Raw genomic sequence first — 57,671 nt, 5'->3', positions numbered from 1 at the left:
GCCTCCTCGGCCGTCGCAAGCGTCGACGCCTCAACCCGAAGATTCGCCTGATAGCCAGCCTTGGTGCGCATCTCGAACAGGCAGGCGGCACCGGGCCGAGCCACCGGCGGCTGCGGATCTTCGCGCGTCACCTCGGACGCCAGGTCCGCCACGACCTTCACATCCGTCCTCGCGCACAGGTCCAGCCCGTCCGCGGTGTATGCCGGATCGTCAGGTGCCGTCGGCCTGGCTGTCACGCCGGCAGCCGAGGCAGATGGCGGGGTAGGCGCCGCGATCGGAGCGTCATCGGCGTTGTCACAGCCGGCCATCGCTACGGCGAGCAGGAAGGCAGCAGTGGCGGCCGGGAGACGGACCGAGGTAGACACGACCCGAACATACCCGCTGTCACCGGACACGACTGTCCGCGCAAGCGACGACTAGGGTTCACGTATGGCCGCCCGTGAGACACCGGAGCAGATAGCCCGCACGCGAACGGTCACCGCCGACGCGGTCCTCGGCGGCAGTGTCGACCTCCGCGTCTACCCGTACCGGCTTCTCACCGTCCTGTCGCATCGTGGCGTGGGCGGTGACCAGGTCACGCAGGCCATCATCGCCGCGGAGGTGCTGGAACAGTTCGGCTGGGAACTGATCACTGTCTCCGAATTCGCGAGCAGCAGGATGGTCTACGCGATCATGCGCCGACGGTGACGCCAGACTTTCCATGACTACCGCGGGGCGCCGTCGCGGAGGCGGCTGCCCGCGCCGAGGGTCTGGTCCGCCTGGTAGGGGTTCGTCCGCGTCAGTTCCTCGACGTCCGAGCAGCCACGGAGCAGCCACGATCACCGCCGCCCAAGCTGCAATTGGTGTTCGGGCACCGGCGTCAGCACCGGCGGCACGGTCACGGTTGGTGAAAGCCCCCTACCACGGGTCGGCAGGCCAGTGCAGAGCTGCGTCTGGAAACGCCGCTGGGCGGCGTCTTGCCGCCCTCCCCGGGGCCAAGCTTGGATCGAGTCCGGCGCATCCGGGTACTTGCCCCCGTTGCTGACGTACGCGGCTCCGGCGTCCGCGAACAAGCACGCTCACCTGGGCGGATGAGAGCTGCGTGGTGGGGGCTCGTAAGCCTCGATCAGTGTGGCGGGCATTTTGCAGTTGTAGGTGAGCTCGTCGATAGCGACCCGGCAGGCCAGTGCGGCTGCGGCCACCACCGCGCCTGGCGGCGTTGAGGACACCGGCTCGTCGCAGCCGTATTCCGGTGTGGCGTCGGTCTTGGAACCGGGCGCCAAAGGTTCGTGGTGGCGTTCCGCGCCGCGGAGGGGAAAGCGGTCAACCCGAGCGACGGCCCCCTGCCGCTGAATGCAGACGGACACAACCGGTGTGGGAATCTGACTACTTGCCCAGGTGAGCAGTGCCGTCGCGCGTGCGTCTGCCGTTGCGTCTACGACCAGATGATGTTCGCGGAGCAGCTTTACCGCCTGCTGAGGAGTCGTCAGCCTGTCGAAGGTGCCCTCGACCCCGCTCGTGTCGAAGCCCAGGGCGGAAAGGCGAGCCTTCACTGCGACGACTTTCGGGAAGCCGACAAGGCCTTCTCCTGCCAGGTGGCGTACCAGGTTCCCTGGTCGTAGTAGTTGTGGATCGAGAAGCGTCAGGTGCCGGATACCATGCCGAAACAGCAGGTCAGCGACGAACGAGCCGACGGCACCGGCACCGACGACCGCGACGTGCCGGTCAGCCAAGTCGGATGCCGCCCAGCCAGCTCGCAGCATACGGGTCGCCACACTCGTGTCAGCCGCCTCACACGCACGTACCTCGATGGGTGGCCTCTCGGACAGTGCTGGACTGACAGCAAGCGCCAGGACGCCGTTGGCGGTATGCCTTCTGTAGCGCAGAACAACGAACTGAAGGACGCCGATGGACACGAGCCATGTGAAATGCTGAGCGTCTGCGCCGAGGACCTCACACAGTGAGGACGCATCCTGCACCGGCCGATCCAGATGGCCGACGTCGGCGATCCAGGCGAGAGCACGGTGCTTCCGGCCTATCTTGATGTTTCCGGTGCTTCGGCCGTGCGTTCTGCGTCGATCGGGGCGACCGGGGTGCTTTGGTGGTTGCTGCGGCTCGTCGGTGATCTCCACGCGGTGGCCGCTGTCGCTGGCATGGGTTCGTACGCAGCCCTTGACGTTGGCGAGCCTGTCGCGGTCGTACAGCACGAGACGGGGGTCGCTGGGGAGGTACCTCTCCAGGTCACAATCCTCGTCGCCAGGCCAGCCAGCGTCGGTCTGCCGCAGCCACGCAGCGACTTTGCGCAGTAGCTGACCTGGGTCACGCCAGGGCGCGTTGTCGAAGGGCACGCTTGTCGGCCACAGGCAGAGGGAACCGTCGGCGTCGCGGTGAAAGGTCATCTGCAGCGGCACCCCGGCGTCGAGGATGCGAATCTGCGGAGGGCTAAAGGGAAAAGCCGCGGTCAGCGTGACCTCCACGGTGGCTGTCGCTTCCTGCCCGCCGCAGGGCTGCCACCGCAGCGGACCGCGCTGTGTCTCGGTGTCACCATTAATGCCGGCGGCAGCGAGGTCGCGGCGGAAGTTGTCACGCTCGTCGGTGAGGTCCTTCGCCCATTGGCCGATCATGCGAAGCGTTCGTTTCCCGCCGGGACAGGCGCCGCGACGACGAGCCGGCGGGTCACACCTGGGTCGGCATTAAGAGCGTCATGCGCCGCAGCGGCAGGTCTCGAGCCGAGAGCGTGCGCGGTTCGGGCGAGCATGTCGTCGGTGTGATGAGCCTCGGCGATCGCCGTAAAGTCGCGCAGGGCCGCCTCGAGCCATTCGAAGAAGCGTCGAGGGCGGGCCGGGTGGCCAATCCACCGGTCGGCGAAGTTCTCGCCGGACTCAACTGGGTTGGCGATGACGTATCTGCCGAGCTTGTAATCGACGTGTGTCGGCATCTGCTCAACGACGTGGTGGAGCACGTCGAACAGGCCGCCTCGGGGCTCATACGACTGGGCGGCGAGGGTGGTGATGATGATCGAGGAAGGTCGGTTACCAAGGTCATCGGTGAAGAAGATGTCGCGGTGCCGCTTGAGTGCTTGGACGGTGCGCTGAAGCGTCGTCTTGAAGAAGCGCCTCGGCAGGGCTTCGACGTCCATCTGTCTGTTCTCCGCGACCCTGACGGCGCCGGCTCTCCACTCGTCGTACTGGACGTCGAGGAACCAGTCCGCATAGTCGATCGGGGCTGAATGGTGCCACCTGGAAGCCTGCGTGTCCGTCACCAGGATGCCGTTCGGCCCGGCTTCGAGGTTCGGGATGGCTGGCAGGATGTCCATGTGGAACGGCAGGGTGTCGTGTTGGAAGGTCCAGCACCGGCGGCCCTCGTCGTCCAGCGTGAGTCCCAGCTCTGGGTGCTCCTTGGCGAAGTGCTTCAGCGCTTCCCCGACGTCTGCTTTCAGGTCGTCGCGCGAGGTCTCGGTCTTGTCGAGGTCGTGCCTGCACACCATGTCGAGGTCGTACTCGTCGCGTCGGTGGATGAGCGCGGTAACGGTGCCCAGCCTCATCGACCCCTGCGGGTAGAGGGCACCGCCGGCTTCGTTGTCGGCCCAGTAGTCGCGGAGGAAGGTGCACGCCACCTTGTATGTGGCTTCAGCAATCAGGTATTGCTCTTCGGGGATGTCAAACGATTCGATGCCGGCGCCGAGCACTCGGGCAAGCCGATCATCGCGGCTCATGTTCATGGTGGTCCTCCAGTGCGTGATAGTGGATCTCGGTCTGGTGGCCGCCAAGGGACAGTGATCCGTTTCGGCGGCGCCGGTGAGACCGTAACTGACGGCTACGACAGGAATCGGGTGAGCGAGTTGCCACGGCAGCCGAAGCAGTCACGAACCAAGATCGTGCGACCGAAGATCACGGAGCTGAATAGGGTTCTTGTTTGGGCCAGGTCGGCGGGACGGTGCACGTTCTGCAACACATCTGTCGTCGAGTCGGCCGAGCTGGGCGAGCCGGTGCCGATAGGAGAGCTTGCGCACAATGTCGGTTGGTCCGAAAGTTCTCCCCGGGGTGATGATCCGCTACTTCTCGACCAGAGGGGTAACGCGAGCAACCTCATTTTGGCGTGCCGGAACTGCCATAAGCCGATCGATGACGGCGGCGTTGTCGGCCGCTACACGGTAGAGGAGCTACGACGTCGCAAGCAGGATCATGAAAGCCGGATCGAGAGTTTGACGGCCATCGGAGCCGACCGCTCCGCCTACGTGCTCCGCGTCGTAGGCGACATCCGCGGAGTCCCTGCCGAGTTGACGCGGCCAACCGTGCTAGCCGCGACAACAGCAGTCGGACTCTATCCAAGAATCCTTCCGGGCAGCCACTGGGACTCTGACGCTGACCTCGATCTCCGCAATCGGGGCAGCCTCACCACAATGTCTGACTTCGAACGCCTAGCCCACGAGATAAGGGACTTCACCAGCCGTGTGCATGATGGCGTGCGCCGCGATGCTGTTGCCCGCCTCGCTGTGTTCGCCTTCGCCCGCATCCCGCTTTTGATCGCCCTAGGGGCGCACCTGGATGACAAAGTCCCTACACTAGTCTTCCAACGGCGGCGCACAGACGTCCTCAATGCGTGGACCTGGCCAAACGACCAGAGACAACTCGTCATGTTCGGGGTATCAAGGGTCCGTGCGGGCCTGCCAGGCCAGCCCGTTACGTTGATCGTGAATCTGTCCGGCACTATCCATAACCACGACCTGCCGGCTGAGGCAACGACCCATCACCACATTTATGTGATCACTCCGGTGCCGCCTGCCCGGCCGGGCCCAAACCTGATCTCCTCTCCTGTCGACCTTGCCTCCTTCGAGGAAACGATGCGTGGCTTCCTTGCGGCTCTTGAGGCGAACCACGGAAATCTGGATTCGATCAATGTCTTCGCCGCGATTAGCGTGTCGGCTGCCGTAACTGTCGGCCGCGTTCTCATGCCCCAGGTGTCGCCCATGCTTAAGATTTATGACCGCGACAACAATGGAGCGTTCTTCCTCGCGCTGCGAGTTCGCCGTTAGACCAGGGCACGCAGACGCAGGCTGACGGGTGAACCGAGGTTCCCGCTGATCCACTTCTCACTGACCCCGGCCAGCCCCCGTACCGGAACTTCAAGCACAAGCGGGGCGGTGAATGCGAGGATCCCCTGCTCGCACCAGCAAGGACTGAGGGCGCACGCGCTGGTCGATGCGCGCGCGTACCCCCTGCCCGGTGGCAGCATGACTGCATCTCAGCGGTCCGGAGGGCTGGCTTTCACCCTCTCGACCAGGCGCAGCTCATCAGGTCGTGGACGAAGCTGCCGGTCGCAGTCTCCGGCGGCTTCGCCCCCACGGACGTCGAAGCCAGCAGACGACACGACGCTCCTGGGACATCCTCGTCGTCGGTCGCGGAGTCACCGACTCCCTGGACCCCGCCGTCGCCGCGGGACCTCGCCGCATCGATCGTACTCACCGAAGGGCACCACCAATGCCCATCACCCCACTCACCGTCGATCGCATCCCTGACCTCGAAAAACTGCTGGCGTTGGGAGAGCCGTACATCAGGCTGCGGGACTCATCGGACTACTGGCTGTACGCCACGCTGTTCGCCGACACTTGCCCACTAGCCATCATCGACGGACAGGTCGCCGGGAGCGTGATCGCCTTCCGAAGCCAGGTCGACCCCTCGGAAATCTATCTGCAAGACGTGATGACCCACCCCGGCCACCGCCGCGAGGGAATCCACCCGGGCGCTCGTAGAGGCAATCCACCGGCAGGGCTCCGCCTGGGGATGCCGCCGCCTCTTTCTCACCTCCGAACCCGACAACTACGCCGCCCACAGAACGTGGCTCGCTCTGGGCTTCAGCAACGTTGACGGTGACACCACCGAGGCTGGTGTAGCCGTGACCTACAACTACAAGGGGCCGGGGAAGCACCGCGCCGTGTACGAGCGACCGATCAGCGGCTAGCAAGGCACCGGCGGGCCCGCCCAGGTGCCGAGCCCCGGGAACCTCCAGACGTACGAAATCGCGGATTGGCTAGAAATTGATCACTGTCTCCGAGTTTGCGAGCAGCAGGACGGTCTACGCGGTCATGCGCCGGCGGTGACGCCAGACCGCCATGACTACCGCAGGACGCCGTTGCGGGAGCGGCGGCTGGACGATGCGTCCACAGAATGACAACTATGTTGCGGTTCCGCCATCCGCTGCTGTGTGTCGCGCCCAGTGGCTCAGCACATCGTCCAGTCCTCGACGGTCAGAACTAATTCCTCGGCGCGGGTGGTCGGGATGTTGTGCCGTTTGGCGATCTCCGTCATTGCCGCTTCCTCGCTGATTTCGACGTCGTCCTCGGTTGCCTGGTTGAACTCAGTGTTGAGCACGTATGCCTGCTCCGTCGGGACCTTGCAGGCGTTGGGCTGCGTCAGCTTGTCCCGGACGATGGTTTGATTGAGCCGGTAGCCTCGCCAGGACGCGGCGTCTCCCTTGGCGGCGTGGGACCAGCGCCCGTCTGGCGCCCATTCGTAGACCGCGTAACTCGGCACGACCTCACGCCGGTCATAGGTGACCACGATTGACAGCGCCTGCCATCCCTGACCTCGATGGCTCTCGACAATCTGCGACGCCACGTCAGTGACCTGCTGGCCGGTAACGGGGTAGACGCGTAGTTCCACCCGGAGGGCGAGACGACGAGCTCCGGAGCCGGCGCTGACGTCTCGTCGTTCAAAGATCTCGTAGGCAGCTGCGGGATGTTCAGGTCTCGCTTCGCGAGTTGCTGCTGCCGGGGGTGTGGTAGCCGTAGCGGTTGGTGAGGTACGCACAGTGGTGGCGGAGGCGGGCTCCGGCGTGCGGGCGCTCGGTGAGGGTACCGGTTCGGTAGCAGGGCTGGCCGGAGCAGGGCGAGGGGGCGTGGGGTCGCCGATGATCAGACCAAGAGTGGCCAGACCCGTTCCACCTACGCAGCACATGAACAGCCCACCCACGACCACCACCAACAGGACGAGCCCTACCCTTGCATTTCGAGATGGGGTCCCTGCGGCCACGGCTGGTACCAGTGAGGGCTCTACGGCCGACAACCCATCGGGCCCAGGCGGCTGTTGAGCCGAGGGCTCAGGCGGACCGGGCATCTGCGGCACGGCATCTCCAGTGAGAGGGCGTACCGCGATTGTCGCCGCCGCTGCAGCCCCGCGCGCTCCGCCGAACAGCGGAACCATCAGCCCCACAACGGCACGCGCGTCCGTCGAACGCTACTGCGGCGCGGGTGGGACGACTTTGGCCAAGTCGCTGACGAGGCCGTACAGGCTGGAAACTTCTTGTGCGAGGTCGCCGAGAGTGATCGTGGGCGGCAGCTGAACCCGGGCTCCGAACATGCACGCGCCATCAATTTTGGCCTGCGCTTCGCCGAATCCGATACCCACATATCGGGGCATGCCAGCGGCCACGATCTGCTGATGGCCCGCCCTGTCATGCGCGGCTCTGGGGCGGGCGGGGTTGGTGACCCAGTCGCTTCGCGCGGTGTCCATGAGTGGCCACATCGCTGCCAGGTAGCGCCAGTTGTAGCAGGCAGAGGTCGTGATGTTCCGCTGCTGCAGGCACACCTTGATCGACGGCCCACGCGGCTGTCGGGGTCCTTCGCCTGCATACTTGGGAAAATCTCGGACCGGCAGGTTCTCCTCAACCTCGACCAGAATCCGGTAGTCCTTTTCTGCTGCCTCGGTGTACAGCCGAGCAACCCAACTGACGCCGGCGGAGGAGGAGACAAGGTCATGGCGAATCGGGGCTGGAGGTGCGAGCTGCCCGTGGAGCCATGACATGCGCGCGCGGAGTGCGATCACGAAGTCTTCCCCAGGCATCAGGTCGTTCCAGGCCGTTGCGGCATCGACTGCCGGTAACGCGCCAGCAAGGTGCGCGATCCACGCGGTGGCGCACGTGGCAACCCAGGAATTCGTGCTCGCCTTATACGCCTCGAGCAACGTCTCCCACGTCAGCGTCCGCCATCCTGAACCCGACCCCACATCAATGACGAGGCGGCCGGGAAACACGAGCACGTAGACGGCAGCGTCCGGGACCGCGGCGGCATACCGCTCCAACTGGAACGTGCCGAGCCCGGCGAGGACCTTCACCTCCATGACCGCCACCCGTTGCCCCTGCCGCTCAATCACGATGTCCGGCTGGCTCGCCGGATCAACCGCCACCTCCCTGCGGACCACCACGTCCCCCAGCGGACCAGACAGCCCGAGCAACCGACCGAGAGGAGCAGGATCGGTGGCGACCATCACGGCCAGCATGTCCGACCAACGCACCTCCGACGACATCGGCAAAGCAAACCTGATCGCGGGCAGGATCACAACGCTCACCATCGTTGCTGGAGCGCTGATCGTCAATCAGAAGTCCGTCCAACCAGGTCCGCCCCAGGGCCCGGCTCACCCTGCACCGATAGAACCTGCGGGTGCGCTAGCAATTGCCCGCCGAAGCCCGCGGCAGCAGGCGAATCGATGCCGAGACATGTATAACGACAGCGAGCCCAGGCATGCAAAGATGGCCTGGCGGGTCGGGGGTCTGCGGCTGCAGCGGCAGGAGTACGTGCCGCGGGGGGGCATCGAGCACTTCATCCCCGGCTCCCGCACCCCACGGATGTCGTAGGGCGTCCGGACCTCCTGATCCGCCATACGGTGTCCTGGGATCATGGACCCGGAGGACACCGACACGCCAGCCAGCGCCCAACTCGTTCATCGTGGTCACCGCAGCCAAGACCACACCCGCTGCAGCACCTCGAGGCTGGCGCCGGTCATCCACCAGTGCCCTGGCTGGGCAATGTTGGAGCCGGCACTACCGGGTCCCCCCGCCGCGCGCGCCGCCACAGAGATCCATCTATTTCCGTCTGCGGCTCATCGTCATCGGGCTTCCACGGGTATAGCCGGACGCTGACGAACCGGCCCAGTGTAGGAACCGGGAGTTCCAGCTCGGCGGCCATCCGCGGATGCGGCGCGTAATGACCGAAGATCACAATGCCCTCCGGCTGAAGCTTCCTACGAGCGTCCCGCACTCGCTTGGCGCTGTCGACCTGCTGGGCGGCGGTGAGTACTGTTGCCCTGTTGATCAGTTCTCCGGTCAACTCCCTGAATAGGTTCGTGACCGCCGTCTGCCCGCGAGTGGCGTAGGCGATGAGTTCGAGCTTCCGCGGATCAGTGATGTGCAGCAGCGTGTTCTTCACTAGATCCGTGCCCGGGGAGATCCAGAGGATGCGGTCCCGACCCCGATCGTTGAGCCGGCGCTTACCGTCGCGCTGCTTGCCCGGCGGACGGAGGACGTCCTCGCTGATGCGGATGAGACCAGACGCCCAGCGGGCGGTGTATTCATTCGCCCATATCACGAGGGCGATCTTGTCGCCGCGGCTGTACATCTCCTGGGGGATCTCCCAGTCGTACAGATTCAGTGACCACTTGCAGTCGACATCGACGCCAGCGATTCGAAAGTCGAGGTCCTGACCGTCGTCGAACCCGAACTCCCGCTGCAGCCAGATCTCGACGAGTGTGCCAACGTGCGTCTTCTCCGTCTTCAGCAGCTGGGTATAGTCCCATCGCCCGGTGCGCTGGCCGTCGTAGATTTGGTCGAGCGCCTCCCGGATGGCGTATCCGGTGCGGACACCGTCGGGGTCGAGCGATCGGATCGCGGCATGGACCGCCCAGATCTCGGGGTCCTCGTCCGGCGACGGTGGACGGGCGTCGGTACGGAACGGCGCTGGCCCGGTCACCATCCGGGGCCTGCCGGCGATCGAGGGCCGGACCGGCAGGACCCGGTTTCGGTGGACGCGCAGTGTGCGCGGAAGCGCGGCCGAGACCGGATCGTCTTCGAACAGCTCTCCTTGCACGGTCGACACAGGAGCAGGGTGTCAGAGCTGCGAACCATCGGTCAATCAGCGAGAGTCCGGAATTCGCTGTCCGGCTGGCGGATCAGTGCAGGTATTTCTTCAAGTGTCTAGCGATGGCTGCGGCAAGACCCGAGGGAACGGCGTTGCCGATCTGCTTGGCGATCTCCGTCTTGGAACCGCACCACTTGTAGTCCTTCGGGAAGTCCTGCAGCAGTGACGCCTCGTAGTGGGTGATGACCCGGTTGACTCGCCGATCCGGCCGGTTCGGTTCCCATTGCGGGTGCAGGTATTGGCCCTTCTCGGGCTTGAAAAACTCGGTACGGATCGTCAACGACGGAGCGTCCCAGCGCATACGGCCCATGACGTCGGTGGTACCGGTCTTCTTCTCCCGCCAGCATCGCGACAGCAGGTGATCGGGAAGGTTGAACCGTCCGCCGCCGGGAGGGATGTGGTCATAGCGCTCAAGCGACATCGTGGTCGGCTGACGCCCGAAGTGGATGTCGTAGCCCGAGAATTCGCCTCGGATGCCTTGTTCGAAGAACACCGTCTCCCTGCTTGGGAGCTCGGTGGTCGTCGGGTGTTCGTCGACCCATCCGATCGCGTCGCGTACCGTCCTCCACGGCCTCAGCTCCCCGGTCGGGACCTTTGCGTGCGTGGGTTCGGGGAGCGGGATCTCACCGATCCGCGACCCGATGACGATGGTACGCGGCCGGCGTTGCGAGACCCCGTAGTCGGCCGCCAGCAGGACACCGGCGGTGAGTTTGTAACCTTGGAGGATGCCGTGGTCGGCCTCCTCCATCAATAGCTGGAACTCGTTGGTGCGCGAGAACCGCTCTACGTTCTCGATCACGAAGACCTGCGGATGCGCCTTGACGACGAAGCGTAGGTACTGCTTCCACAACTTGTTGCGCGGGTCCTCGACTGACTTGGTGCCGAGGTTGGAGAAGCCCTGACACGGCGGCCCACCGATGATGACGTCCGCATCGGGGATCTCATCATCCTTGATCTTCTCGATATCCTCCCACCGCGTGTGTTCCTTACCGAAGTTCGCGGCGTAGGTGGAGGCCGCGGCACGATCCCACTCGACCGAGAGAATCGGACGGAAACCTTCATTATGGAAGCCGACGGTCATACCGCCACATCCTGCGAAGAGGTCGATCATGCTCAGGCGGTCGCTCACCTGCGACATGATAGTTCGCCTCCCGCCTGCCACAAGCCAGCCGCGCCAGTGAGGTAGAACGCATGTCCGACAGATCGTGGGCGTCCTCGATCGGCGTACGCAAGTCGATGCAGGCCAACACCGGCCGCGACACCAAGCCGGAGCTGGCACTGCGGCGCGCCGTCCACGCACTGGGCCTGCGCTACTACGTCAACCGCCGACCGATCAAAGCGGTACGACGCACCGCCGACCTGCTGTTCCCCCGACTCAAGCTGGCCGTCTTCCTCGACGGCTGCTTCTGGCACGGCTGCCCCGAGCACCACACGATCGCCAAAACCAACGCGGCGTTCTGGTCGCAGAAGGTCGCCACCAACCGGCGCCGCGACGTCGACACCAACGAGCGATTGACCGCAGCCGGCTGGACTGTCATCCGGATCTGGGAACACGAGGCGACCACCGACGCCGCCGCCCGCATCGCAGCGGCAGTGACCGCGATGCGCCGCACGCCCTCGGATTATTGATCTCAATCAAACCCCTCCTCCGGGCGGCGCGACTTCCTCAATCAACCTCGGCACCCCACCATGCAGCCATCCAGGCTGCGCCCCGAAATTCACGCTCGCGGCACCCGGAGGGTCAAGTCGTGCTGGTGATATGCGGCATTCGAATACCCGAAGGTCGTTCGTCAACCCCGAGGATATGAACAGCTTTACGCGAACGGACAGACTCGTCGACCCGCTGGGAGCTTCGGGGCTCGGCGGTCTTCCGGCTCGGCCGTTGATGTCACCCGTCGCATACGGGCGCGGGGTTTCGGCGTCAGGCTCAGGGCTCGAAAAGCTTACGGTCCGCCTCGTCCCTTAGGCCGCGGCGCATCTGTTCGAGAACCTGCCCGGTCAGCTCCCCGTGTCCCAGGACTTTGGACATGGCGACCGCCACCCACGCCTCTCCGGTCAAATCGAAGGCCAGAACATCGGCGAGCTGCCGGTGCGAGGTCCATGTCCCGCAGAGCAGCGCGAGGCCCTCCCTCGCCATGTCGACACGGGTAGCCCGCACCCGACGCATCGGGTCTGCACGATTGGCGCAGACCGTGAGGATTACGCCCCGGGGGATGACCGTCTCCGCTGCCGCGCGAAAGAGCGCCTTGAGCCGTGTCTCCTGCCCAGCCGAGCCGAACACGACCGCCCGGTCCGGCTCCGACAAGCCCTTCAGTGGATTCGGCCTCAAAGGCGTCCACTCGTATAGAGGCACGCTGTACGTGTTGAAGGCGGGCACGGAGATTCCCCGCTTACGGTCGCCGTTGCCGTCACCATTGTGGAGAAACGCCCGATGAGTCCGCATGAGCCACGCGCGGTGCCGGTCACGTACCAGATCCACGTGGACCAGCAGACAGAGCTCACACTGTCCCTCGCGAGGGATCATCCAGCTCTGCGATCCGTCTGTCGTTGCGGTGCCTTTTACGTCGACGGGCACCCCAGCGATCTCGGTGTCGGGGTGTCTCTTCTTCTCAAGGCCAAGGTTGTCTAGGGCCTGTCCTGTCGATCATGGAAGCCAGATGATGGCGGCGATGAGGATCAGGCTGGCTCGGTAGAGGGATGCGCGTTTGGCGTAGCGGGTGGCCAGGTCACGCCATTGCTTGAGTCGGTTGAAGCAGCGTTCCACGACGTTGCGTTTGCGGTAGGTCGCCTTGTCGAAGGCGGGTGGTCGCCCGCCGGTGCTGCCCTTGGCGGCGCGGCGGGCGATCTGGTCGCTGCGTTCGGGGATGACGTGCCGGATCCCGCGTTGGCGCAGGGCTCGACGGGTGGAGTCATGGGCGTAGCCCTTGTCCGCGATCAGCACGTCCGGACGTTTGCGGGGCCGGCCCGGTCCGGGCTGGTTGACGCGGATCGCGTCGAGCAGGGCGAGGAGCTGGGGGTTGTCGCCGGCCTGGCCCGGGGTGAGCAGGATCGACAACGGCCGGCCGCGTCCGTCGACTGCGAGGTGGATTTTCGTGCTCAGTCCTCCGCGTGATCGGCCGATGGCCTCGCCATCTTGCGCACCAGGCGTCGCCGGACTTGTCGGGGAGCCCCCTTTTTGCGGGCGCCAGCGGCATGCTGATGCGCCCGCACGATCGACGAGTCGATGCTGATCGTCCACTGCACCGGTGTGCCGTCGTCGTGCACCTGCGCCGCCGCGAGGATCCGATCCCATGTCCCGTCGGCGCTCCACCGACGCAGCCGCTCATGGCAGGTCTTCCACGGCCCGAAACGTTCGGGCAGGTCACGCCACGGCGCACCCGTGCGCAGCTTCCACAAAATCCCGTTGATGACCTGCCGGTGATCTCGCCACCGCCCACGAGCACCGCCCGGCTCCGGTAGCAGCGGCGCGATCACCGCCCACGCCTCATCGGTCAACTCACCACGACGCACCACCGACACATCGTCAACGACCAACCCCTACAAGATCGGCAGGACACGCCCTAGTAGGTGGTATTGGAGCTTGGTGCCGACGGTTCGGCGTTCATCGGCTTCGACACGCTCGTCGAGCAGGTCGAATCGGTGAGTCCGGTAGCCGTCGAGGACATAGAAGATGGAGTCCTCGACCGCATCGCCGATGAGCTGGCTCAGGTCGGGTCGTCCGACCAGATCGCGACGAACCGTCTGAAGACCCACGTCTTCCTCCGGTTGCTCGATGACGTGCGAGTCACCCGTGAAGTCACTGATGCATCGCGAGCCCACCGGAGCTACTGGGTTACCTCGAGCGGTCCGCTGTGTAGCAGCCGTAGTCTGCCCCTCGGCGCTGGCATCTTCGAACGCAACCACCACTTCAGCTTAGTGCGCAGGATGCATGAAGATCAGAGCCTACCGGCCGTGCTGCAGGAACTACCTCCTTCCGGCGTGTTTGGCTGCGTCCTCGAAGACAAGCACATGTGGTGGCCGACCGGGGGCGTCGGAACGTCTCGGACGGGTAGGCCAGGGCGCAGCACCCGGGGCGAGGGCAGCGAAGGCCCTGTTAGCGAAGTGTTTGAGAAGTCGGTTCAGGTGTGGGTTGCCTGGGCCGGTTTCGTGTGTCGGGCCAGGCGGGTGAGCATGACGTGGATCATGGCCCAGGTAACGAAGGCGGCGTGGCTTGTGGGTAGGTGTTCGTAGTCGCGGACGCAGCGGCGTTTCTTGCTGATCCAGGCGAAGGTGCGTTCGACGACCCAGCGGCGGGGCAGCACGACGAAGGTGTGTTGTCCGGGGAGTTTGTGGACCAGGTGCACGGTGAGGTCGAGGGCGTGGCGGGCCCAGGTGCTTAGGGTGCCGATGTAGCCGCCGTCTGCCCAGAGCGGGCGTAGGCGGGGGTGGAACAGCCGGGTGCGCCAGAGCAGGTCACGGGCGATGGTGCGGTCGTTGACGTGCGCGCCGGTGATCATGACGGCCAGGAGTAGGCCCATGGTGTCCACGACGATGTGGCGTTTACGGCCGTTGACCTTTTTCACGACGTCGAAACCGCGGCTGTGTCGGGGCACGGTGTCCGCGGCGCGCACCGATTGGGAGTCGCGCCGGCGGTGGGATGCCGGTGCCGTCCGGCGGTGGTGCGGCACTGCTCCCGCAACCGGTCGTGCAGACGCATCAACGTGTGATCAATCATCGGTCGCGTCCGCGCTGGTGGTGTAGGAGACGGCCATCGCGTGATCCGGTCTGATGTTATGCGGCGATCGAGGTCGGGTCGGTCTGGTCGGTGGCGTGTTGGTCTGTGTCGATGGTGATCAGGCGGGCTTTAGCGAGTAGTTCGAGGCCCATGTAGCGGCGTCCTTCGGTCCACTCGTCGGTCTGCTCGGCCAGGACGGCGCCGACGAGGCGGATGATCGCCGCCCGGTTCGGGAAGATCCCGACGACGTCGGTGCGACGGCGGATTTCCTTGTTGAGCCGCTCCTGTGGGTTGTTCGACCAGATCTGGCGCCAGATCTCGCGGGGGAAGCCGGTGAACGCCAGGAGGTCGTCGCGGGCGGCGTCGAGGTGCTCGGCCGCGGCCGGGAACTTCGCTTCGATCGTGGTCACGACCCGGTCGAACTGGGCGCGGACAGCGTCGGCGTCGGGCTGGTCGAAGATCGTGCGGACCAGGGTGGCGATCCACGGCTGCGCCGACTTGGGCACCTTCGTCAGCAGGTTGCGCAGATAGTGGGTCCTGCACCGCTGCCACGAAGCTCCCGGCAAAGCCGCCCCGATCGCGGCCACGAGGCCGGCGTGGGCGTCGGAGATGACCAGGCGGACACCGGACAGGCCTCGGGCGGTCAGGCTGCGCAGGAACGCCAACCAGCCGGCGCCGTCCTCGTCGGAGGCCACGTCCAGGCCCAGCACTTCACGGCCGCCGTCGGCGTTGACCCCAACCGCGATCAGGGCGTGGACGTTGACGGTCCGGCCGTGCTCGCGGACCTTCATCGTCAGGGCGTCCATCCACACAAACGTGTAGTGGGCGGCGTCCAAGGGTCGGTTGCGGAACGCCTCCACCTGCGCGTCCAGATGCGCGGCCATCTCCGAGACCTGCGACTTGGACAGCTGCCGGATCCCGAGCTGCTCGACCAGCTTCTCCACCCGCCGAGTCGACACCCCCAGCAGATAGCTCGTGGCCACGACCGAGACCAGGGCCTGCTCGGCCCGACGCCGGTGGGTCAGCAACCACTCCGGGAAGTAGCTGCCGTGTCGCAGCTTCGGGATCGCCAGGTCGATCGTGCCGGCGCGGGTGTCCCATTCCCGAGGCCGGTAACCGTTGCGCGAGTTGACCCGCTCATCGCTGCGCTGCCCGTACCCGGCGCCGCAGATCGCGTCGGCCTCGGCGGACATCACCGCCTGCACGAACGTCTTGATCATCGCTTGCAACACGTCCGACGACGCGCCCTCGATCTGCTCGCGCAGCAGGTCAACAGGGTTCACACTCTCTGAAGCGGCCATCGCGTCCTCTTCTCCTTCTCTGACTTGGTCGTCTTGAAGGATCGACGCGATGGCCGTCTCTCATCTACGCAACACGCCCATCACGGGCAAGTCGTACACCACTCCCGTGGACGCAACCTGATCATCACGCCGCCGGGCGAACCACCAATACATCGTTCCTGGTGGCGGGAAGTCTCGCGGTAAGGCGCGGTAGTCCTCGAAGCGCTCAGTAGCATGCAGCCGCAGCGCACCCCCGGGTGACTCATCGATCCGACAGAAGGCTTCTGTCGTGCCTGGGGCCGCTGGCTCCCGATCTGCGCGGCGAGTTCCTTCGGCACGACAATCAGCCACGAGGAGCCGCGCAGCAGGCGACGGCACTCATTCACTGCGCTCACGTTTCCGCTGCTCCGGTGGACAGTTTTACAGGAGTACGCAGTCCTCGACGATATTGTCGTCGCCGGTTCGCGGCTTTCGCGTCCTGCCGAGCAGACGCCACCGGACCGGCAACCCAGGCTACCTAGAGGTGCCATTCGATCGGGCACTATTCCTGGAGACACTGCATCAAACGCAGAATTCTTTAATCGCAGATGACTCTCAACCGAAGCAGAACCTCAATGAGCCATCGACAAGACTGTCGGGTCAAATCATCACCGAGCAATGACACGTAGGAGAATTGTCCGCATCGCCGCTATTGTGGCGATAAGTATAACCATGGTCCAGAAAGATCAGCCGAACGGCTGAAGTGCTGCTCACTATCGCAACGATTAACCTCTTGCGGTCGGATACCATGCTTTGGCTGTAAGAACGGGGTGAAGCCATCGTGCGCACTGTCCTCAATCCGCGCGTTCACCGGTCGGTTGGCTTCGTCACCACGTTGGGTGCGGGCGTGAAAGCGGATACCACCGGTCTGAGTGGGTGCGGGTGGCACCACAGCCTGGGGAGTGCTAGTCAATCGTGATCGAGCAGCTTTGGGCGCCTGAACCAGCGCTGGCGCAGGAAGTGAAGACCCTGTTTGACAGCACTATCGAGTCCTACCGGGTCAAGCCAGACTTACTGACGGAGCACGCCAATCACGAGGAGTCTATCCGAGTCGGCGGATACGCCAATCGGACTCTCCTCGAACTCGTCCAGAACGCCGCAGATGCCATGGCGGGGAACACCGACTCGGACGAGAATACGGGCCGGGTCGAGATCGTCCTGGATTCGGTAGGGGGTGCCCTCTATTGCGCTAACGGCGGACGCCCGTTCTCCAAGAGAGGGCTCACCGCCATCACGCATGCCCACTTGAGCGGCAAACGTGGGGACGAGATCGGGCGATTCGGCCTTGGGTTCAAGTCCGTCTTGGCGGTTTCGAACACGCCGCAGGTCTTCAGCCGTTCCGTGTCGTTCGAGTTCAACTCGCCTGAAGCGCGCTCCGCCATCGCTGAAGTCGGCTCCGGTGCGAAGCGTTACCCTGCGCTGCGTACAGCCACCACGATCGACGCGATGGCAGCGTTCGGCCACGATCCTGTGCTCCGCGGCTTGGCCGAGTGGGCCGCCACCATCGTCAAGCTTCCCAACGTGTCGAGCATTCCTCGCCTTCGCAAGGAGATCATAGAGTTCTCGTCGCACTTCCTTCTGTTTGTCGGGGCCGTCAGGGAGGTGCGCCTCCGGATCCTCGGTGCCGATCATTTCGAGGCGACTCACACCTCCCGTAACCTCGGTGACGGCCTCTTCAAGATCGAGCGCTCCGGCGGCGAGTACGAGGAGTGGTACGTCGAGGACCGGATGCATGCGCCGTCCGCGGAAGCTCGACGCCAGGTCGGCGAGGCGGTCTCGCGATCGGAGGTCAAAGTTACCGTCGCGATCCCTAAGAGGCGCGGCAGACGGTATCAGATTGGCCAATTCTGGTCCTACTTCCCGCTGAAGGACAAGACGTCGGCCTCCGCCCTGTTCAACGCGCCGTGGAGCGTGAACGACGACCGGACGACGTTGCTCCGAAACGATTACAACCGCGAGATGCTCGTAACGCTTGCGGAAATGTTCGTGCAGATGGTGACACGCGTGCGCACGGTGGAGGATCCGGCCGCGCATCTTGATTATCTGCCCGCACGGGGTCAGGAAGAGCTCTCGTTCGGTGACGAGGTCCTCTGCAGGCAGGTCCCTCACAAGTCGATTGGACGGGAACTCGTTCCTGACGCGTCGGGACGCTTGACTCGGGCCGAGACCCTGAAGCCCTTGGACTTCACGATCGGCGTCTCCGAGACTGTTCACGAGGCATGGATCATCTCTCCGAACACTGGATCCGACGTTCCGCACTGGAAGTGCTACAGCTTGCAGCAGCGGATCACACGTCTGCGCCAGCTGTTCGCGGCCGCGCACGGCAATCAGCTGGACGCCACCGAGAACGACATGAAGCGGACGTTGGCGGCCATGCCGAAGCGTGGGATCCTATCTTGGCTGCGGGAGTGGGCGGAGGGGGCCGATCCAGTGTCGGCTGCCAACGCCTTCAGGTTCGTATGCAAGCAGCGCAACATCGAAGGCGTCGAGAACGCCAAAGTGATCCCGACCACCGGCGGCCTGCGAGCGCTGAACGACAGCACGGCGGTCTTCCTGCGCCGGGAGGAGGGCCTCGAATTCGAGAGGTCCGTCTTCGTCCTCCCTGGCTTCCTCTCCCAACCCGGCGTTGAGGCACTGCTGCGGCAGGCGGGGTTCCGAGACCTCGACCCTCTGGCCATTCTCACCGCGCGTATCGCGCAGCTCCCTGCGACCGCCGGCGATCGGGAGTACACGGAGCTCTGGGATTCCGTGACCGCACTGCCCGTCAACGTCGCGGTGAAGACTCTCGAAGGTCACTCGGACACGGTCAAGGTGCCGACGCGTGACGGAGCTTGGGCATGGGCGAGCCAGGTGATCGACGTCGATGTCGACGTGTCCGACGTGCCGGGCGTCAGGGCGTTGGACCGCAAGCGCTGTCTGCCACAGGCGGCCCATGCTCTCGGCGTCGTCCGTGATCCGGTAAAGAGCTACCCCGTCGAGGACGAATCGCGCCTGGAGGACTACCTCGGATGGTTGTTGGAGCAGGTCAACGCGTTACAGGGTCCGGGTGAGCGTCCTGTCGAACGTGTCGAACTGCTCCACGGCGCCGGGCCGGGACCGTTCTCCATGCTGTTCGTCCTGCGAGACGCCAGCGCCTCGGCCCAACTGCGTGCGCACTGGACCACCGCGCTGCTGCAGGCCGGGGATCTCACCTGGACGTGCGAGGACGTCGACTCGGGCGTCACCTACACCGTGCACTCGCCCGTGCGATGGGCGGCAGACAACGCTGGACTCGTCCACACGACCCGTGGCTACCTGCCGCCCTGCGAGGTCGCCGCGCCGTCACTGGTCCGTTACGAGAGACTGCTTCCGCTGTTCCGGGGACCGTCACAGGTCGCCGACACGCTGGAACTGCCGAATGAACTCGCGACGGTGCCCGGTCCTGTACTGAAGAAGGCGCTCGCCGAGCCGCTGTTCCCGCCGGGCATCTCCGACGACGTGCTCGTCGACTTCACCCTCGCCGTGTCACGGATCGCCTATCCCGGTGCGCATGCCCCGACGATCCCCGCCAAGATCGGACGCCGAACCGAGTCAAGGCCCCCCGGTGCGGTGTACCTCGCGACGTCGGACGAGCAGGAGGCGTTCCTCTCCTCGCGTCAGCGTCCCTACCTTCGCGCTCGGCCCGAGCAGACCTCGGAATTGGTAGAGGTGGTCGGATGTCGCCGGTTCGAAGACAGCTTCGCCTTCTCGATCATGGTCGAGGGCGAGCAGGACGCGGTGCCGATCGTCGACGTCTTCACTGGATTGCGCACGACGACCGTAGCGAGGAAGGTCGAAAACGCGACTCTGACCCGAGCAGTCCAGATCATCAAGAGGGTGACCACGGAAGACGGCGTCGAGGACCAGGCTCTGGACTGGCATCTCGACGGGTTGAATCTCACTGCTCGCAGTGATGCCGATCAGCCGCGGCTGCTCTCGTTCGTCAACGACGCGTTCGACCTGCGCTTGACCAGCGCCGAACGTGAGCAGGTCCTCAAGACCGGTCTAAATCACAAACTCGAAGAGCTGCGTCAGCGTGCCAAGGCCGCCCGGGACGACGCCGAACGGCTCGACATCTACTTCGGTCCGGACGACCTGCAGGAGGCGTTGCCGACCGGCTTGTGGCAGGCACTCGAGGCTCAGGAATTGATCCACGACGAAACCTCCGTCGCCGAGCTGTTCCTGACGGTCTACGGCTCGGACTCCATCAAACAGCTCGCGGAGAACTTCCGACGGGAGGGCTTCACCGACGTACCGACCGAGTGGGCGGGCCGTTCTACCACGATCTCCTGGTTGCGCAAGATGGGGTTCGGTCCCGAGTACGCGGGACGCCGGAATCAACGTCAACCCCAGGAGTTCGTCGTCCCCGGTGCGGTGAAGCTCAACGAACTGCACCCCTTCCAAAAAAAGATCAGCGCCCAACTCCGCGACGTCCTCACGCTGCGGGAGGCGAGCGGTCGTCACCTCAAGGCGATGGTGGAACTCCCGACCGGGGCAGGAAAAACGCGCGTCGCGACGGAGACCGTGCTGCGCCTGTTCATGGAGGGCCGCCTCCAGGGTCCCGTCCTGTGGATCGCGCAGTCGCAGGAGCTCTGCGAGCAGGCGGTGCAGACGACCAGCCTGGTCTGGCGGGGCCTGGGGGACGAGCGTCCACTGACAATCGGACGCCTATGGGAGGGCAACGACGTTCACGAGCCGGACACGGAGTTCAGCTTCATCGTCGCCACCGACGCCGAACTCGACGTCGGCGTTATCCGTGACCCCGACTACGACTGGCTGAGGCAGGCCTCCGCCGTGATCATTGACGAGGGGCACCGGGCCGGTGGATCCGAGCGGTACACCCGGATTCTGAACTGGCTGGGCGTGGCCGGCCGTGGCTGGGAACGCCCGTTGGTCGGACTCTCCGCGACACCGTTTAAGGGCGCCTCCGAGTCCGCCACCAAGGCGCTCGTGAGTCGTTTCGGTGGCCGCAAACTCGAGGCGTTCGAGCAGGACAACGCCTACCGCAGGCTCGCCGAACTCGGTGTGCTGGCGCGGGTCCGACACCGCGTACTGCCGGGCATCCACGTCGATCTGCAGCCGGACGAGCGCAAGGACGCCACGAGCCTGCGCAGGCTCAAGCAGTCCGTCATGGATCGCATCGGCCGGGACCAGGCCCGCATGTCGGTACTCGTCGATCACATTCTGAGCCTGGACCCGGATTGGCCGGTACTGGTATTCACCCCGAACGTCCTTTCAGCACAGGTGCTAGCGGCGACCCTGCGGTATCGCGACGTCACCGCTGCGGCCGTTAGCGGGCAGACCGGTAGGCAGGAGCGCCGCGACATCATCGAGAAGTTCAAGAACGGTCAGATCAGAGTTCTCGCCAACTGCGACCTTCTGATTCAGGGTTTCGACGCCCCCGGGGTCCGAGCGCTGTACATCGCGCGTCCGACGTTCAGTCCCAACGCCTACATCCAGATGGCCGGGCGCGGTCTGCGGGGACCAAAGAACGGCGGGAAGGAAGAGTGCCTCATCGTGGACATGGCAGACAACTTCGGTGATCTCACCGAGATGCTTGGATACCGCGAGTACGAGGCTCTCTGGCAGGAGCATCAGCCGTGATCCTCGTTCCCGACCTGACCGACATCGTCAAGAACGCCGAGAGCGACGCCGAACGTCGGGTGGCGCGCCTACTACGAGAGGCGACCGGTGATCTGGACGCAGTCGCCTTCTACTCCGTGAAGTTGCGCTCGCACGCCTACAAGCAGCAGGCCGAGGCGGACTTCGTCGTGCTGTGGAAGAAATGCTTGATCGTCGTCGAGGTCAAAGGCGGTGGGGTCAGGAGGCACGACGGCGTCTGGTACAGCGTCGACCGCCGCAACGACTGGCACAAGCTGTCGAGCTCGCCGATGGAGCAGGCGCAGTCGGCGATGTACGCCCTGCGCGACATCCTGCGGGAGGAGGGAGTCGGTTGGTTCGCGCATGAGGCCGTTGTCATCACCCCGGACATCGATACACCGCCACACTCGGTGGAGTGGCAGCCGAGCCACTGGTTGGCCAAGGACGAAATGACGGTCGAGGGGTTGACTCAGGCTCTCGACACGATCACAGGTGCCGCCCGCAGGCCACCCGCTGGCCAACGGATCGCCCGTGCCGATGATCTGCGTACACGTCTGTTCGGCGAGTTCACCAGGATGCCGGTGATCGACGCGCAGCGGGGTGCGGTCATCGAGGAGCAGAACCGTGCCACCGCCGGCCAGGCACGGGTGTTGGCCGCGTTGGCCCGCAACCCCCGGGTCATGGTGTTCGGTGGTGCCGGCACGGGTAAATCCCTGGTGCTGGTCGAGGCCGCGAAGCAGGAGTCCGGTGAAGGCCGATCCGTGCTGATCACCTTCCACTCGCCGGAGCTGCTGCAATTCTTCGCGCCGCACGTCGCCAGCCGTGACATCGCGGTCCTGCCATTCGTGCAACTGACGTCCGACCAGGTGTACGACGTCGTCTTCATCGACGAGGCACAGGATCTGATGGATGCCGAGATGATGGACCGGCTCGACGCGGTCGTCGTCGGCGGACGCGACCGCGGCCGTTGGCGGATGTTCCTCGACTCGAACAACCAGTCACACGTCGACGGCGGCTTCGACGACGACGTGTTCGAGCTCGTCGCCTCCGAGGCCCTCTCGGTCGACCTCGAACTCAACGTCCGGAACACGCAAGCAATCGTGCACATGGTTCAGGAATACCTCGGCGCGGATGTCGGCGATCCAGGCATCGTCCACGGCGAGAAGGTCCGGTGGCACACCTCTGACGGTGCGGCCGCTGTCGCCGCCGCCGAGACCGTGGCGGAACAACTGGTGGCCGACGGTGTCCGACGCAAGGACATCTGGATCATCAAGACCGATTCCACGGCGGCGCCGACCGTGACGCCGCAAGGCTTCACTCTGACGAGCCCTCGGTACGCCAAGGGCCTCGAGGCGGAGAGCGTCGTGCTGTGCGACCTGCCCGAGTCCTTCGACGATGCGGGCACCGCCGCCTTCTACGTGGCAGTGACCCGGGCGCGTGTCTCGCTGGACATATTGGTGACCAAGGACGACCGGCGGCGCCTCCAACAATTGGTCCGACAGCGTTTGGTGAAGAAGTGACCCTGACCAAGGCACAAGACGCGGCACTGACGCATCTACGCCACGCATACGTCGGTCCGGACTCCGGTGAGGAGGAGATCCTCACCAACCGGCCCGACCGGCAGTACGCCGTCGGGATGCTGTTCCCGATCGCCTCGGCGGCGCCGGTCGCGGATCAACCGCCGTTCGGCGCGCCGCTCGAATCGGATGTGCCCGCCGGAGACGTGGAGGAGGACGGCGCCGGTGTGCCGCTCGCCGAGGAATGGCGGCCGTCCTCGGTTGCGATCTCTTTCGTCACCGACCGGTCCGCTGTGACCTGTGATCTGTCCGGTGGCACCTATCAGCCCGTCACCGGTGACGGGCCCCCGCGTTGGCAGCGCAAGCCGTTCCGACTCGACGCGATCGAACTCGGCCCTCAAAGGCCACTGCACGAGCTTCAGGCGGGCGAGGTTCCGATTGAGGTCGGGTCCCGGTGGCGCCGGTACGGCGACGCTCATCTGGTGACGGTGCACGTTCGGATACGCAAGCAGTCCACCGGGAACGACCGGCTCGACATCGAATCGATGCTGTTCCAGGTGGCGCTCAGGGTCGAACCCGCGGTCGACGGTCGGATCTTGGAGTATCGGGGGTCGACCGCGGTCAGCCTTGACAGTGAGGCGGCGGAGCTACGGCTGCGGTTCAGGGACAAGAAGGTTTACGCCGTCGGACACGGAATGGCCGCGGACTGGGACTTGTCCGGGAACGGCTGTACGGCGGTCCGCCTCGAGGCCGTGCCCGCGTTCGTGGTGCCCGCAGTCGCGACGACCGGGTTCGCAGCGGGGACCGCGGAGGCCGAGGCTCTGGGTCTCGACCATCTCGCACGGATCGACACACACCCCGACGAGGTCCTACCGTCGCTCGACGCCTTCGTCACCGCATTCGAGGTATGGGTCCAGCAGCAGGAGAACTCTACGAGCGCGTTCGGCGCGGACGCCCACGTCGCACGAGCGATCACCGACCGCGCCCGCGCGGCTCTTCACCGGATGCGGGCCGGTGTCGACCTGCTCCGCGACGCCCGGCAGGAGACGCTGAGAACGGCCTTCTCGCTCGGCATGGCGGCCATGCGACTACAAATGCGTCAGACGGCGCTGCGTGACGACAGAGATCCGAGCGAGCCGCAATGGCGCCCGTTTCAACTCGGCTTTCTGCTGGTGGCTCTGGCATCGACCGTGGACGAAACCCACGACGACCGGGAAGTGGTCGACTTGATCTGGTTCCCCACCGGCGGAGGCAAGACGGAGGCATACCTGGGCTTGGCAGCGATCGAGATCTTCCGTCGACGGCTCGCGCACGGTGTCGCAGGAGGCGGCACCGCGGTGATCACCCGCTACACGCTGCGGCTGCTCACCGCCCAGCAGTTCCAACGGGCGGCGTCGCTGATCTGCGCGATGGAACTGCTGCGCCGTGACGGCGGCCGAGCTAAGGGCATGGCCCGCTTCTCCATCGGCCTGTGGGTGGGTAACGAGGTGACACCGGGCACGAGGACCGATGCGAAGGCCGCACTCAACCGATTGCACAAGGCCGCACGGCCGGAGGAGGCGAACAGCTTTCAGGTCGAGGGCTGCCCGTGGTGTGGCGCCGCGCTGGTGCCGAGGAAACAGTCCGCGGACAAGACCCTGTACGGGATGCGGCTCGTCGGCAGGGACGTCGTCATCCACTGCACCGATGGGAGCTGTCCGTTCCACGACGAGCTCCCCGTCGCCGTCGTCGACGAGGTCCTCTACGACGAACCGCCCACCATCCTGCTCGCCACCGTCGACAAGTTCGCACGCCTGCAGTTCCGACCCAACGCTGGAACACTGCTCGGCCTGGACACACCGTTCCGGCAGCCGTCGATGATCATCCAGGACGAGCTGCACTTGCTGTCGGGACCACTCGGTACCACGGTTGCCGTCTTCGACGCCGTCATCCAGATGCTGCTGAGCAGATCCGGCACGCCACCAAAGGTCATCGCATCGACCGCGACCATCCGCGCGTCACAGGAACAGGTGCAGGGACTGTACGGGCGTGCCGTCGCCCTCTACCCACCGGCAGGCCTCGACGGGGATCAGACCTTCTTCTCCAAACCGGTTGAGAGCGGTGAAGGGCGCCTCTACGTCGGTCTCATGCCGCAGTCGCTGTCTCAGGTGTCCGCAGTCATCTCCACGGCCGCTCCGCTGATCGAGATTCCGGAGGTCCTCGCCCAAAGGCAGGACACGGGCGCGACGCGCGACTCCTACTGGACCGCAGTGATGTATCACAACAGCCTGCGCGAGCTCGGCCGCACGGGAACCCTGATCGTCGACGACGTCAACGGACGACTCGAACCACGGGCCGACCGTTTGAAGCTGCCGTTCCGGCGGGTGCGCGCCGACCGCGTTCTCGAACTGACCAGTCGCCGCGGACCGGAGGAGCTTCCCAACGACCTGCGGGAACTCGCGCAGAGCATCGACAAGACCGATCAGGCCGTCGACGTCGTGCTGTCATCCAACATGTTGTCGGTGGGTATCGACATCCCTCGCCTCGCGCTGATGCTGATGGTCGGCCAACCGAAGACCACCGCCGAATACATCCAGGCCACCAGCCGCGTCGGTCGTGGCCGCAACAACGGCATAGTCACGACGTTGTTCCGGTCGAACCGGGCACGCGACCGATCGCATTTCGAGACGTTCCGCGGCTACCACGAAGCCCTCTATCGCAACGTCGAACCGACGAGCGTGACACCCTGGTCGCTGGCCTCTCGTGCTCGCTCCATACGTGGCGCCCTGGTGGCGCTCCTACGGCACTCCATCAAGGCTCTGGCAGCCAACGACGCGGCATCTCGCCTCGACCTCGACGACGAGGACATGTGCCACACGATCGAACACCTGGTTGACACCTTCGTCTCTCTTGTCAGCCGATCGGATCGCCTCGAGGCCGACGAGACCGAAGAGGAGCTGTGGCGGCTGCTGCGTGATTGGGACCGCCGCGCCAGATCCGCGCGAGAAGAAGGCACGAGTTTGCGATACGAACGTGGCAAGGCGGACGAGCCGGCCCTTCTCAGACGGTTTGAGCAGAGCGGCGAGGGCTGGCTGGTCGCCGACTCGATGCGCTCGGTCGAACCGAACGTCGCCGTCCATGTACGCGAGCCGATGGAGGAGGTGCGGTATGGAACCCATCGTGCATGACCTACGGCTGTCCGAGACGATCAGCCCCTTCGGCGTGGGCGCAGTCGTCGACGTGCGCGGTGAGTCCCTGATCGCACCCGACACCTCCTGGTGGGACCGCAAACGCGCTCCCAAGATCAGCTGCGAGCGCCTCTCGGCGAAACTGCATGGGGCTGTCCTGCGGCAGCCACCGGCACACGCCGGACGAGCGGCCAAGGAGACGGCGAGTCTGCTGTACTTCCGGTTCCCCGAATGGCGGTTCTGCGAGCGTTGCACGAAGCTGTCCATGCTCACCGGCAAGCACAAGGGCCGCTGGACCAACAAGTGTGACTGCGGCGGCACCCTCGTACCGATGCGGTACGTCGCGGTCTGCGAGCAGGGCAGCCACCTGCAAGACATCCACTGGTTCAAGTGGGCGCACCGTGGGCACGACGCCGGCATGACCGAGGCAGTGCGGCACTGCCGCGCCTACAAGGAACTCCGGTTCGTCCGCTCTTCGCGTCACGGCGAAGGCCTGACATCACTCCGCGTCGTCTGCAACGGCTGCAAACGAGACCGCGCCCTGTCCGATCTGACAGGGAAGGACTCGTTACACCGCGACGGCCTCCGATGCGACGGCAAGCAACCATGGGAGAACGAGAACACCGGAGACCCGTGCGAGCACCACCTTAAGGCCGTCCAGCGCGGCGCCACCGGTAACTACATGGCGGAGCGGCTCTCGGCGCTCGATATACCTGAGGAGGTACCGCAATTCATTGGCAAGAAGGACGAGATCCGCAGCCACGTCTACTTCGAGAAGGTCGTCGCGGACAATGGCGGCCCGCAGGCGGACATGGTGGCCGGTTGGATCGCCGACGAGCTCGGCGTCTCGAAGGACGACGTGCTGCGACTGGCCGCGGGTGACGACGAGCCCGACGACGCCCCGCTCCTGGAGCTGAAGGACGGCGAATGGGCCGCGTTCCTGAAAAAGCTCGACAACGGAAGAGACCACAGCGGCGGCGACTTCATCGTCGACGGCTGGAGGATCCGATCTGATAGCGCATGGCCCCCCGCCCTCACTGACGGGCTGGTAGCCGTCGGCCAGGTTCGGCGCGTACGCGAGGTACGCGCGCTCAAAGGCTTCAGACGCCACACGGCCCAAGCCGACTTCATCAGCGCGGACCTCGGCCCAGACCGCAAGAGAAGACCGGTGTTTCCCGCCGTCGAGATGTTCGGTGAAGGAATCTTCCTCCGCTTCGACGAGGCCCGCATCGCCGCATGGGAGAGCCGACCCGAAGTGCAAGCCCGCGCGAGGATCCTGATCGATCGGCGCGAAAGCAGCCCCTGGGCGGACCGACTCGACGTCCCGGAGCCGCGATACATAGCGCTGCACACCATCGCGCACCTGCTGATCCGACGGCTCGCCTTCGCCAGCGGCTACTCCTCCGCCTCCCTCCAGGAACGCATCTACGCCAACACCGATCGTCCCGATCACACCGCTGGCATCCTCATCTACACGGCCGCCGGCGACGCACAGGGCACACTCGGCGGCCTCGTTCGCCTCGGCGAACCCGATCGGATCCTTCCGCTGTTGCTGGCGGCTCTCGGGGACGCGGACGTTTGCTCGAACGACCCCGTATGCATCGAAAGCGACCGGCAAGGCGTATCCCAGCTGAACCTGTCCGCCTGCCACGGATGCGCGCTCGTCAGCGAGACATCATGCGAGACCGCCAACCGGCTGCTGGACCGTCAGCTCGTCCTCGGCGGCGGGGACGTCCGCGGCCTGCTCGACGACGTCCTGGATCAGGTAAGAGGACTGGTGGACCAGCAAGCCACCAAGGCGCTGAACCGGGCCGGGTCCTGGCATCGTGCACACTGATCACCGGACAGCCCTTGGTTTGCGATCTTCTCCCCTCGACAAGAGGAATGATCGATCAAGGGCTGTCCTCATGATCAGCCGGGGTCGATGCCGCCGCCCAGCGGGTTGAAGCTCAAGTTAGCTGAGGACCCGGAACTGCCATTGATTACGGCGATCCGACTGCTGGCCAGGAGCTGTCGGGGACGCGAGCCCGTTGTTCCTCGGCCACGTAACACGCGGCAGAATACATGGCGTGATCACGTCTCTCCCCCGCCTGATGCGAATGAACGCGGTGCTCAGGTACGGGCGCGTAGCTATCGATCTGCCTATCGCCGATGGCTACCCGAACCTGCATTACCTGTCGACCGGACCGATCGGGACGCGTGTCCTACTGGAGAGCGGGATCAACCCGGTGCGATCGATCGGCGCTCAGGGGCGACAGCGGCGCCCCGTCATCGCGCTGCGGTCTAGTCCATGGAAGGCCGGCGGTGAAGACACGCCGTGGCACGACGTCTTTGACCTAGACCACGGGCATGTTCGCTACTTCGGCGACCACAAGGTCAGCACCGACGGCCCTCTGGGAAGCACGACGGGAAACAAGGCGCTCTTGGAGGCGTGGCCGCAGCATCGAGGCAGCACGCCCGAGACCCGTGCTGCCGCCCCGCCCCTGCTGCTATTCCGTTCCGTCTCCGTGGGTCGCGCCCTGAAGGGGTACATCGAATTCTGCGGCGTCGCCGTGCTCGACCGACTGGAACACGTCGTCCAACGCGACCCGTCCACCGGCCAAAGCTTCGCCAACTACGCTTTCGACCTGACGGTGCTCAGTCTGGCAGAAGAAGCAGAAGCGATCGACTGGCGCTGGATTGACGACAGGCGCGACCCAGGGCTGTCCCTACAGGAGACACACCGGCACGCGCCCCGCTCTTGGCGACGCTGGGTCGAGCACGGCGATCCGATCCTGCCTCGCCTCCGTCGTCGGGTCGCGACGTCGAGAGTGCGCTCCAAGTCTGACCAGCGGCCTGAGGCGGGCAGCGTCGAGGCACAGATCCTCCGACGCATCTACGAGTTCTACCAAGGCCGGCAGCATCGCTTCGAACTGCTGGCTGCCCGGGTCGCCGCCCGTGTCTTCCGCGGCCAGGGAGCCGTCTATCACGAGGGCTGGCTAACACGGGGAAGCGGAGACAGGGGGGTGGACTTCGTTGGGCGGCTAGACGTAGGCAGCGAAGATGCCATTACCTCGCTCGTCGTCCTCGGACAAGCCAAATGCCGTCTCGACAAGTCCGTGAGCGCCGAAGAGCTAGCCCGCGTGGTTGCACGACTGCGCCGCGGTTGGATTGGAGCCTATGTAACCATCAGCGACTACAGCCGAAACGCCCAAGAAGAGATGATGGATGACCAGTATCCCATCGTGCTGATCGACGGACGCCGGCTCGCCGAGGAGGTACGCCGCATGGCCAGCGACAGCCACGGAGGCAACCTGAACACATTCCTCAGCGAGCTTGCGAGTGGCTACGAGGAGGCCGTCACCTCACGCCGGCCCGAGGAGATCCTTTCCCTCTAGTTTTACGACCAAGCGGCTGGCGCTCCACGGTGCCAGGAAAGAGCGGCAGCCGCTTGCGTCGGAGCCGCCAACAGCACGGCCAAGAACTCGGCCATGGCTTCCGAAGTGACCCAGCCGTACGATGAGGAACTGGCCAGACAGCAGACAGCAGACAGCAGACAGCAGACAGCAGACAGCAGACAGCAGACAGTCGCAGACGCGCGACGAGAACACCCGCCGCCGGGCGCTCCCACCGACGAGCGATCTTCAGGAGACACGGACGGCCCTCACTGCCTCGCCAGGCCCCTGCTCCCAATCTGCTCCCAATTTAAGGGGCGACAGCGGAGAAGCCCGTTACCGGTGATTCCGGCTACGGGCTTCCTACCTGCCTATATTCATGGTGGGCGATACTGGGATCGAACCAGTGACCTCTTCGGTGTGAACGAAGCGCTCTCCCGCTGAGCTAATCGCCCTCAGCGCGCATGACTCTACCCGATCACCCGCCCGGACCAAAAACCGGCCCTCAGTGCGTCGCGAGGTAGTGCAGCGCCTCCGCCACCACGTCGATGCCGAAGCTGTACTTGAGCGACAGCCACACCACCACCGACACGAACGCGAGCCCGACCGCGCCGAGCACGAAGCGCACGCCCAGCGACCGCATCTTCACCCAGCGCGTCCAGGAGTTGACGTGCCGGCGGGTGAACGCGAGCAGCCGTCGCGCCCAGTGGAACTCGACCGCCCAGACGCCGAGGCCGGCGATGACCAGCAGCCAGCCGGGCCCTGGTAGCGGGATCAGCGCGACACCGACTGTGACGACGATGGCACCGAGGATGCCGATGAAGATCTTCAGGGCGACGCGGCCGGTGGGGTTGGCGCGGATGAGGTCGAGCGTGGTGTGCAGGCGCCCGCGCCAGCCCCGTCGCCGCCGGCGCTGCTCCATGAGAGCGCCTTGCGACCGCCCTTCCACCGGCACCTCGTACCCCCGACTTTCGGCTGCTCGGGCCGCACCTTTCGGCGATTCGGCCGTGGTCCGCGACGTCACCGAGGAGCCCCTCGTGACCATTTCCACCCCCAGTGTCGCGCGGGACCGTCACCCCTGCTCACGACTGGACGTTACCGGAGTAAGTCGACGACTGAACCACCCGTTGCCGGGCGGAACGACGGAGTGGGCGGAACCCGAAATTCTACGCGGGGCCACGCGGTCCCGGGGGCTTTCGGAACCCCTTCCCACCACTGGGTGAAGTCAGCGTATGGCGGAGCGTAGCCAGGAGCAGCACCTGAGTATGGGAAAAGCGGGACACGCGCGTTCCGCAGCGGTGCCGGGGGGAGAACGTCCATGAGTGTCATCCGACCGACGACCGTAGAGGTCGAGACGTCGCTAAGGCTCGTCGCGCCTGACGCCACCGCCTTGCCGGTGCGCGCCAGTCTGCGTTACGACCCTGCTGACCCGTATGCGGTCCATGTCCTGTTCCATGCCGAGTCCGCCGGCGGCGAGGCGGTGAGCTGGTCGTTCGCTCGCGAACTGCTGGTCACCGGGCTCGACGAGCCGGCTGGCATCGGTGATGTGCGGGTCTGGCCGTGGGCCACCCCGCGCGGCGACTTCGTCGCGCTGGCGCTGTCGTCGCCGGACGGCAACGCCCTGTTCGAGGTTCCGCGCAGCGTGCTGGTGCGCTTCCTGCGCCGGACCTACGTCGTCGTCCCGCGCGGCCGCGAGGCCGAGCACCTGGACGTCGACACCGCGGTGAACCGGCTGCTGGCCGGTCGCTGACACGGCGACACCCGGGGCCGCGCGGATCTGCCGAGTCCGCGCGGCCCCGGGCCGTCTCCAACCGGGGGTACGCCCTCAGCCGCGCGTGGTGATCCCGCCGTCGACCGGGATGACCGCTCCGGTCAGGTATGCGCCCGCCCGCGACGCCAGGTAGATCGCGGTGCCCGCCATGTCCTCGGGGCGGCCGATCCGGCCCAGCGGCACCTGCTGCTCGATGGCCGCGCGCGAGTCCGGGTCGTCCAGCGCGAACGCCATCATCTTGCTCTCGAACGGTCCGGGCGCGATCGCGTTGACTGTGATCTGCTCGCCGGCGAGCTGGTGGGCGAGGCCGCGGGTGAGCATGTGCACCGCCGCCTTGGTGGCGGAGTACGCGTACACCTCCATCCACGGCACCCGGATGCCGTCGATCGACCCGATGTTGATCACGCGGGCCGGGTCGTCGGCGCCTGCTGCGGCGCGCAGTTGCGGCAGCAGCGCGGTGGTGAGCCGGAAGACGGCCTTGACGTTCACCGCCCAGAGCTTGTCGAAGGCGCCCTCCGGGTACTCCTCCAGCGGCGCGCCCCAGGTGGCGCCCGCGTTGTTGACCAGCACGTGGAGCCGGTCGTGGCGCTCTCGCACGGCCTCGGCGAGCGCCAGCGCGCCCGCGTCGCTGCCGAGGTCGGCGGGGATCGCCTCGCAGTGGCCCTCGGCGGACAGTTCCTTGGCGACCGACTCGCACACGTCCGCCTTGCGCGAGGAGATGATCACCCGGGCGCCGGCCCGGACGAAGCCCCGCGCGATCATCAGCCCGATCCCGCGTGAGCCGCCTGTGACCAGGACCGTCTTGCCGTCGACCGAGAACAGATCCGTCATGCCCATCCCATCGCCGTCTTCCGGCCGCGGGCCGGTCGGCCGGGGCCGCGTGGCCGGGTGCGGAGCGCACGCCGGCCCGGGTCTTACCGATCGGTAACCTAACCGTCCGGCTCGGCTGCCGACAAGAGCGGCCCGAGCGGGTGAAACCGTCGAGATGCAACGTGCGCGCGGGCCGGTTACCGTCGGGATGATGGTCACTACCGGTCAGCCCTCCCCGGCCACCCGCACCGGCCTGCCGGAGTTCCGCCCCGGCACCGACGAGATCGTCACCGGTGTGCTCGGCGACCTCGCCGCCGAGCCCGGCTGGCCCCGCCCGGTCCTGCTCGACCGCGATCTGCTGATCCTGGTCACTCACGGCCACGGCACCGCCGAGCTGGACTTCCGGCCCGTCCCCTGCCGTCCGGGCACGCTGCTGCGCGCGCATCCCGGCCAGGCGCTGCGGTTCGTCGGCGCCCAGCTCGACGCGACTGTGGTGAGCTGGCGGCCGGACGCGCTGCGCGGCCTCGACGTCGACCCGGACGCGGTGCCCGCCCACCGTCAGCTCGCCGGCGAGGACGAGGACGCGGTGATCAGCGAGGTGAGCCAGCTCGCCGTGGACGCCGACCGGCACGCGCTGGTGCCGGCCGCCGCGGCGCTGCTGCGCCACCAGCTCGCCGTGCTGCTGCTGCGGCTGAGCCTGCTGCCGCATCCGGGCGACGGCGCGACGCCCCGGGCCGAGACGGAGACGTTCCGGCGGCTGTGCCGCGAGGTGGAACGCGGCTACCGGCACACCCGCCGGGTGGAGGACTACGCCGCCCAGATCGGCTGTTCGGTGCGTACCCTGACCCGGGCCTGCCTGGCGGTGACCGGCCGCAGCGCCAAGCAGGTGATCGACGAGCGGGTGGCGTTGCAGGCGTGCCGGCTGCTCGCCGCCACCGACGAGTCGATCGCCGCGATCGGCCGGGAGCTGGGTTTTCCCGAGCCGACGAACTTCGGCCGCTTCTTCACCCGGGAGGTCGGGGTGAGCCCGGGGACGTTCCGGGCCGAGCGCGAGCGCCCGCTGGCCGTCCGTCTGGTGCGACCCCGGCCGCCCGCCGACTCCCCCGTGCCGGGCGGCCAGGCATGATGGCACTGTGCAGATCTCCGCGCGCGGCGACTACGCGGTCCGGGCAGCCCTGAGCCTGGCCACCGCGTACCCCACCCTGCTGTCCACCCAGGCCATCGCGGCGGAGCAGGACATGCCGCGCAAGTTCCTCGAGGCGGTGCTGGCCGACCTGCGCCGGGCCGGGGTCGTCCGGGCCCAGCGCGGCGCCGAGGGCGGCTACACGCTGGCCCGGCCGCCGCGGGAGATCACCATCGGGCACGTGTTGCGCGCCGTCGACGGTCCGCTCGCGGGGGTACGCGGGCTGCGCCCCGAGGAGACCCGGTACGAGGGGGCGGCGGAGAACCTGCCCCGCCTCTGGGTGGCGGTACGCGCGTCGGTGCGCCGGGTGGTCGACGAGGTGAGCCTGGACGAGCTGGTCAGCGGCCGGCTGCCGGCGCACGTGCGCAAGCTGACCGCGCAGCCGGACGCGTGGGAGCCGCGCTGATTCACAGCGTGCCGACGACCTCCTCGTAGGGCAGGCGCGGCAGCCGTTCCCGCCAGGCGTCCGGCGCCGGGCGGCCGATGTTCATCAGCAGCAGCACCCGGTGCCGCCCGCCGGGGAAGAACTCGCGTTCCACGCCTGCGGCGTCGAATCCGGCCATCGGTCCGGCGGCCAGCCCGGCGGCGCGTACGCCGACCAGCAGGTAGCCGATCTGGAGCGCGGCGTTGAACCGGGCCTGCGCCTCCCGGCCGGCCGGGTCGCCGGTGAACCAGTCGCGGGCGCCGGGGCGGTGCGGGAACAGTTCGGGCAGCCGGTCGTGCCAGTCCACGTCGGCGGCGAGCACGGCGGTCAGCGGCGCGGTCGCCGTCTTGTCCCGGTTGCCGGCGCTGACGTACGGCAGCAGCCGCGCCCGTGCCTCGGCGGAGCGCAGCAGCAGCACCCGCAGCGGCTGGCCGTTCATCGCTGTCGGGCCGTACCGGATCAGGTCGTGGACGGCGCGGACCTGCTCGTCGGCGACCGGCTCGTCGGTGAACGCGTTGGCGGTGCGGGCGGCCCGGAACAGCAGGTCCTGGGCGGCCCGGTCGAGCGCGATCAGGTCGTCGGCGGCGGCGGTCACCACGCCTCGGGCCAGTCGCCGAGCGTGGTGGTGTAGCCGCCCCGGTGGTGCAGCAGCGGGTCGCCGTCCTCACCCGCGCCGAGCGCGAGCGGCTCGCCGAGCAGGATGGTGTGGTCGCCCGCCTCGATCCGGCGCACGACCCGGCACAGCAGCACTGCGAGCGCGTCGCCGATCAGCGGCACGCCGAACGGCCCGATGGTCCAGCCCGGGTGGGCGGTGAACCGGTCGATGCCGCTGGTGGCGAAGATCTGCGCGATCTCCTGCTGGCCGGAGGCGAGCAGGTGCACCGCGACGTGTTCGGCCTGCTCGACTGTGGGCCAGCTCGACGACGCGCGGCCCAGGCAGACCGAGACCAGCGGCGGGTCGAGCGACACCGACGTGAACGAGGTGGCGGTGAAGCCGGCCGGCGGCAGGTCCGGCCGCATCCGGTTGCCGCGCAGGCCCGGTGTGGTGACGACGGTGACCGTGGACGCCTGGCGGCGCAGCAGGCCGCGGAACGAGTCGACGTCGACCGGGCGCAGCTCGACGGTGGCGGCGCCGGGCCGGTCCACGGTGGTCACGACGCCACCAGCTGTCGGCGCGACGGTGAGTGCAACCGGTCCACGAGAGCCTCCAGTCCAGGGGTAGCAGCGGCGGCACGGTGTTCTCTCCCGATACCCCCGGATGAGGGATGCGATGCGGGGCGACCAGCACTCATGCTGCCGACCGCTCTCCGCGCCGGTCAACGCCCTTCCAAAGAGTGAGACTTTCGTCGCTGGCATTGTTACTACCCGCCACCACCAGCATTTACGACTCCTTAACACCTACCCGTTGGATAGAGATTTTGCCGGGTGACGGTCCCACCGTCCAGAGCGGACCGGGCATGGTTTCGCGAATCGTCGATCCGGGCATGTTCCAGATCGCAGAGGCAGGGAGACGAAGGAGGCACCCCCGATGGGCGTCCAGTTCCGCAAGCGCAAGAAGTACGGACCGCTGATCCTCCACTTCACCCAGAACGGCTTCTCGTCGTGGAGCATCAAGATCGGCCGCTGGTCCTGGAACTCGAACACCCGCGCCCACCGCGTGGACCTTCCGGGGCCGCTGTCCTGGAAGCAGGACAAGACCCGGGCCTGACCACCCGGACGTGGATCGGGGCGCCGGCGACAACGCCGGCGCCCCGATCGTCGTACCGGCCGGGTTCGCGGTTCCGCCGACCACGGCGTTCCGGTGACCGGAGAATCGCCGCATGGCGGACGTGTCCCTGCGGCGGTTGCGACGGCGGGCCGTCGCGGCCTGCGCCCTCATGCTGGTCGGCTACTTCCTGGTGCCGGTCGAGGCCGATCCGAACGGCCTGCGGCTGGCCCTGCGCTCGATCGGCACGGCGGTCCTGGTGGGGGTGATCGCGTTCCTGGTCACCGGCCAGGTCCGCCGCCAGCTCGTCCGGGACCAGCCGACCGGCCGGGACGAGGACCGGGCGCTGACCCGGCTCGCGGTCGCGCTGATCGCCGGGCTGCTGGTCTTCGCGCTCGGCGACTACGTGGTGGCGAACACCCGGCCCGGGGAGTTCGTCGGCCTGCGGACCCGCGTCGACGCGCTCTACTTCGCACTCGCGACGCTCACCACAGTCGGGTACGGCGACGTGCACGCCCAGGGTCAGATCGCCCGGGTGGCGGTGTGCGCGCAGATGGTGTTCAGCATCGGTGTGGTCGCCACCGGGGCGTCGATAGTGGTCAAGCAGATGACCCAGCGGTCGGGACGGCGCTGATCGTCACGTCCCCGCCGAGCCGGCCGTGCTCCGGGTCGCGGGTCACCGCGCCCGAGGCGAGCAGCGAGGTCAGCGCCCGGTTGACGTCGGCGGCCCGGTAGACGGTCGAGGTGGTGGCGAAGCGGCGCAGCTCGGTGACCGTACGCGGGCCGGAGCGGGCCAGCTCGGCCAGCAGTTCCCGGCGCAGCGGACCGGGCTCGGGGTCGAGTGAGATGTCGAGCAGCTGGCCCTGCGGGTCGGCCGGGTCGCGGTAGCGCACACCGGCGTACTCGTCGACCGCCCAGAGCGCCTCCTTGACCGCCTCCAGCCCGTGGTCGGAGACCGTGCCGTAGCCGAGCAGCCGTGCCGGGCCGTCCCCGTCGGGCACCAGCTCGACCTCGGTGACGAGCGGGAACCCGGCGTCGGTGAGCGCCGGGCGCAGCGAACGGCCGGGCGCGGTGACCAGCAGCAGTTCGGCCGGGCGCCCGGACGCGGCGGCGGCGAGCAGGGCCGGGTCCGGGTCGGCGCCGTCGGCCACTGTGAGCAGCGGCGCACCTGCCGCACCGGCCGCCTTGAGCGCCACCGGCAGCCGGTCCGGGCCGCCCGGCACCAGGTGCACGGCGACGTCGGCGGGCAGGGCGGCCTCGGCGGCGCCGAGGCGTACCGGCAGGTCGGTGCCGTCGTCGGCCACGACCAGCACGGTCAGCCGCCGCCCGCGCAGCCGGTCGGCGAACTCGGCCACCACCCGCAACGCCTCCTCGGCGCCGGTGGCGTCACCTCCGGCGTACGCGAGCGCGAGCGTGGCCCGCCGCGCCCGGTGCAGCGCGGCGGGGAGCCAGTGGTCGAGCCGGCGGACGAGCAACTCGCGCAGAACGGCGTCGGTGGACATGGTGCCGTTTCTACCGCACGGCGCGGCGGGCCCGGCCGTGAACCCCGCTCAGACCGGGACGGAGATGCCCACGCCGCCGCGCGTCTGCCCGCCGTAGCGCTGCCGCTCGCGGTCGAGGTCGAGCCGCCCGATGCGGGTACGCGCGGCGAGCGCGGCGTCGTCCAGCAGGTCGGCCGGGACGATCCAGACGATCTCGAACTCCAGGCCGTCCGGGTCGCGGCCGTAGAGACTCTTGGTGGTGCCGTGGTCGGACGCGCCGACCAGCGCTCCGGCGGCGGAGAGCCGCTCGGCGGTGGCGCCCAGCTCGTCGAGCGTGTCCAGCTCCCAGGCCAGGTGGTAGAGCCCGACGGTGGCCCGGCCGGCCTGGGACGCCCCGGCCGCCGCGCCGATCTCGAACAGCCCGAGGTCGTGGTCGTTGGTGGAGTCGGGCGCCTGGAGGAAGGCGGCGCCGCGGAAGCCCTCGGGCGTCATCGGGACCCGGCGGAAGCCCAGCACGTCGCTGTAGAAGGCGACGCTGCGCTCCAGGTCACTGACGTAGAGGACGGCGTGGTTGAGTCGGTGGATGCCCATGCCACCGACCGTACCCCGGTTTTGTTGAGCGTTCAACTATCGGCGCTATGATGGGCGTCATGACCCGGTGGCTGGACCCCGACGAGCAGCGGACCTGGCGCGCCTTCCTGACCGCCTCCCGGGCGCTGATGGAGACACTCGACCGCGAGCTGCAACACGACGCGGGCATGCCGCACGCGTACTACGAGATCCTTGTCCGCCTCTCCGAGGCCCCCGGCCGGCGGCTGCGGATGAGCGAGCTGGCCGAGCTGACCGGCTCCTCGCGCAGCCGGCTGTCGCACGCCGCCGCCCGGCTGGAGGCGTCCGGCTGGATCCGCCGGGAGGACTGCCCCACCGACCGGCGCGGGCAGGTCGCCGTACTCACCGACGAGGGCTTCGCCACCCTGGCCGCCGCCGCGCCCGGCCACGTCGAGGGGGTACGCCGGCACCTGTTCGACGCGCTCAGCCCGGCCCAGGTCGACCAGCTCCGCCGGATCAGCGAGACGCTCGCCGACCACCTGACGGATTCGGGACCAAACTGATCCACTGCGGGTCTTGTACATACCGTCGCCGGACGAGCACGATGGGGCGTGTCCTCCGGCTTCGCTGACCTGACCGTCCAGGCGCACCAACTGGTGTCCGAAGGCGACCTCGACGGCGCGCAACGGCTGCTCGCCGACGCGCTCAGCGACGCGGATCCCCGACCCGGCAACGCCTCCGCCGAGCTGGCCGAGGCAGCCGGCCTCCAGGCCCGGGTGCTGGTCGCGCTCGGCGAGCCGCACTCCGCCCGTGGCTGGGCCGCATTCGCGTACGCGGCAGCCACCCGGCTGTTCGGGCGCTCCGACGAGCGCACCGTCACCGCCGCCGCGACGCTCGCCGCGGTGCTGCACCGGGTCGGCAGCGACGCCCGGGCGGCCCGGCTCTACTCCGACGTCATCATCGAGCTGACCGCCCGCGACGGCCCGGAGTCGCAGCGGGTGCTCGCCGCGCACGCCGACCTGGCCACCGTGGAATACGCGCGCGGCCAGTGCGAGGTGGCCCGCGACCGGTTGCAGGACGCCTGGGAGCTGCACCGGGAGGTCTACGGCGACGGCCACCCCAGCGGCATCAAGATGCTGGCGAAGCTCGGCGCGATGGAACGCGACTGCGGCCGGTACGCCGACTCGCACGAGCACCTGACGCTCGCCGAGGAGCTGTGCCGGCTGCACCTGGACTCCGACGACCCGCTCGCCGCGCAGGTGGCCGGGCTGGCCCGCGCCGCCGCCGACCCGGACCACGTCTGCCCCGCGCCCGCCCCGGCTCCCGAGCCGCCGCCCGCCCGCACCACGCCTGTGGTGCCCGCCGCCCGGGTGCCCCCGCCCGCCGAAGGGCCGCACGACCTGCCGCCGTACTCACCGCCCGCGCTCGACGAACCGGTCGAGACGCCGCTCTACCACCCGCCCGGACGGGCCGCCGAGACCGCGCACGTGCCGACGCCGCGTACCGCGCCGGAGGCCGACGGGTTCGACGACTACCCGTGGCCGCCCGACGAGCCGGCCGAGCAGCCGTGGCGCCCGGACGCCGACCCGCTGCCGCCCACAGTGGTCGGTCTCGCCGACGACCAGGCCGGGGTACGCCGCGTGCCGCCGCCCCCGCCCGAGCCGCCGTCGCGCTACCTGCCGGTGCACGTGCCCCGGCCACCCGTCGCGGAGCGGCGCGCCCGGCCCTGGCTGCCGCTCGTGGTGCTCGGCGTCGCGGTGGCGCTGCTGCTCGGCACCGTCGCGGTGATCGCCGGGGTGTCCCGGGTGGACGACGGCCGCGACGCCCCGCCACCGGCCACCAGCGCTCCGCCGCCCACCTCCGCCGGTCCCGTGCCGTCCACTCCCGCAGCCGCCAAGCCCGGCACGCCGCCCGGAAGGTTCACACTCACCGACCGACGCGACAGCATCGTGCTGAGCTGGACGTACCCGGCCGGCGCGGAAGGGCCGGTGGTGGTCGCCGGGGGCCGGTCCGGGCAGCCGCAGGGCACGTTCGCGACGCTGCCCGCCGGGTCGGCCGACTACATCGCCTACGGGCTCGACCGCACCACCGACTACTGCTTCACTGTGGCACTCGTCTGGTCCACCGACACGGTCGCGCGCACCGGCCCGGTCTGCACCAAGCGCCGCCGCTGACCGCTCACTCCGCGTCCGGCTCGGCCAGCGCGGGCAGCCGTACCGTCGCGCGCAGCCCCGGCGCGGCGGCGCCGGGCGTCGCGTCGGCCAGCTCCACCGTGCCGCCGGCCCGCCGTACCAGCTCACGCACGATGGCCAGGCCCAGGCCCGCGCCGCCCGCGTCGCGGGCCCGCGCGTCGTCGAGCCGGGTGAACCGGGCGAACACCCGCTCCCGGTCCGCCGCCGGGATGCCCGGCCCGTCGTCGGTCACCGTGATCAGGTGGTACGCCCCGTCCGGCCCGCTCACGGCCAGTTCCACGGCGGAGTACGCGTGCCGCAGCGCGTTGTCCACCAGGTTCACCAGCACCCGGCGCAGCTCCCCCGCGTCCCCCTCCACCCATCGGGGCGCGTCCGGCGGCGTCAGCCGGACCGGCGGCGACGGGTAGCGGGCGGCCACACCGCGCAGCAGCTCCCCCAGCTCCACCGGGCCGACCGGGGACGGCCGGGCGTCCTGCTCGTCGAGGCGGGCCAGCAGCAGCAGGTCGTCCACCAGGCGGCTCAGCCGCTCCGTGTCGGCGAGCAGGTCGTCGGCGACCGCCGGCCAGTCGGTGTCGCCGCCGAGACGCCGGGCCACCTCCAGCTCGGTACGCATGTTCGTCAGCGGGCTGCGCAGCTCGTGCGCGGCGTCGGCGACGAACGCCCGCTGCCGGTCCCGGGACGCGGCCAGCCGGTCCAGCATGTCGTTGAGCGTGACCGCGAGCCGGTGGATCTCGTCCTGCCCGGCCGGTACGGGCAGCCGCTCCGCCCCGGCCCGCCCGGTGATCTCGGCGGCGCCGCTGCGCAACTGCTCGACCGGGCGCAACGTCGCGCCCACCACCCGCCAGGCCACCACGCCGAGCCCCGCCACCAGCAGCGGGAAGCCCACGAGCAGCAGGTTGCGGACCACGTGCAGGCTGTGCCGCACGTCGGTGAGCGACTTGGCGACCAGCACCGTACGCGGCTCCTGCGCCGTGCCGGCCGGCACCGTGACCACCCGGACCGGGCCGGGCATGCCGGCGCGCCGCCCGTCGACCACCAGCCGCTGCCGCTGCCCGGGACGCAGCTCGTCCGGGCCGAGCATCGGCACGAGGCGGTCCGCGTCGATCGAGGCGGCCCGGATCCGGCCCTGCGCGTCGACCACCTGCACCCGCAACTGCCCGCCCGCGACAGGCAGCGGGTCCGGCAGCGCGTCCTCGGCGGTCAGCAACGCGACCGCGTCGGCGGTACGCAGCGCCTCCTCGTCGACCGACCGTTGCAGCGTCCAGCCCAGCGCGCCCAGCAGCAGCGTCCCGCCGAACGCGAACCCGACCGCCAGCCCCAGCACGCCCAGCGCGAGCAGCCGCGCCCGCAGGCCCAGCCGCGGCAGCGGGCCGCGTATCCACCGGCTCATGTGGCCAGCCGGTAACCGGCGCCGCGTACCGTCTCCAGCCGCTCCCGGCCGATCTTGCGGCGCAGGTAGCCGACGTAGACCTCCACCGCGTTCGGCGCGGTGTCGACCGAGGCGTCCCAGACGTGGTCCAGCAGCTCGGTCTTGGAGACCACCTCGCCGGGGCGGCGCATCAGGTAGTCCAGCAGCGCGTACTCGCGGCTGGTCAGCACCACCTCGGTGTCGGCCCGGGTGACCCGGCGGCGGGCCGGGTCCAGGCGCAGGTCGCCGACGGTGAGCACGGTCGGCCGCCGGGGCGCGCCGCGGCGCAGCAACGCCCGCAGGCGGGCCAGCAGCACCACGTACGAGAAGGGCTTGGTCAGGTAGTCGTCGGCGCCGCAGTCCAGGCCGTCGGCCTGGTCGTACTCGCCGTCCTTGGCCGACAGCATCAGCACCGGCAGCCAGCGCTGCTCGGCGCGCAGCCGGCGCACCACCTCGTACCCGGACAAACCGGGCAGCATCACGTCGAGGATCATCGCGTCGTACTCGCCGTGCCGGGCCGCGTCCAGCCCGTCCGGGCCCGTGGCCGCCACGTCGACCACGAAACCCTCCGCCGACAGGCCCCGGCGCAGCGCCGCCGCGAGCCGCGTCTCGTCCTCCACCACCAGCAACCGCACCGGTCAAGGGTGCCACCATGGGGTCACCCGTAGGGGATCTCCTCAGCGTGGTCACAGCGACGGTCGCGCAGCATGGAGCGCAGGAGGTGCACACTATGTCAGTGATGAAGAACCGCGCCGTGCTGCGCTGGCTGGTCCCGGTGACCGCGGGGGTCGCCGTGATCGGCGGTGGCGCCGCCGTCGGCACGTTCGCCGCCGGCGCCGACCCGGCGCTGCCGCCGCGCAGCGCCGCCCAGCTCCTGGAAGACCTGCGCACGTCCCGCCTGGACGGGCTCTCCGGCACCGTGGTGCAGCGCGCCGACCTCGGCCTGCCGCCGATCGCCGCGCTCGCCGGCCAGGCCACCGGCAACGACCTGGCCGGCCTGGTCTCCGGTACGCACACGCTGCGCGTCTGGTACGGCGGCGAGGACCGGCAGCGGCTCGCGCTGGTCGACACGCTCGGCGAGCAGGACATCCTGCGCAACGGGCGCGACGTCTGGACCTGGAACAGCCGGGAGAACACCGCGACGCACCGGAAGCTGCCGGCCGACGCGCCGGAGCGGGCCACCGTGCCGGCCACCCCGGCCGACGCCGCGGACCGGGCGCTGGAGGCGATCGACCCGACCACCGCGGTCACCGTCGGCCGCACCGCCACGGTCGCCGGGCGGGACGCGTACGAGCTGGTGCTCACGCCGCGCGACAAGGCGTCACTGGTCCACCAGGTCCGGATCGCGCTCGACGCGAAGGAGCACGTGCCGCTGCGCCTGCAGGTGCTCGCCGACGGGCAGGACGAGCCGGCGTTCCAGGTGGCGTTCACCCAGGTCGACTTCCGCACGCCGGAGGCCGACCAGTTCCGGTTCAACCCGCCGCCCGGCGTGAAGGTCACCGAGGCGACCGAGGGCGAGCGGCCCGGACCGGCCGGTAAGCGGTTCGACAAGAAGGACGCCGAGAAGCCGGACGTCCGTACCGTCGGCACCGGCTGGACCACAGTGGTGGTCGCCAAGATCGGCGACGCGGCGACCGGCGGCGGCGCGAAGCCCGGCGCGGACGCACCGGATGCCCAGATGCTGGGGCAGGTCCTCGGTGACCTGCCGAAGGTCAGCGGCGACTGGGGCAGCGGCCGGCTGCTCAGCGGCAAGCTGTTCAGCGTGCTGCTGACCGACGACGGCCGGGTGATCGCCGGTCTGGTCACGCCGGAGCGGCTCTACGAGGCCGCAAAGGGCTGAGAATCGCCGTGCCCGGGGCTCGGTCGGCTGACGCCGGCCGGGCCCCGAGTCGTGTCCGGGCTTGGTCTGGTGGCTGCCGACGCGCTATCTTTCTCAGTTCAGGCACAAAAAAGGAATGGCTTCTGAATGCCATTCCTGCGGCAATTTTAGTCAATGAGGAGCCGGATTGTCAACGCACTCCGACGTGTCGGCTGACCTGCGCCAGGACGACGAGATCGGCCGGGAACAGGAATACGTCTCGATGCTGTACGACCGGCTGGACGGCATGCGGGAACAGGCCGCCCGGCGGCTCGACGAGGAGTTGCGCCACACCGGTGGCACGCAGCAGGCCCGCTCGCAGCGCGACTCGACCGTCGCGATGTACGCCGACCAGGTCGAACAGTTCTCCGCTGTGGAGAGCGGCCTGTGCTTCGGCCGCCTCGACGGCGACGACGGCGCGGTCCGCTACATCGGCCGGATCGGGATCTTCGACTCGTCCGGCGACTACGACCCGCTGCTGATGGACTGGCGCGCCCCCGCCGCCCGGCCGTTCTACCTGGCCACCGCCGCCAACCCGCAGGGCGTACGCCGCCGGCGCCACCTGCGCACCCGCGACCGGAAGGTGACCGGGCTCAACGACGAGGTGCTCGACATCGCCGCCGCCTCCCCCACCGCGCACGAGGAGGTGACCGGCGAGGCGTCGCTGCTCGCCGCGCTCAACGCCGGGCGCACCGGCCGGATGCGCGACATCGTCGAGACGATCCAGGCCGAGCAGGACCGGATCATCCGCGCCGACCTGCCCGGCGTGATGGTGGTCCAGGGCGGGCCCGGCACCGGCAAGACGGCCGTGGCGCTGCACCGGGCCGCGTACCTGCTCTACACCCACCGCCAGCAGCTCTCCACCCGCGGCGTGCTGCTGGTCGGCCCGAACGCCACGTTCCTGCGCTACATCTCCCAGGTGCTGCCCACGTTGGCCGAGACCGGCGTGCTGCTGCGTACCCAGGCCGACCTGTTCCCCGGCGTACACGCCCGCCGCGCGGAGCCGGCCACCACCGCGGCGCTGAAGGGCCGCGCGGTGCTGACCGACGTGCTGGCCGCCGCGGTCCGCGACCGGCAGTGGGTGCCCGACGAGCCGGTCACCATCGAGCTGCCGCAGCGGGAGGTGCTGACGCTCGACCCGGAGACCGTGCGGCAGGCCCGGGACCGGGTACGCCGCACCGGCCGCCCGCACAACCTCGCCCGCGCCCTGTTCGACGTGGAGATCGTGCACGCGCTCGCCGACCAGGTGGCCGAACGGATCGGCGCCGACCCGCTGGGCGGGGACAATCTGCTCTCCGAGGCCGACCGCGCGGAGATCCGCCGCGAGCTGCGTGAGGAACCGGAGATCCGGGCCGCGCTGGACGAGCTGTGGCCGGTGCTCACCCCGCAGCGCCTGCTCGCCGACCTGTACGCCTCGCCGGAGCGGATCGCCACCGCCGCGCCGATGCTCACCGACGCCGAGCGGACCGCGCTGCACCGCGAGCCGGGCGGCTGGACGCCCGCCGACGTGCCGCTACTGGACGAGGCCGCCGAGCTGCTCGGCGAGGACGAACGCGCCGCCGTGGCCCGCCGGGAGCGGATCCGGGCGCTGGAACGCGAGTACGCCGAGGGCGTGCTGGAGATCTGGCGCGGCTCCCGCTCCATCGACGTGGAGGACGAGGCCGACGGCGGTGAGATCCTCGGCGTCACCGACCTGATCGACGCGGACCGGCTCTCCGAGCGGCAGGAGGAGTCCGACCGGCTCACCACCGCCCAGCGCGCCGCCGCCGACCGGACGTGGGCGTTCGGGCACGTCATCGTGGACGAGGCGCAGGAGCTGTCGCCGATGGCCTGGCGGTTGCTGATGCGCCGCTGCCCGAGCCGGTCCATGACGATCGTCGGCGACGTGGCGCAGACCGGTGCGCTCGCTGGCACGCCGTCGTGGGGCGAGGCGCTGGCGCCGTACGTGGCGGACCGGTGGCGGCTGGAGGAGCTGACTGTCAGCTACCGCACCCCGGCCGAGATCATGGCGGTCGCCGCCGACGTGCTGGCCGAGATCGACCCGGCGCTGCGGCCACCCCGCTCGGTACGCGCCACCGGCGTACCGCCGTGGGACCGGACCGTACCGGCGGACCGGCTGGTCACGGAGCTGGTCGAGGCGACGGCCCAGGAGGCGGCGTCGCTCGGTGACGGGCGGCTCGGCGTGCTGGTGCCGACCGGGCGGGTGGCCGAGCTGGGCGGCGCGGTGGTGGCGGCGCTGCCGGAGGCGACGGTGGGCGAGCAGCCGGAGCTGGCGAACCGGATCGTGGTGCTGACCACCGAGCAGGCAAAGGGCCTGGAGTTCGACTCGGTGCTGGTGGTCGACCCGGCCCGGATCGTCTCCGAGTCCCCGAGGGGCCACAGCGACCTCTACGTGGCCCTGACAAGAGCCACCCAGCGCCTAGGCATCCTCCGCACCCCCTGACTCCCCCCTCCCGCCCCTCCGCCCGCCCTCCGCCCCGTCGATCATGAAGTTGACGGCGATGTCGATCTCCATTTCCGCCGTCAACTTCATGATCGACCGGCCCGGGCACGTGCTGCCCGACATCCCGCCGGGCGCACCCTCCCGCGCTCCTCGCGCCCCCGCCCCTGCCCCGCCCCTGCTCCGCGATCATGGAGTTGCGGCCCCGGAAGGATCGACAAAGCGGACATCTTTCGGGCCGAGAGTGCAAGATCGGCGAGTGAGGGCGGGGTGTGTGCCGGGTTAGGCGCGTGTTCCGTCGGCCTGTTCCCGCCAGATCGGGGAACTGGCGGGCGCCTGCGCCAGATCGGGGACGTTCCTATGTCACGCCCGCTCTGACCACACCACTTCCCCGAGGTGGCGACGCGTGCACCAGATCGGGAAGTGGCGGCACCCTGCGCCTCGACCACACCACCTCCCCGAAGTGGCGACGCGTGCACCACCTCGGGGAAACGGCTACATCCCATCCACCCCGACCGCACCACTTCCCCGACGTGGCGGGACGCCGTCAGCGCGAGCCGGGAGAAAGCCCCACGGTCGGGTAGGGCGGGAGCGGGTCGGGCGAACAAGCCACTTCGCCGAAGTGGCGACGCGCGCGCCAGATCGGGGAGGTTGCTATGTCACGCCCGCTCTGACCACACCACTTCCCCGAGGTGGCGGCGGCAGCGTCCGCACGAAGTGGACGTCACACCGGGAACGGGGCTGGGGAGGGGAAGCGCAGACACGGGACAGCGGGGCGGCCGGAGGCCGTCCCGCCGTCCCGCCGTGACTCGGTCAGCCTGGGTTGGGGCGGTTGTTGGTGAAGTTGCCCACCTGGGCACCCGTGGCCGAGTTGTCGCTCGTGGAGCCGCCGGCCGGGGTGCTCAAACCACCCGTGCTCGCGTCACCGGTCGTCGTCGGCGCCACCTTGCCCGGGTGCTTCTCAGGCTGGCGGGCCAGCCGGCGCACACTCGCCGGGCCGGCGGTGCCACCTGTCGTGGTCACCGCTCCCTGACCCCGGGTCGGTCCGCCGTCGCGCAGCACCGTCGGGTCGACGGGTACGTCCGCCGGGTCGTCCGGGTCGAGTTCCTGCCGCATCCGCTCGACGTCGGTCTGGGGCACCGTGACCTCGTCCAGCGCGCCCTCGCCGTACACGCCTCCGGCGACCCTCTGCTCAGCCTGCCGGGCGGCGTCCTGCCGCATGTCGTCCTCACGCACGTCAACCACCTCGCAGCTCTCTCGGGGTATCGGTGTTGCGTGCCCGAGGGTGGGTGGCTGAAACCGGAACCGGCGGCGGGAGGACCGGTGTGCGCCCCGGTGTCCGGTTCCGGCCGCGAGCCGAGCGCGACGGCCATTCGACCGCGACCGGCGGTTACCTTGTCTCCGGCCCCGGGTAGACCCAGGGTGCCCCCGCCACAGAGCGCGAACCGCGCCGTGGCCGACCTGCGGTAGCGGGGCGAGGGTGTGCAGGTTAACGACTCATCAAATCCTGAGGAGGACCAGATGAGCACGCAGGCTGCATCCACCAGGCCGATGAACCGGCCGATGTCCGACGTCCAGAACCGGTCGAGCATGCAGGACACGTCGACCCGGCAGATGCCGTCGATGCACGACGGTCACCGGGAGAACATGCCGTCCCCGGGTACGGAGACGAAGCAGGCGTTCCTGACCACCGAGTTCTGGGTGTACGCCGCAGCGGTCGCGGTCGTCGTGATCGCCGCGTTCTGGCGAGGCGCCGCCACCAACGGCCTGAACATCAACAACCCGAACCAGGCCTGGTGGTACCTGACCGCGCTGACCGGCGCGTACCTGGTCAGTCGTGGCCTGTCGAAGGCGGGCAGCGCGCGTCGCTCCGGCAAGGAGCGCCGGGGGCGTTGACCCCCCGCCGCGCTAACGGCGACGCCCCCGGGATCCGTCCCGGGGGCGTCGTCGCGTGTGCTCACTCCCCGCCGAAGTCCCCGAAGTCGTCGCCGCCGTCGAACGCGTCATCGAGCATCTCACCGGCGATCATGCCGCCGGCGACACCGAGCGCGGCGCCCGCGACCACGCCGCCCATGCCCGGGCCGCGCCGCCCGTGGCCGTGGTGACCCGGGTAGCCGTGGCCGCCGCCGTGCGGCATTCCGAAGCCCTGGGCCCGCAGGCTGCCGTAGCGGCCGGTGGTCTCCCGCAGCCAGCCGTCGACGACCTGCACCCAGTCGGTACGGGCGGCGTCGCTGTGCGGAATCGAGTACCTGCCGATGACGTCGTGCCCGGGGCTGAGGAAGCCGCCGCGCTTGTCGCACTCCAGGATCACCTCGACGCCCTGCTGGCTGGTCACGAACGTCAGCTCGACCTCGGTGACGGTCTGCGCGTACTGCGGCGCGGCGAAGAACTCGATCTCCTGGTAGAACGGCAGCGTCTGCGGCACGCCGTAGATGTGACCCCGCTCCAGGTCGGCGTGCTTGAACCGGAAGCCGAGCGCCTGGAACGCCTCCAGGATCCGCTCGTGGATCGGCAGCGGGTGCACCGACACCTGGTCCAGGTCCGACTTGTCGACCGCGCGGGCCACCGCCAGCTCGGTGCGCAGGCCCATGGTCATGCCGTGCAGGCGCTGGCCGTACACGTCGGTGATCGGGGTCTCCCACGGCACCGGCATCTGGAACGGGATGGAGAGCTGCTGCTTCGGGGCCAGCTCGAAGGCGCCGCTGACCGGCATCCGGTGGAACTCCATCACGCCCGCGAACTCGTGGTCGCCGCTCTCGATCTCGACCCGGGTCACCAGACCGATGTTGATCTGCTCGATGCGGGCCGGCGCGTCGCCGCCGACCAGGTTCACGTGCCCGTCCAGGGCCAGGCCCGGCCGGGTGTTCGGGTTGCTGAGCACCGTGTCGACGCTCGGACCGCCCACGCCGAACGCGCTCAACATCTTCTTGAAGACCATCGGTCACTCCCGTGCAACTGCGCTCCGACATGGACCGTCGGGCACTTCGTCAGGGCACCCTAGACGGCGGGGCTGAGAAGTGCCTGTGAGGCACGCCGTGGTGTCAGTCCGCGCGTACCACCACCAGCTCGCCGACCTGCTCACCGAGCTGCCGGCGGGCCTCCGGCGGCAGGCCGCCGTCGGTGATCAGCACGTCGGCCTCCTCCAGCGGCGCGATGGTGGCGATGCCGATGGTCTCCCACTTGGTGTGGTCGGCCAGCACCACGAGCCGCCGGGCGGCGCCGATCAGCCGCCGGTTCACCGCCGCCTCCAGCAGGTTGGGCGTGGTGAAGCCGGTACGCGGGCTCATCCCGTGCACGCCGAGGAAGAGCAGGTCGACGTTGAGCGCGGCGATGGCCGCCTCGGCGACCGGGCCGGTGAGCGCGTCCGACGGGGTGCGGATGCCGCCGGTCAGCACCACCGTCTGGTCGGCGCGGGGGTTCTGGTAGAGCGCGTCGGCCACCGGGATCGAGTTGGTGACCACTGTCAGTCCGCGTACCTCGGCCAGCCGGGCCGCAAGCGCGGCGGTGGTGGTGCCCGCGGACAGCGCCACCGCCATCCCCGGCTCGACCAGCTCGGCGGCCCGTTCCACGATGGCTCGCTTCTCGGCCTGCTGGCGTACCGACTTGGCGGCGAAGCCGGGCTCCTCGGTGGAGCCGGGTCCGGCGAGCGTCGCTCCGCCGTGCACCTTGTCGATCAGGCCGCGGTCGGCCAGCACCTCCAGGTCGCGGCGGATCGTCATGTCGGACACCCCGAAGCGGCTGACCAGGTGACTGACCCGGACGCCGCCGCTCTGGCGGATCAACTCCAGGATGGCGCTCTGCCGTTGCTGGGCGAGCATGGGGACCTCCTCGGCGCGAACGGCAGGGTACCGGTCAGGCGGTCGCGGGCACCGGCGCGGGCTCCTCGCGGACCACCGCCACCTCACCCGCCGGCACCTCCAGCTCGCCGTCGCAACGGGCGCCGCCGAGCAGCTCGACGCCGTTGACCGCCAGCCGGGCCGGTTCGGTGGTGTGGTTGACCACGAACAGCCAGCTCCGGTCCGCCGAGCGGCGGCGGACCACCTCCACCCCGGCCGGCGCGCTCACCGGCGGACGTACGCCGGTCTCGGCGAGGAGCCGGGCCACCAGCCGGTCGGTGGCCTCGTCGTCGAGCCGGGTGCCGACGTACCAGGCGGCGCCCGCGCCGACCGTGTGCCGGGTCAGCGCCGGCACGCCCGGCAGGGGCCCGTCGGTGTACGCGGCCAGCACCTCGGCGCCCTCGGCGTGCAGCCACTCGGTCCACACGTCGGCGCGGGCGCCGTCGTCGAGGCGTACCGTCCCGCCTTCCCGCAGCGGGAAGAACTCCTCGACGCGTACGCCGAGCAGGTCGCGGAACGCGCCGGGGTAGCCGCCGAGCCGGATGTGGTCGTGCTCGTCGACGATGCCGCTGAAGTAGGTGACCACAGCGGTGCCGCCGGCCTCCACGAACCGGCGCAGCGCGTCGGCGTCGGCGTCGCGGACGAGGTAGAGCGTGGGCACCACGACGAGCCGGTAGCGGGACAGGTCGGCCGACGGGTGCACCACGTCGGCGGTGACCCCGGCCCGCCAGAGCGCGGCGTGCAGCGCGGACAGCCGGTCGGTGTAGGTGACGTCGACGCTCGGGTGGGAGTCGAGTTCGGCGCCCCACCAGGCCTCGTAGTCGAACAGGATCGCCACGTCGGCGTCGACGCGGCTGCCGCGTACCTCGGCGAGCGCGCGCAGGTCGGCGCCGAGCCGGCAGACCTCGCGGAACACCTTGGTGTCCGGCCCGGCGTGCGGCACCAGCGCGGAGTGGAACTTCTCCGCGCCGGCCCGGGAGGCCCGCCACTGGAAGAACAGCACGCCGTCGGCGCCGCGCGCGACGTGGGCGAGGCTGTTGCGGCGCATCTGGCCGGGCGTCTTGGCCACGTTGCGGGGCTGCCAGTTGACGGCGCTGGTGGAGTGCTCCATCAGCAGCCACGGCGCACCACGGGCGACGCCCCGGGTGTGGTCGGCGGCCAGCGCGAGGTTGACCTGCGGCTGCGGGTCGGCGGCGGTGAGGTAGTGGTCGTTGGAGACGACGTCCACGTCGGAGGCCCAGGAGTGGTAGTCCAGGTACTTGATGCCGGTGCCGATCATGAAGTTCGTGGTGACGGGCTGCGGGACGAGCCGGTTCAGCAGCTCCCGCTCGGCGCGCAGCTGGGCGCGCTGCTCGTCGGAGGAGAACCGCAGGAAGTCCAGCTGCTGCGTCGGGTTGGCGAACGTCGGCGCGGTACGCGGCGGGTTGATCTCGGCCCAGTCGTGGTAGCGCTGGCTCCAGAAGGCGGTGCCCCAGGCCGCGTTGAGCGAGTCCAGGTCGCCGTAGCGCTCGCGCAGCCAGCCGCGGAACGCCTCGGCGCTGACGTCGCAGTAGCAGTGCACATTGTGGCAGCCGAGTTCGTTGGAGACGTGCCAGAGCACGACGGCGGGGTGGCGCGCGTACCGGCGGGCGACGGCCTCGACCAGGGCGAGCGAGTGGTCCCGGAACACCGGTGAGCTGGGGCAGTACGCCTGCCGGCCACCGGGCCAGAGCACCGTGCCGTCGGCGCGGCGGGGCAGCGTCTCCGGGTGCCGGTGCGCCAGCCACGGTGGCGGGCTGGCGGTGGCGGTGGCCAGGTCGACGCTGATGCCGCCGTCGTGCAGCAGGTCGATCGCCCGGTCCAGCCAGTCGAAGACGTACCGGCCGGGGGCGGGCTCCAGCAGTGCCCAGGAGAAGATGCCGACCGAGACCAGGTTGACCCCGGCCCGTCGCATGAGTTCGACGTCCTCGGCCCACGTCTGCTCGGGCCACTGCTCCGGGTTGTAGTCCGCGCCGTACCAGATGCCGTCGCCGTGCCAGTTCCGCATGACAGCAGAGGGTGCCCCCGAACAGCACCCAAGTCAACACTTTCCAACATCGACTGAAGTTCCAACGTTTACCGACTCTTTGCCCTGCCTCACCGCCGACAGCGTCGTCTTTTTGCCCTCTTGACAGCGCCGCGCCAAGGGGTAGCTTCAAGCGCCACCGGCTGTTTGTGTTCGGACGTGTGGATTCTCGGTGGATCTGCCGCGGCCGACACGAACACCGCTCACCGCCAACGATCACGGTCCATGAGCGCAGCGCACCTCTTCCACGCAGGAGGCACCATGTCCCGTCCCCGCTCGCAAGCCGAATACCTCGCCCGGCTCGTACCCCCGTCAGTCGCCGGCCTCAACCGGCGCTCGCTGCTCGCCGGCGCGGCCGGTGCGGGGGCGCTGCTCGGCACCGGTCTGCTCGCCGGCTGCGGCGACTCCGACTCCGGGTCCGGCGGCGACGCCAAGAGCGTCTCCCTCGGCTCGAACCAGTCGGACCCGAAGCCCAAGGACGTCGTCGCCAAGGTGATGGACGGCTTCAAGACGTCCTCCGGCGTGACCGTCAACATCAACACGGTCGACCACAACACGTTCCAGGAGAACATCAACAACTACCTGCAGGGCAAGCCGGACGACGTGTTCACCTGGTTCGCCGGCTACCGGATGCGCTTCTTCGCCGCCAAGGGCCTGGCCGGTGACCTCAGCGACGTGTGGGGCAAGCTCGACGGCTACTCCGACGCGTTCAAGAAGGCGTCCACAGGCGACGACGGCAAGCAGTACTTCGTGCCGGCGTCGTACTACCCGTGGGCCGTCTTCTACCGCAAGTCGGTGTGGCAGCAGCGCGGCTACGAGGTGCCGAAGACGCTGGACGACCTGAACACGCTCGGCGCGCAGATGAAGAAGGACGGCCTGAACCCGATCGCGTTCGCCGACAAGGACGGCTGGCCGGCGATGGGCACGTTCGACATCCTCAACCTGCGGATCAACGGCTACCAGTTCCACATCGACCTGATGGCCGGCAAGGAGGCGTGGACCTCCGACAAGGTGAAGAAGGTCTTCGACACCTGGGCCGGGCTGCTCCCCCTGCACCAGCCGGACTCGCTCGGCCGCACCTGGCAGGAGGCCGCGCAGTCGCTGCAGCAGAAGAAGAGCGGCATGTACCTGCTCGGCCTGTTCGTCGGCCAGCAGTTCAGCGGCGCCGACCTGGAGGACCTGGACTTCTTCACGTTCCCCGAGGTCGACTCCACGATCGGCGCGAAGGCGCTGGACGCCCCGATCGACGGCTACATGATGGCCCGCAAGCCGAAGTCCAAGGACGCGGCGCAGAAGCTGCTGACGTACCTCGGCTCGAAGGAGGCGGCGGACATCACCGTCAAGAACGACCCGAGCACGCTTGTCGCCAACAGCGGCGCGGAAACCGGTGCCTACACCGCGCTGCAGAAGAAGGCCGCCGAGCTGGTCGGCTCCGCCACCGAGATCGCCCAGTTCCTCGACCGGGACACCCGGCCGGACTTCGCCTCCACCGTGATGATCCCGGCGTTGCAGCAGTTCATCAAGGACCCGAAGGACATCAGCGGGCTGCTCACCAGCATCGAGAACCAGAAGAAGTCGATCTTCACCAGCTGACGGCGGAAGGGGGAAGGACATCATGTCCGACCTGCCCCTGATCCAAGCGGATCGCGCCGTGCCGCCGCCGGCCGCGACCACCACGAACGGTGGTCGCGGTCGCCGGCTACGGCTCCTGTCCCGCACCGACCGCGTGGTCATCACGCTGATGGTGCTGGTACCCCTGTTGCTCGTCACCGGGCTGGTCTGGCTGCCCGCGGTGGCGACGGTGCTGCTCTCCGGCACGAACTGGGACGGCATCGGCCCGATCTCCGAGATCGAGTGGGTCGGGGCCAAGAACTACGACGACGTGGTGAACATCTACCCGCCGTTCGTCCCCGCCGTGCAGAACAACCTGCTGTGGCTGGCCGCGCTGTTCGTGGTGGCCACCCCGTTCGGCATGTTCCTCGCCGTGCTGCTCGACAAGGAGATTCGCGGCAGCCGCTTCTACCAGACCGCGCTCTACCTGCCTGTGGTGCTGTCGCTGGCGCTCATCGGCTTCGTCTGGCAGCTCATCTACAGCCGCGATCAGGGGCTGCTCAACGGCGTGTTCGGCGGCGAGACCGACTGGTACGGCGACCCGGACGTCAACATCTGGGCCGTACTGGTGGCGGCCGGCTGGCGGCACGTCGGCTACATCATGCTGCTCTACCTGGCCGGCCTCAAGGGCGTCGACCCGTCGCTGCGCGAGGCCGCCGCGGTGGACGGCTCCTCGGAGACCAGCACGTTCTTCCGGGTCGTCTTCCCGGTGCTGCGCCCCATCAACATCATCGTGCTGGTGGTGACGGTGATCGAGTCGCTGCGCGCGTTCGACCTGGTCTGGGTCATCAACAAGGGCCGCAACGGGCTGGAGCTGATATCCGCGCTGGTCACCCAGAACGTGGTGGGCGAGGCCAGCCGGATCGGCTTCGGCTCCGCGCTGGCGACCATCATGCTGGCCGTCTCGCTGGTCTTCATCACCATCTACCTCTGGACCGTGATGCGGGAGGACAAGCGATGACCGCCGTCTCCGCCGGCCGCCGCCGCCCCGTGCGGCCCGCCCGGGTCGTCCTGCACCTGTTCCTGGGTACGGTCGCCGTGGGCTGGCTGTTCCCCATCCTCTGGGCGGTGCTCACCTCGTTCCGCTCCTACGAGTACACAGCCGCCAACGGCTACGTGTCGCTCGGCGGCTGGACGATCGACAACTACGTCACCGCCTGGCGTACCGCCGAGTTCGGCAAGCACTTCCTCAACTCGGCGTACATCACCGTCCCGGCGGTGCTGCTCACGCTGTTCCTCGCCTCCTGCGTGGCGTTCGTGATCGCCCGGTTCAGCTGGAAGCTCAACATCGCGCTGCTCGGCCTGTTCACCGCGGCGAACCTGCTGCCGCAGCAGGCGCTGCTCATCCCGCTGTTCCGGATGTTCACCGAGATCCCGCTGCCGGCCTGGATGAGCGACTCGGAGCTGCTGTACGACAGCTACTGGGGGCTGATCCTGGTCAACGTCGCGTTCCAGTGCGGCTTCTGCGTGTTCGTGCTCAGCAACTACATGAAGGCGCTGCCGCACGAGCTGTACGAGGCCGCGATGGTCGACGGGGCGAACGTGTGGCGGCAGTACTGGCAGGTCACGATGCCGCTGTGCCGCCCGGCGCTCGCCGCCCTCGCGACGCTCGAAGTCACCTGGATCTACAACGAGTTCTTCTGGGCCACTGTGCTCATGCGTACCGGCGACAAGTTCCCGGTCACCAGTTCGCTGAACAACCTTCGCGGCGAGTTCTTCACCGACAACAACCTGGTCTCGGCCGGCTCGGTGCTGGTCGCGATCCCCACCCTGGTGATCTTCTTCCTGCTGCAGAAGCAGTTCGTCCGGGGTCTGACGCTGGGAGCCTCCAAGGGATGACGATCGTCCACCTGCGCCGCGCGCGGACCAGCCTGGTGCTCGACGCCCGCGGCCCGGGGCTGCCCCGGGTCGTGCACTGGGGCGCCGACCTCGGCCCGCTGCCCGACGAGGACCTGCCCGCGGTCGTCGACGCCACGGTGCCGCCGGTGGTGCCGAGCAGCTTCGACACGCCCACTGTGCTGTCGCTGCTGCCCGAGGCGAGCGCCGGGTGGAGCGGACGTCCCGGTCTCGCCGGTCACCGCGACGGCCGGGACTGGTCGACGGCGTTCCGCCTCACCGGCCTCGACGTGTACGACGAGCCCGCGGCACCGTCGCCCGCCCTGTTAGGAGGGGCCCCTTTACATGCACCAGGCGTTAACAAGGGGCCCTTTCTTTCCTCCGGGCGGGTGGAGGTGCGGGCGGCGGATCCGGGCGCGGGGCTGAGCCTGACCGTCGAGATCACGCTGGACGCGGCGGGCGTGCTGACGCTGCGGCACCGGCTGCGCAACGACGGCGACGGCCGGTACGAGGTGCGGGAGCTGACGCCGGTGCTGCCGGTGCCGGCGGTCGCCACCGAACTGCTCGACCTGACCGGCCGCTGGTGCCGGGAACGCGCGCCGCAGCGGCACCCGTGGCCGATGGGCGCCTGGGTACGCGAGGGGCGGCACGGCCGCACCGGCCACGACGCCACGTTGTTGCTGGTCGCGGGCACCGCCGGGTTCGGTTTCCGGCACGGCGAGGTGTGGGCGGTGCACACCGCGTGGAGCGGCGACCACGTCACCGCCGCCGAGCGCCGCCCCACAGGTGAGTCCACGCTCGGCGGCGGTGAGCTGCTCGCACCCGGCGAGATCGTGCTCGGGCCGGGCGAGGAGTACGCCACTCCCCTGCTCTACGCGGCGCACTCGGCCGACGGGCTGGACGGGCTCAGCGACGCGCTGCACACCCACCTGCGGACCCGCCCGTCGCACCCCCGCACGCCGCGGCCGGTGACGCTTAACGTGTGGGAGGCGGTCTACTTCGACCACGACCTGGACCGGCTGCGGACGCTGGCCGACCGGGCCGCCGAGGTCGGTGTGGAACGCTTTGTGCTGGACGACGGCTGGTTCCGTGGCCGGCGGCACGACCAGGCCGGGCTCGGCGACTGGTGGGTCGACGGCGAGGTCTGGCCGGACGGGTTGCAGCCGCTGATCGACCACGTACGCGGGCACGGCATGCAGTTCGGGCTCTGGGTGGAACCGGAGATGGTCAACCCCGACTCCGACCTGTTCCGCGCCCACCCCGACTGGGTGCTCCAGGCGCCGGGCCGGCTGCCGCCGCCGTGGCGGCACCAGCAGGTGCTCGACCTGGCCCACCCGGACGCATACGCGTACCTGCTCGAACGGCTCGACGCGGTGCTGAGCGAGCACGACGGGCTCGCGTACCTGAAGTGGGACCACAACCGCGACCTCACCGAGGCCGGGCACGCCGGGCGGCCCGGGGTGCACGCGCAGACCCTCGCGGTCTACCGGTTGCTGGACGAGCTGCGCGCCCGGCACCCGGACGTCGAGATCGAGAGCTGCTCCTCCGGCGGCGCGCGCGTCGACCTGGAGATCCTGCGCCGCACCGACCGGGTCTGGGCCAGCGACTGCAACGACGCGCTGGAACGGCTGTCCATCCAGCGCTGGACCGGCCTGCTGCTGCCGCCGGAACTGATCGGCACGCACATCGGCCCGGAGCGCTCGCACACCACGCACCGCGTGCACGACCTGAGCTTCCGCGCGGTCACCGCGCTGTTCGGCCACCACGGCATCGAGTGGGACATCACCGCGATCGACGCCGGCGAGCGGACCGAACTCGCCGCCTGGGTGGCGCTGCACAAGCGGCTGCGCCCGCTGCTGCACACCGGCCGGGTGGTCCGGGTCGACCACCCGGACCCGGCCGTGCAGGCCCACGGCGTGGTCGCCCACGACCGCAACCATGCGGTGTACGCGGTCAGCCGGGTCGCCACCTCGGCGGCGCAGGTGCCGGGCGCGGTGCGGCTGCCGGGGCTGCACCCGCAGCGGCGCTACCGGGTCCGCCCGCCCGCCGGAGTACCGGAACCGGCCCTGCTGGAGCTGTCCCCGCCGGGCTGGCTGGCGTGGCCGGGCGACGGCATCACGGTGAGCGGTTCGGTGCTGGGCACGGTCGGCGTTCAGCTCCCCGCTCTGCACCCCGAACAGGCCCTCCTCCTGGAGGTCACCGTCGTCGGCTGAGAGACGCCGGCAGCGGTGACCGGCCCGTTCAACCGCGGGAGCCTACGCGCCCGGGACGTTCGTGGGTCACCGGCGCCGCCGCGGGACGCGGGTCGAGGTGGCCGCAACCCCACCGGCCAATGGATGGGTCACGGTGGCCGGGCCGGACTCGCCGGTCGAGCGCCACAGCTCGTGGAGCGTGGGCCACCAGTCGGGGTGGCTCTCCACCACCTCGGCCAGGACGGGGCTCTGCTCCAGCATGTGCGCGGGCCACCGGTGCCAGGAGTGGGCGAATCGGAAGTCGGGCAGCAGCCCGGCCACCTGCAGCTCGCACTCCAGCACGTCCGCGAGTAGCTCCGCGAGGGTGATCACGACGGACCGGTCGGTGTCGCTCGGCGCGGAGGGCTTCCGGTCGAAGAAGTATGCGCGAAGCGGCGGATTCTCCAACAGGCGGTCGTGCCAGGCGCGAGACAAATTGTTCACTTCCATCAGCGCGGTGGCCGAGCCGATGCCGTTGTTGATGCGGCTCTGTTTCGCCACCTCCCGCGTCTGCACGGCGGAGAAGCACAACGACACCGCGACCAGCATCAGACTGACGAAGCCCAGAATCGTTTCCCACATGTCCCCGCCCTTCAAGGAGCCTTTTTCATCCTGATCTTGCAGGTCAGCGTGGGTAGGCGGGGGCCGTAGATCGATGAGGGCGAGGCTCCAGGTAAGACAGCAAATCGACCA

Annotated in this window: 46 protein-coding genes, 1 tRNA gene and 1 pseudogene (1 of these 48 running past the window's edge); 22 read left to right on the top strand and 26 right to left on the bottom strand. The window is 68.7% G+C overall.

What is annotated here, in order from left to right:
• A protein-coding gene (locus tag FB454_RS27290) for a hypothetical protein (RefSeq protein WP_240322307.1) crosses the window boundary here: on the bottom strand, nt 1-365 show its 5' portion. The gene continues 268 nt to the left of window position 1, outside the view; only the first 365 of its 633 coding nucleotides appear in the window; it begins with the start codon at nt 363-365; its stop codon lies beyond the left edge, outside the window.
• A gap of 64 nt (nt 366-429) precedes the next feature.
• Here FB454_RS27290 and FB454_RS27285 point away from each other — a divergent pair, with 64 nt between their 5' ends.
• Nucleotides 430-687: a hypothetical protein gene (locus FB454_RS27285; protein ID WP_013284945.1), complete on the top strand. Its 258-nt coding sequence runs from the start codon at nt 430-432 to the stop codon at nt 685-687.
• Between the two features lie 371 nt (nt 688-1,058).
• Here the strand turns inward: FB454_RS27285 and FB454_RS27280 are convergent, their stop codons facing one another.
• Complete coding sequence (locus FB454_RS27280; RefSeq protein ID WP_013284944.1) at nt 1,059-2,603, bottom strand: ThiF family adenylyltransferase; 1,545 nt, start codon at nt 2,601-2,603, stop codon at nt 1,059-1,061.
• A complete protein-coding gene (locus FB454_RS35055) occupies nt 2,600-3,700 on the bottom strand; it encodes a nucleotidyltransferase domain-containing protein (RefSeq protein ID WP_013284943.1) in 1,101 nt (366 codons plus the stop codon). The genes FB454_RS27280 and FB454_RS35055 overlap by 4 nt, the downstream gene beginning before the upstream one ends.
• Before the next feature lie 12 nt (nt 3,701-3,712).
• Here FB454_RS35055 and FB454_RS27270 point away from each other — a divergent pair, with 12 nt between their 5' ends.
• On the top strand, nt 3,713-5,014 hold the full coding sequence (locus FB454_RS27270; RefSeq protein WP_275896025.1) for an SAVED domain-containing protein: 1,302 nt from the start codon (nt 3,713-3,715) through the stop codon (nt 5,012-5,014).
• A gap of 1,186 nt (nt 5,015-6,200) precedes the next feature.
• On the opposite strand, the gene FB454_RS27255 is transcribed toward FB454_RS27270, so the two are convergent.
• The 4 genes from FB454_RS27255 to FB454_RS27240 form a co-directional block, all read right to left on the bottom strand.
• A complete protein-coding gene (locus FB454_RS27255) occupies nt 6,201-6,596 on the bottom strand; it encodes a hypothetical protein (RefSeq protein ID WP_013284941.1) in 396 nt (131 codons plus the stop codon).
• Between the two features lie 618 nt (nt 6,597-7,214).
• Nucleotides 7,215-8,351, bottom strand: a complete 1,137-nt coding sequence (locus FB454_RS27250; RefSeq protein ID WP_145755703.1) for a PDDEXK-like family protein — start codon at nt 8,349-8,351, stop codon at nt 7,215-7,217.
• Between the two features lie 404 nt (nt 8,352-8,755).
• Nucleotides 8,756-9,847: a NaeI family type II restriction endonuclease gene (locus tag FB454_RS27245; protein ID WP_049794810.1), complete on the bottom strand. Its 1,092-nt coding sequence runs from the start codon at nt 9,845-9,847 to the stop codon at nt 8,756-8,758.
• 73 nt (nt 9,848-9,920) lie between these two features.
• A complete protein-coding gene (locus tag FB454_RS27240) occupies nt 9,921-11,027 on the bottom strand; it encodes a DNA cytosine methyltransferase (RefSeq protein ID WP_013284937.1) in 1,107 nt (368 codons plus the stop codon).
• A 53-nt stretch (nt 11,028-11,080) separates the two neighbouring features.
• Here FB454_RS27240 and FB454_RS27235 point away from each other — a divergent pair, with 53 nt between their 5' ends.
• Nucleotides 11,081-11,518, top strand: a complete 438-nt coding sequence (locus FB454_RS27235; protein WP_013284936.1) for a very short patch repair endonuclease — start codon at nt 11,081-11,083, stop codon at nt 11,516-11,518.
• Nucleotides 11,519-11,816: 298 nt separating this feature from the next.
• On the opposite strand, the pseudogene FB454_RS27230 reads toward FB454_RS27235, so the two are convergent.
• From FB454_RS27230 to FB454_RS27210, 5 genes and pseudogenes are all read right to left on the bottom strand, one after another.
• Nucleotides 11,817-12,491, bottom strand: a pseudogene (locus FB454_RS27230) (NaeI family type II restriction endonuclease); the annotation flags it as partial.
• Nucleotides 12,492-12,533: 42 nt separating this feature from the next.
• Nucleotides 12,534-13,399 (bottom strand): IS5 family transposase gene (locus FB454_RS27225; RefSeq protein ID WP_013474031.1). Its coding sequence is split into 2 segments (ribosomal slippage): nt 12,534-13,066 and nt 13,066-13,399, totalling 867 coding nucleotides; the frame shifts between segments, so codons are not numbered across the junction.
• Nucleotides 13,400-13,426: 27 nt separating this feature from the next.
• Complete coding sequence (locus FB454_RS27220; protein WP_145823781.1) at nt 13,427-13,792, bottom strand: PDDEXK family nuclease; 366 nt, start codon at nt 13,790-13,792, stop codon at nt 13,427-13,429.
• Between the two features lie 215 nt (nt 13,793-14,007).
• Complete coding sequence (locus FB454_RS27215) at nt 14,008-14,499, bottom strand: transposase (protein ID WP_049794809.1); 492 nt, start codon at nt 14,497-14,499, stop codon at nt 14,008-14,010.
• A 160-nt stretch (nt 14,500-14,659) separates the two neighbouring features.
• Nucleotides 14,660-15,904, bottom strand: coding sequence for an IS256 family transposase (locus FB454_RS27210; RefSeq protein ID WP_013284934.1), 1,245 nt, complete (start codon nt 15,902-15,904; stop codon nt 14,660-14,662).
• Between the two features lie 933 nt (nt 15,905-16,837).
• On the opposite strand from FB454_RS27210, the gene FB454_RS27205 reads away from it, so the two are divergent.
• The 5 genes from FB454_RS27205 to FB454_RS27185 all read left to right on the top strand — a co-directional run bounded on the left by FB454_RS27205 (nt 16,838) and on the right by FB454_RS27185 (nt 29,602).
• Nucleotides 16,838-21,544: a DEAD/DEAH box helicase gene (locus tag FB454_RS27205; RefSeq protein WP_013284933.1), complete on the top strand. Its 4,707-nt coding sequence runs from the start codon at nt 16,838-16,840 to the stop codon at nt 21,542-21,544.
• On the top strand, nt 21,541-23,061 hold the full coding sequence (locus tag FB454_RS27200; RefSeq protein ID WP_013284932.1) for a nuclease-related domain-containing DEAD/DEAH box helicase: 1,521 nt from the start codon (nt 21,541-21,543) through the stop codon (nt 23,059-23,061). The genes FB454_RS27205 and FB454_RS27200 overlap by 4 nt, the downstream gene beginning before the upstream one ends.
• Entirely contained in the window at nt 23,058-26,225 is a 3,168-nt protein-coding gene (locus FB454_RS27195; RefSeq protein WP_013284931.1) for a helicase-related protein, read from the top strand. The genes FB454_RS27200 and FB454_RS27195 overlap by 4 nt, the downstream gene beginning before the upstream one ends.
• The gene (gene drmB, locus FB454_RS27190) at nt 26,206-28,062 is read left to right on the top strand and encodes a DUF1998 domain-containing protein (protein WP_013284930.1); all 1,857 of its coding nucleotides are present in this window, start codon (nt 26,206-26,208) and stop codon (nt 28,060-28,062) included. Before FB454_RS27195 ends, drmB begins: the two co-directional genes overlap by 20 nt.
• Nucleotides 28,063-28,294: 232 nt before the next feature.
• Nucleotides 28,295-29,602, top strand: a complete 1,308-nt coding sequence (locus FB454_RS27185) for a restriction endonuclease (RefSeq protein ID WP_205413695.1) — start codon at nt 28,295-28,297, stop codon at nt 29,600-29,602.
• A 377-nt stretch (nt 29,603-29,979) separates the two neighbouring features.
• Here FB454_RS27185 and FB454_RS27180 read toward each other — a convergent pair.
• Nucleotides 29,980-30,054: transfer RNA gene (locus tag FB454_RS27180), tRNA-Val, on the bottom strand.
• Between the two features lie 50 nt (nt 30,055-30,104).
• A complete protein-coding gene (locus FB454_RS27175) occupies nt 30,105-30,644 on the bottom strand; it encodes a TIGR02611 family protein (RefSeq protein WP_174361703.1) in 540 nt (179 codons plus the stop codon).
• A 273-nt stretch (nt 30,645-30,917) separates the two neighbouring features.
• Here FB454_RS27175 and FB454_RS27170 point away from each other — a divergent pair, with 273 nt between their 5' ends.
• Nucleotides 30,918-31,349, top strand: a complete 432-nt coding sequence (locus FB454_RS27170) for an SsgA family sporulation/cell division regulator (protein WP_007457244.1) — start codon at nt 30,918-30,920, stop codon at nt 31,347-31,349.
• Between the two features lie 75 nt (nt 31,350-31,424).
• On the opposite strand, the gene FB454_RS27165 is transcribed toward FB454_RS27170, so the two are convergent.
• Complete coding sequence (locus FB454_RS27165) at nt 31,425-32,201, bottom strand: glucose 1-dehydrogenase (RefSeq protein WP_013474586.1); 777 nt, start codon at nt 32,199-32,201, stop codon at nt 31,425-31,427.
• A 187-nt stretch (nt 32,202-32,388) separates the two neighbouring features.
• Between FB454_RS27165 and FB454_RS27160 the strand changes: the two genes are divergently transcribed.
• Together FB454_RS27160 and FB454_RS27155 are read left to right on the top strand one after the other, a co-directional pair.
• Nucleotides 32,389-33,306 carry a helix-turn-helix transcriptional regulator gene (locus FB454_RS27160; protein WP_013284926.1) on the top strand — a complete coding sequence of 306 codons (918 nt, stop codon included), beginning with the start codon at nt 32,389-32,391 and terminating at the stop codon, nt 33,304-33,306.
• 7 nt (nt 33,307-33,313) lie between these two features.
• Nucleotides 33,314-33,769: an RrF2 family transcriptional regulator gene (locus FB454_RS27155; RefSeq protein WP_013284925.1), complete on the top strand. Its 456-nt coding sequence runs from the start codon at nt 33,314-33,316 to the stop codon at nt 33,767-33,769.
• A 1-nt stretch (nt 33,770) separates the two neighbouring features.
• Here FB454_RS27155 and FB454_RS27150 read toward each other — a convergent pair whose 3' ends face one another.
• Nucleotides 33,771-34,382, bottom strand: coding sequence for a malonic semialdehyde reductase (locus FB454_RS27150; protein ID WP_013474585.1), 612 nt, complete (start codon nt 34,380-34,382; stop codon nt 33,771-33,773).
• A complete protein-coding gene (locus FB454_RS27145) occupies nt 34,379-34,942 on the bottom strand; it encodes a flavin reductase family protein (protein WP_013284923.1) in 564 nt (187 codons plus the stop codon). Before FB454_RS27145 ends, FB454_RS27150 begins: the two co-directional genes overlap by 4 nt.
• Nucleotides 34,943-35,315: 373 nt before the next feature.
• Here FB454_RS27145 and FB454_RS27140 point away from each other — a divergent pair, with 373 nt between their 5' ends.
• Both FB454_RS27140 and FB454_RS27135 read left to right on the top strand, forming a co-directional pair.
• Nucleotides 35,316-35,495, top strand: coding sequence for a DUF4236 domain-containing protein (locus FB454_RS27140; RefSeq protein WP_013284922.1), 180 nt, complete (start codon nt 35,316-35,318; stop codon nt 35,493-35,495).
• Nucleotides 35,496-35,607: 112 nt separating this feature from the next.
• A complete protein-coding gene (locus FB454_RS27135; protein WP_013284921.1) occupies nt 35,608-36,126 on the top strand; it encodes a potassium channel family protein in 519 nt (172 codons plus the stop codon).
• Here the strand turns inward: FB454_RS27135 and FB454_RS27130 are convergent.
• Together FB454_RS27130 and FB454_RS27125 are read right to left on the bottom strand one after the other, a co-directional pair.
• The gene (locus FB454_RS27130) at nt 36,092-36,994 is read right to left on the bottom strand and encodes a hypothetical protein (protein WP_145823780.1); all 903 of its coding nucleotides are present in this window, start codon (nt 36,992-36,994) and stop codon (nt 36,092-36,094) included. The genes FB454_RS27135 and FB454_RS27130 overlap by 35 nt on opposite strands.
• A 48-nt stretch (nt 36,995-37,042) precedes the next feature.
• Entirely contained in the window at nt 37,043-37,564 is a 522-nt protein-coding gene (locus tag FB454_RS27125) for a VOC family protein (RefSeq protein WP_013284919.1), read from the bottom strand.
• Between the two features lie 50 nt (nt 37,565-37,614).
• Here FB454_RS27125 and FB454_RS27120 point away from each other — a divergent pair, with 50 nt between their 5' ends.
• Nucleotides 37,615-38,085 (top strand): MarR family winged helix-turn-helix transcriptional regulator, encoded by a 471-nt coding sequence (locus FB454_RS27120; protein WP_013284918.1) that lies wholly within the window; start codon nt 37,615-37,617, stop codon nt 38,083-38,085.
• A gap of 48 nt (nt 38,086-38,133) precedes the next feature.
• On the top strand, nt 38,134-39,696 hold the full coding sequence (locus FB454_RS27115) for a tetratricopeptide repeat protein (RefSeq protein ID WP_013284917.1): 1,563 nt from the start codon (nt 38,134-38,136) through the stop codon (nt 39,694-39,696).
• Between the two features lie 4 nt (nt 39,697-39,700).
• On the opposite strand, the gene FB454_RS27110 is transcribed toward FB454_RS27115, so the two are convergent.
• Nucleotides 39,701-41,104 carry a sensor histidine kinase gene (locus FB454_RS27110; RefSeq protein WP_145823779.1) on the bottom strand — a complete coding sequence of 468 codons (1,404 nt, stop codon included), beginning with the start codon at nt 41,102-41,104 and terminating at the stop codon, nt 39,701-39,703.
• Nucleotides 41,101-41,757, bottom strand: coding sequence for a response regulator transcription factor (locus FB454_RS27105; protein WP_013284915.1), 657 nt, complete (start codon nt 41,755-41,757; stop codon nt 41,101-41,103). The genes FB454_RS27110 and FB454_RS27105 overlap by 4 nt, the downstream gene beginning before the upstream one ends.
• 95 nt (nt 41,758-41,852) lie before the next feature.
• On the opposite strand from FB454_RS27105, the gene FB454_RS27100 reads away from it, so the two are divergent.
• Nucleotides 41,853-42,962 (top strand): LolA family protein, encoded by a 1,110-nt coding sequence (locus FB454_RS27100; RefSeq protein ID WP_145823778.1) that lies wholly within the window; start codon nt 41,853-41,855, stop codon nt 42,960-42,962.
• Nucleotides 42,963-43,203: 241 nt separating this feature from the next.
• Complete coding sequence (locus FB454_RS27095; RefSeq protein ID WP_486485469.1) at nt 43,204-45,423, top strand: HelD family protein; 2,220 nt, start codon at nt 43,204-43,206, stop codon at nt 45,421-45,423.
• An 810-nt stretch (nt 45,424-46,233) separates the two neighbouring features.
• On the opposite strand, the gene FB454_RS27090 is transcribed toward FB454_RS27095, so the two are convergent.
• Entirely contained in the window at nt 46,234-46,656 is a 423-nt protein-coding gene (locus FB454_RS27090; protein WP_041784166.1) for a hypothetical protein, read from the bottom strand.
• Between the two features lie 285 nt (nt 46,657-46,941).
• Between FB454_RS27090 and FB454_RS27080 the strand changes: the two genes are divergently transcribed.
• Nucleotides 46,942-47,316 (top strand): hypothetical protein, encoded by a 375-nt coding sequence (locus FB454_RS27080; protein ID WP_013284911.1) that lies wholly within the window; start codon nt 46,942-46,944, stop codon nt 47,314-47,316.
• 61 nt (nt 47,317-47,377) lie between these two features.
• Here FB454_RS27080 and FB454_RS27075 read toward each other — a convergent pair whose 3' ends face one another.
• The 3 genes from FB454_RS27075 to FB454_RS27065 all read right to left on the bottom strand — a co-directional run bounded on the left by FB454_RS27075 (nt 47,378) and on the right by FB454_RS27065 (nt 51,282).
• Entirely contained in the window at nt 47,378-48,358 is a 981-nt protein-coding gene (locus tag FB454_RS27075; protein WP_047894227.1) for a sporulation protein, read from the bottom strand.
• A gap of 103 nt (nt 48,359-48,461) precedes the next feature.
• Nucleotides 48,462-49,238: a DeoR/GlpR family DNA-binding transcription regulator gene (locus tag FB454_RS27070; RefSeq protein ID WP_047894228.1), complete on the bottom strand. Its 777-nt coding sequence runs from the start codon at nt 49,236-49,238 to the stop codon at nt 48,462-48,464.
• A 34-nt stretch (nt 49,239-49,272) separates the two neighbouring features.
• Nucleotides 49,273-51,282: a beta-galactosidase gene (locus FB454_RS27065; RefSeq protein WP_145823776.1), complete on the bottom strand. Its 2,010-nt coding sequence runs from the start codon at nt 51,280-51,282 to the stop codon at nt 49,273-49,275.
• Between the two features lie 243 nt (nt 51,283-51,525).
• Here FB454_RS27065 and FB454_RS27060 point away from each other — a divergent pair, with 243 nt between their 5' ends.
• Genes FB454_RS27060 through FB454_RS27045 form a run of 4 tightly spaced genes read left to right on the top strand, consistent with a single transcriptional unit; the run spans nt 51,526 to nt 56,960 of the window.
• Nucleotides 51,526-52,893 carry an ABC transporter substrate-binding protein gene (locus FB454_RS27060; RefSeq protein ID WP_357139386.1) on the top strand — a complete coding sequence of 456 codons (1,368 nt, stop codon included), beginning with the start codon at nt 51,526-51,528 and terminating at the stop codon, nt 52,891-52,893.
• 22 nt (nt 52,894-52,915) lie between these two features.
• Nucleotides 52,916-53,872, top strand: a complete 957-nt coding sequence (locus tag FB454_RS27055) for a carbohydrate ABC transporter permease (protein WP_071096136.1) — start codon at nt 52,916-52,918, stop codon at nt 53,870-53,872.
• Nucleotides 53,869-54,750 carry a carbohydrate ABC transporter permease gene (locus FB454_RS27050; protein WP_047894230.1) on the top strand — a complete coding sequence of 294 codons (882 nt, stop codon included), beginning with the start codon at nt 53,869-53,871 and terminating at the stop codon, nt 54,748-54,750. Before FB454_RS27055 ends, FB454_RS27050 begins: the two co-directional genes overlap by 4 nt.
• Complete coding sequence (locus FB454_RS27045) at nt 54,747-56,960, top strand: alpha-galactosidase (protein ID WP_145823774.1); 2,214 nt, start codon at nt 54,747-54,749, stop codon at nt 56,958-56,960. The genes FB454_RS27050 and FB454_RS27045 overlap by 4 nt, the downstream gene beginning before the upstream one ends.
• Nucleotides 56,961-57,026: 66 nt before the next feature.
• Here FB454_RS27045 and FB454_RS27040 read toward each other — a convergent pair.
• Nucleotides 57,027-57,671, bottom strand: a 645-nt coding sequence (locus FB454_RS27040) for a hypothetical protein (protein ID WP_222433943.1), incomplete at its 5' end; no start/stop codon positions are given.

This window comes from Micromonospora sp. CNZ297 (genome assembly GCF_007827625.1).
The sequence above is the reverse complement of the archived record's forward strand: the minus strand, read 5'-3'. Positions and strand labels throughout refer to the sequence as shown.

Excerpts from the sequence above, each read along its gene's own strand:
- FB454_RS27050 (WP_047894230.1), top strand. The coding sequence starts at position 53,869 with ATGACCGCCGTCTCCGCCGGCCGCCGCCGCCCCGTGCGGCCCGCCCGG.
- FB454_RS27170 (WP_007457244.1), top strand. The coding sequence starts at position 30,918 with ATGAGTGTCATCCGACCGACGACCGTAGAGGTCGAGACGTCGCTAAGG.
- FB454_RS27065 (WP_145823776.1), bottom strand. The coding sequence starts at position 51,282 with ATGCGGAACTGGCACGGCGACGGCATCTGGTACGGCGCGGACTACAAC.
- FB454_RS27125 (WP_013284919.1), bottom strand. The coding sequence starts at position 37,564 with ATGGGCATCCACCGACTCAACCACGCCGTCCTCTACGTCAGTGACCTG.
- FB454_RS27060 (WP_357139386.1), top strand. The coding sequence starts at position 51,526 with ATGAGCGCAGCGCACCTCTTCCACGCAGGAGGCACCATGTCCCGTCCC.
- FB454_RS27135 (WP_013284921.1), top strand. The coding sequence starts at position 35,608 with ATGGCGGACGTGTCCCTGCGGCGGTTGCGACGGCGGGCCGTCGCGGCC.
- FB454_RS27210 (WP_013284934.1), bottom strand. The coding sequence starts at position 15,904 with ATGGCCGCTTCAGAGAGTGTGAACCCTGTTGACCTGCTGCGCGAGCAG.
- FB454_RS27120 (WP_013284918.1), top strand. The coding sequence starts at position 37,615 with ATGGGCGTCATGACCCGGTGGCTGGACCCCGACGAGCAGCGGACCTGG.
- FB454_RS27075 (WP_047894227.1), bottom strand. The coding sequence starts at position 48,358 with ATGGTCTTCAAGAAGATGTTGAGCGCGTTCGGCGTGGGCGGTCCGAGC.
- FB454_RS27160 (WP_013284926.1), top strand. The coding sequence starts at position 32,389 with ATGATGGTCACTACCGGTCAGCCCTCCCCGGCCACCCGCACCGGCCTG.
- FB454_RS27280 (WP_013284944.1), bottom strand. The coding sequence starts at position 2,603 with ATGATCGGCCAATGGGCGAAGGACCTCACCGACGAGCGTGACAACTTC.
- FB454_RS27165 (WP_013474586.1), bottom strand. The coding sequence starts at position 32,201 with ATGACGGATCTGTTCTCGGTCGACGGCAAGACGGTCCTGGTCACAGGC.
- FB454_RS27095 (WP_486485469.1), top strand. The coding sequence starts at position 43,204 with ATGCTGTACGACCGGCTGGACGGCATGCGGGAACAGGCCGCCCGGCGG.
- FB454_RS27080 (WP_013284911.1), top strand. The coding sequence starts at position 46,942 with ATGAGCACGCAGGCTGCATCCACCAGGCCGATGAACCGGCCGATGTCC.
- FB454_RS27055 (WP_071096136.1), top strand. The coding sequence starts at position 52,916 with ATGTCCGACCTGCCCCTGATCCAAGCGGATCGCGCCGTGCCGCCGCCG.
- FB454_RS35055 (WP_013284943.1), bottom strand. The coding sequence starts at position 3,700 with ATGAACATGAGCCGCGATGATCGGCTTGCCCGAGTGCTCGGCGCCGGC.
- drmB (WP_013284930.1), top strand. The coding sequence starts at position 26,206 with ATGGAACCCATCGTGCATGACCTACGGCTGTCCGAGACGATCAGCCCC.
- FB454_RS27140 (WP_013284922.1), top strand. The coding sequence starts at position 35,316 with ATGGGCGTCCAGTTCCGCAAGCGCAAGAAGTACGGACCGCTGATCCTC.
- FB454_RS27240 (WP_013284937.1), bottom strand. The coding sequence starts at position 11,027 with ATGTCGCAGGTGAGCGACCGCCTGAGCATGATCGACCTCTTCGCAGGA.
- FB454_RS27045 (WP_145823774.1), top strand. The coding sequence starts at position 54,747 with ATGACGATCGTCCACCTGCGCCGCGCGCGGACCAGCCTGGTGCTCGAC.
- FB454_RS27100 (WP_145823778.1), top strand. The coding sequence starts at position 41,853 with ATGTCAGTGATGAAGAACCGCGCCGTGCTGCGCTGGCTGGTCCCGGTG.
- FB454_RS27130 (WP_145823780.1), bottom strand. The coding sequence starts at position 36,994 with ATGTCCACCGACGCCGTTCTGCGCGAGTTGCTCGTCCGCCGGCTCGAC.
- FB454_RS27235 (WP_013284936.1), top strand. The coding sequence starts at position 11,081 with ATGTCCGACAGATCGTGGGCGTCCTCGATCGGCGTACGCAAGTCGATG.
- FB454_RS27070 (WP_047894228.1), bottom strand. The coding sequence starts at position 49,238 with ATGCTCGCCCAGCAACGGCAGAGCGCCATCCTGGAGTTGATCCGCCAG.
- FB454_RS27175 (WP_174361703.1), bottom strand. The coding sequence starts at position 30,644 with ATGGTCACGAGGGGCTCCTCGGTGACGTCGCGGACCACGGCCGAATCG.
- FB454_RS27110 (WP_145823779.1), bottom strand. The coding sequence starts at position 41,104 with ATGAGCCGGTGGATACGCGGCCCGCTGCCGCGGCTGGGCCTGCGGGCG.
- FB454_RS27285 (WP_013284945.1), top strand. The coding sequence starts at position 430 with ATGGCCGCCCGTGAGACACCGGAGCAGATAGCCCGCACGCGAACGGTC.